34 protein-coding genes and 2 pseudogenes are annotated in these 42,348 nt (G+C 37.0%); 23 read left to right on the top strand and 13 right to left on the bottom strand.

Annotated elements, in window-relative coordinates; translation table 11 throughout:
* The first annotated feature begins 469 nt into the window (after positions 1-469).
* The 3 genes from WCP76_RS06005 (at position 470) to WCP76_RS05995 (ending at position 3,524) form a co-directional block, all read left to right on the top strand.
* Positions 470-1,432 carry an L-threonylcarbamoyladenylate synthase gene (locus tag WCP76_RS06005; protein WP_336294774.1) on the top strand — a complete coding sequence of 321 codons (963 nt, stop codon included), beginning with the start codon at positions 470-472 and terminating at the stop codon, positions 1,430-1,432.
* 1 nt (position 1,433) lies between these two features.
* Positions 1,434-2,843: an FAD-binding oxidoreductase gene (locus WCP76_RS06000; protein WP_336294773.1), complete on the top strand. Its 1,410-nt coding sequence runs from the start codon at positions 1,434-1,436 to the stop codon at positions 2,841-2,843.
* A 147-nt stretch (positions 2,844-2,990) separates the two neighbouring features.
* On the top strand, positions 2,991-3,524 hold the full coding sequence (locus WCP76_RS05995) for a DUF6101 family protein (protein WP_336294772.1): 534 nt from the start codon (positions 2,991-2,993) through the stop codon (positions 3,522-3,524).
* A gap of 493 nt (positions 3,525-4,017) precedes the next feature.
* On the opposite strand, the gene purD is transcribed toward WCP76_RS05995, so the two are convergent.
* The gene (gene purD / locus WCP76_RS05990; RefSeq protein WP_336294771.1) at positions 4,018-5,292 is read right to left on the bottom strand and encodes a phosphoribosylamine--glycine ligase; all 1,275 of its coding nucleotides are present in this window, start codon (positions 5,290-5,292) and stop codon (positions 4,018-4,020) included.
* Positions 5,293-5,383: 91 nt separating this feature from the next.
* On the opposite strand from purD, the gene ubiA reads away from it, so the two are divergent.
* Entirely contained in the window at positions 5,384-6,388 is a 1,005-nt protein-coding gene (gene ubiA, locus WCP76_RS05985; RefSeq protein ID WP_336294770.1) for a 4-hydroxybenzoate octaprenyltransferase, read from the top strand.
* A 460-nt stretch (positions 6,389-6,848) separates the two neighbouring features.
* Here the strand turns inward: ubiA and pdxH are convergent, their stop codons facing one another.
* A complete protein-coding gene (gene pdxH / locus WCP76_RS05980; protein ID WP_336294769.1) occupies positions 6,849-7,472 on the bottom strand; it encodes a pyridoxamine 5'-phosphate oxidase in 624 nt (207 codons plus the stop codon).
* Between the two features lie 339 nt (positions 7,473-7,811).
* Between pdxH and WCP76_RS05975 the strand changes: the two genes are divergently transcribed.
* The 8 genes from WCP76_RS05975 to WCP76_RS05940 all read left to right on the top strand — a co-directional run bounded on the left by WCP76_RS05975 (position 7,812) and on the right by WCP76_RS05940 (position 16,426).
* Positions 7,812-8,708 carry a DnaJ C-terminal domain-containing protein gene (locus WCP76_RS05975; protein ID WP_336294768.1) on the top strand — a complete coding sequence of 299 codons (897 nt, stop codon included), beginning with the start codon at positions 7,812-7,814 and terminating at the stop codon, positions 8,706-8,708.
* A gap of 129 nt (positions 8,709-8,837) precedes the next feature.
* The gene (gene fabI, locus WCP76_RS05970; RefSeq protein WP_336294767.1) at positions 8,838-9,656 is read left to right on the top strand and encodes an enoyl-ACP reductase FabI; all 819 of its coding nucleotides are present in this window, start codon (positions 8,838-8,840) and stop codon (positions 9,654-9,656) included.
* 147 nt (positions 9,657-9,803) lie between these two features.
* Positions 9,804-10,907: a chorismate synthase gene (gene aroC, locus WCP76_RS05965; protein ID WP_336294766.1), complete on the top strand. Its 1,104-nt coding sequence runs from the start codon at positions 9,804-9,806 to the stop codon at positions 10,905-10,907.
* Entirely contained in the window at positions 10,907-12,013 is a 1,107-nt protein-coding gene (gene ribB, locus WCP76_RS05960; protein ID WP_336294765.1) for a 3,4-dihydroxy-2-butanone-4-phosphate synthase, read from the top strand. Before aroC ends, ribB begins: the two co-directional genes overlap by 1 nt.
* A gap of 7 nt (positions 12,014-12,020) precedes the next feature.
* Positions 12,021-12,275 carry an exodeoxyribonuclease VII small subunit gene (locus tag WCP76_RS05955; RefSeq protein WP_336294764.1) on the top strand — a complete coding sequence of 85 codons (255 nt, stop codon included), beginning with the start codon at positions 12,021-12,023 and terminating at the stop codon, positions 12,273-12,275.
* 233 nt (positions 12,276-12,508) lie between these two features.
* On the top strand, positions 12,509-14,431 hold the full coding sequence (gene dxs / locus WCP76_RS05950; protein WP_336294763.1) for a 1-deoxy-D-xylulose-5-phosphate synthase: 1,923 nt from the start codon (positions 12,509-12,511) through the stop codon (positions 14,429-14,431).
* A 1-nt stretch (position 14,432) separates the two neighbouring features.
* Entirely contained in the window at positions 14,433-15,176 is a 744-nt protein-coding gene (locus tag WCP76_RS05945) for a TlyA family RNA methyltransferase (protein ID WP_336294762.1), read from the top strand.
* A complete protein-coding gene (locus tag WCP76_RS05940; protein WP_336294761.1) occupies positions 15,173-16,426 on the top strand; it encodes a class I SAM-dependent RNA methyltransferase in 1,254 nt (417 codons plus the stop codon). Before WCP76_RS05945 ends, WCP76_RS05940 begins: the two co-directional genes overlap by 4 nt.
* A 42-nt stretch (positions 16,427-16,468) precedes the next feature.
* Here the strand turns inward: WCP76_RS05940 and tldD are convergent, their stop codons facing one another.
* Both tldD and WCP76_RS05930 read right to left on the bottom strand, forming a co-directional pair.
* Entirely contained in the window at positions 16,469-17,887 is a 1,419-nt protein-coding gene (gene tldD, locus WCP76_RS05935) for a metalloprotease TldD (RefSeq protein ID WP_336294760.1), read from the bottom strand.
* A gap of 86 nt (positions 17,888-17,973) precedes the next feature.
* Complete coding sequence (locus tag WCP76_RS05930; RefSeq protein ID WP_336294775.1) at positions 17,974-18,513, bottom strand: invasion associated locus B family protein; 540 nt, start codon at positions 18,511-18,513, stop codon at positions 17,974-17,976.
* Between the two features lie 397 nt (positions 18,514-18,910).
* Between WCP76_RS05930 and cyoE the strand changes: the two genes are divergently transcribed.
* From cyoE to rnhA, 4 genes and pseudogenes are all read left to right on the top strand, one after another.
* Positions 18,911-19,855 (top strand): heme o synthase, encoded by a 945-nt coding sequence (gene cyoE, locus WCP76_RS05925; RefSeq protein ID WP_336294759.1) that lies wholly within the window; start codon positions 18,911-18,913, stop codon positions 19,853-19,855.
* Between the two features lie 152 nt (positions 19,856-20,007).
* On the top strand, positions 20,008-21,003 hold the full coding sequence (ispH, locus tag WCP76_RS05920; protein ID WP_336294758.1) for a 4-hydroxy-3-methylbut-2-enyl diphosphate reductase: 996 nt from the start codon (positions 20,008-20,010) through the stop codon (positions 21,001-21,003).
* 528 nt (positions 21,004-21,531) lie between these two features.
* Positions 21,532-21,632 (top strand): annotated as a pseudogene (locus WCP76_RS06515) (homoserine kinase); the annotation flags it as partial.
* 137 nt (positions 21,633-21,769) lie between these two features.
* Positions 21,770-22,237 carry a ribonuclease HI gene (gene rnhA / locus WCP76_RS05915; protein ID WP_336294757.1) on the top strand — a complete coding sequence of 156 codons (468 nt, stop codon included), beginning with the start codon at positions 21,770-21,772 and terminating at the stop codon, positions 22,235-22,237.
* A gap of 27 nt (positions 22,238-22,264) precedes the next feature.
* Here the strand turns inward: rnhA and WCP76_RS05910 are convergent, their stop codons facing one another.
* A complete protein-coding gene (locus WCP76_RS05910) occupies positions 22,265-23,143 on the bottom strand; it encodes a protein-disulfide reductase DsbD domain-containing protein (RefSeq protein WP_336294756.1) in 879 nt (292 codons plus the stop codon).
* A 137-nt stretch (positions 23,144-23,280) separates the two neighbouring features.
* On the opposite strand from WCP76_RS05910, the pseudogene WCP76_RS05905 reads away from it, so the two are divergent.
* Positions 23,281-23,588: pseudogene (locus tag WCP76_RS05905) on the top strand (YqgE/AlgH family protein); the annotation flags it as partial.
* Between the two features lie 46 nt (positions 23,589-23,634).
* Here WCP76_RS05905 and WCP76_RS05900 read toward each other — a convergent pair.
* The 5 genes from WCP76_RS05900 to WCP76_RS05880 all read right to left on the bottom strand — a co-directional run bounded on the left by WCP76_RS05900 (position 23,635) and on the right by WCP76_RS05880 (position 31,922).
* Complete coding sequence (locus WCP76_RS05900; RefSeq protein ID WP_336294755.1) at positions 23,635-26,520, bottom strand: EAL domain-containing protein; 2,886 nt, start codon at positions 26,518-26,520, stop codon at positions 23,635-23,637.
* Between the two features lie 458 nt (positions 26,521-26,978).
* Positions 26,979-28,241, bottom strand: coding sequence for a M16 family metallopeptidase (locus tag WCP76_RS05895; RefSeq protein ID WP_336294754.1), 1,263 nt, complete (start codon positions 28,239-28,241; stop codon positions 26,979-26,981).
* Between the two features lie 36 nt (positions 28,242-28,277).
* Positions 28,278-28,796 carry a PALP domain-containing protein gene (locus tag WCP76_RS05890; protein ID WP_336294753.1) on the bottom strand — a complete coding sequence of 173 codons (519 nt, stop codon included), beginning with the start codon at positions 28,794-28,796 and terminating at the stop codon, positions 28,278-28,280.
* 1,366 nt (positions 28,797-30,162) lie between these two features.
* The gene (locus WCP76_RS05885; protein WP_336294752.1) at positions 30,163-30,522 is read right to left on the bottom strand and encodes a hypothetical protein; all 360 of its coding nucleotides are present in this window, start codon (positions 30,520-30,522) and stop codon (positions 30,163-30,165) included.
* 698 nt (positions 30,523-31,220) lie between these two features.
* Complete coding sequence (locus WCP76_RS05880) at positions 31,221-31,922, bottom strand: HAD family hydrolase (protein WP_336294751.1); 702 nt, start codon at positions 31,920-31,922, stop codon at positions 31,221-31,223.
* A 330-nt stretch (positions 31,923-32,252) separates the two neighbouring features.
* Between WCP76_RS05880 and WCP76_RS05875 the strand changes: the two genes are divergently transcribed.
* Complete coding sequence (locus WCP76_RS05875; RefSeq protein ID WP_336294750.1) at positions 32,253-33,389, top strand: site-specific DNA-methyltransferase; 1,137 nt, start codon at positions 32,253-32,255, stop codon at positions 33,387-33,389.
* Between the two features lie 50 nt (positions 33,390-33,439).
* Here WCP76_RS05875 and mutY read toward each other — a convergent pair whose 3' ends face one another.
* Positions 33,440-34,498 carry an A/G-specific adenine glycosylase gene (gene mutY, locus WCP76_RS05870; RefSeq protein WP_336294749.1) on the bottom strand — a complete coding sequence of 353 codons (1,059 nt, stop codon included), beginning with the start codon at positions 34,496-34,498 and terminating at the stop codon, positions 33,440-33,442.
* A 179-nt stretch (positions 34,499-34,677) separates the two neighbouring features.
* Here mutY and WCP76_RS05865 point away from each other — a divergent pair, with 179 nt between their 5' ends.
* From WCP76_RS05865 to ppdK, 3 genes are all read left to right on the top strand, one after another.
* Complete coding sequence (locus WCP76_RS05865) at positions 34,678-35,172, top strand: DUF721 domain-containing protein (protein ID WP_336294748.1); 495 nt, start codon at positions 34,678-34,680, stop codon at positions 35,170-35,172.
* 89 nt (positions 35,173-35,261) lie between these two features.
* Positions 35,262-35,918, top strand: coding sequence for a DsbA family protein (locus WCP76_RS05860; protein WP_336294747.1), 657 nt, complete (start codon positions 35,262-35,264; stop codon positions 35,916-35,918).
* Positions 35,919-36,097: 179 nt separating this feature from the next.
* Positions 36,098-38,764: a pyruvate, phosphate dikinase gene (ppdK, locus tag WCP76_RS05855; protein WP_336294746.1), complete on the top strand. Its 2,667-nt coding sequence runs from the start codon at positions 36,098-36,100 to the stop codon at positions 38,762-38,764.
* 181 nt (positions 38,765-38,945) lie between these two features.
* Here the strand turns inward: ppdK and WCP76_RS05850 are convergent, their stop codons facing one another.
* Complete coding sequence (locus WCP76_RS05850) at positions 38,946-39,788, bottom strand: peptidoglycan-binding domain-containing protein (RefSeq protein WP_336294745.1); 843 nt, start codon at positions 39,786-39,788, stop codon at positions 38,946-38,948.
* 892 nt (positions 39,789-40,680) lie between these two features.
* Between WCP76_RS05850 and WCP76_RS05845 the strand changes: the two genes are divergently transcribed.
* Together WCP76_RS05845 and WCP76_RS05840 are read left to right on the top strand one after the other, a co-directional pair.
* The gene (locus tag WCP76_RS05845; protein WP_336294744.1) at positions 40,681-41,058 is read left to right on the top strand and encodes a DUF5330 domain-containing protein; all 378 of its coding nucleotides are present in this window, start codon (positions 40,681-40,683) and stop codon (positions 41,056-41,058) included.
* 108 nt (positions 41,059-41,166) lie between these two features.
* Positions 41,167-41,583 (top strand): SufE family protein, encoded by a 417-nt coding sequence (locus WCP76_RS05840; RefSeq protein ID WP_336294743.1) that lies wholly within the window; start codon positions 41,167-41,169, stop codon positions 41,581-41,583.
* A 95-nt stretch (positions 41,584-41,678) separates the two neighbouring features.
* Here WCP76_RS05840 and WCP76_RS05835 read toward each other — a convergent pair whose 3' ends face one another.
* On the bottom strand, positions 41,679-42,116 hold the full coding sequence (locus tag WCP76_RS05835; protein WP_336294742.1) for a Ros/MucR family transcriptional regulator: 438 nt from the start codon (positions 42,114-42,116) through the stop codon (positions 41,679-41,681).
* Positions 42,117-42,348 lie beyond the last annotated feature (232 nt).

Here is a 42,348-nt window from a genome sequence, read left to right as displayed (position 1 = left end):
TCCTAAGATAGAATTCAATATACGGTATTCTTTAAGCAATAAAAGGAAAGCTGTAGAATTGATGGTTTTCTCACCTAAGCTTAAGAACCTAATTGACTATGAATTTATATAGTTAAGAAAAATCCTTGAACTCTACACTTTAGATCAAGACATTACTTTTTAAAATAAAAGAAGCTGATGTTTACCAAAAGAGTTTTACAATGAGGTTTTCTGATTCATTGAGTTATGAAGTTTTTAGAATGTTTGTTAAAAATTTTGATTGTTTTTCGTAAAATATCTTAGAAAAACTTAGAAAGCTAATGGAAAAATGTGGCAAAAAAGGACGTAGTTGATAGAGAAAGGTTCAAAAATCCTATTTCTTTACCTTTATTTAGTTATCTCGCACCTTGAAAAAAATAAATTAAATCAATAAGATATATTAATGAAAAAAATATAATACGCGCAAAGAGCGTTACAAGGACGATGTATCATGACAATTTTGCCTCTCAATAACGCTTCCATAAAGGAGGCAGTTGTACTCCTTGAACAGGGAAAGGTCGTAGCTCTGCCGACAGAAACTGTCTATGGTTTAGCGGGTGATGCGACCAATGGGAGGGCAGTATCTTCTATTTTTTCTACAAAGAGGCGTCCACAATTTAATCCTCTTATTGCTCATGTAAGTAGTATTGTCATGGCGGAACGCTATGTTGAAATTGATTTTCTTTCGCGTCGATTGATGGAGGCTTTTTGGCCAGGGCCTTTAACATTAGTTTTACCTTTGAAAGTACAGCACAATATCCATCCTTTAGCTACTTCCGGCTTGAATACATTGGCCGTTCGTTTTCCAGATAGTCGTTTTGCAGAAATTGTGCAATGTTTTGGTCGACCTCTCGCTGCTCCTAGTGCGAATCAATCAGGACGTCTTAGTCCTACTTCTGCTGAAGCTGTTTTTGCATCGTTAGGCGAATCTGTTCCTTTAATACTTGACGGAGGACCTTCTAAAATAGGGCTTGAATCAACAATTATTAAGGTTTTTGGTAAAAATGTTTATTTGTTGCGTCCTGGGGGGCTTGCGGCTGAAAAGATTGAAGAAGTTATAGGGAAATCGTTGAAACGGATAGATCAGCGTGCTGCGATTGAGGCGCCAGGTATGTTAAAATCGCATTATGCACCTAATGCTACGATTCGTTTGGATGCGCAAAAGGTAGAATCCGGTGAAGCACTTTTAGCATTTGGCCCTAAACGCATCATGGGTATTGAAAATGCCGTTTCTATTTTAAATCTCAGCGAGAATGCGCAGTTAGAAGAGGCTGCTTCTCATTTATTTCAATACATAAGGGAACTAGATTCATGCAGAGTGAAATGTATTGCAGTAGAATCCATTCCGTTACACGGGTTAGGTGAAGCTATTAATGATCGTTTAATACGTGCTGCAGCTCAAAAGGAAAAATAAAATGGAACAGGAGTTAATTGAGAGATTTAGAAAAATCGTTGGTACAGCACATTCTGTAACGGATCAGACATTGATTGCACCGTATTTGCTTGAAGAACGCAAACTTTTTCATGGAAAAACACCATTGCTTTTACGGCCATCCTCTACCACAGAGGTATCATCAATTATGCAGTTAGCTAGCCAAACACACACGCCGATTGTTCCTCATGGGGGGAATACAGGTCTCGTAGGTGGCCAACAACCAGATGAGAGTGGCAACAGCGTTCTTTTATCTATGGAAAGATTAAACAAGATTAGATGTATTAATCTGGAAGGTAATTTTGCTGTGGTGGAGGCTGGTGTTATTTTACAGGATTTACAGAAAAAAGTAGACGAATCAGGTCGTTTTTTCCCTCTTTCTTTGGCTTCAGAAGGTTCCTGCCAAATAGGGGGGAATCTTTCATCTAATGCTGGAGGGACAGGGGTTTTAACTTATGGCAATATGCGTGAACTTTGTCTTGGTTTGGAAGTTGTTTTACCCGATGGCCGTATTTTAGATGATTTGCGTTTTGTCAAAAAAGATAATAGTGGTTATGATTTGAAAAACCTTTTTATTGGGGCAGAAGGCACTTTAGGAGTTATAACAGCGGCAGTTTTAAAGCTTTTTCCAAAGATTAAGGGAACATCAGTTGCATTAGTGGGATTACGTAGTCCGTCTAAGGCTCTGGAGTTTTTATCTCTTGCTCAATCTTATGGAAGGGGGATGTTGACTGGTTTTGAGCTTATGGGAAGTCTCAGCTTGCAGATGGCTTTAGATTACAAGAGGTGTGAGAGTTTTCCTTTTGAGCATAAGCACGAATGGTATATATTAATCAATATTTCATCATTGCAGGATGCTGATGAGGCATTGTCAGTGCTAAGTTTTATTTTAGAACAATCTTTAAAAGATGCTGTGATAGAAGATGCAGTCGTTGCGCAATCATTAAAGCAGCAAGATTTTTTTTGGCAATTGCGTGAAAGTATATCATCTGCACAAAAATTGGCGGGAGGATCCATAAAACACGATATTGCGGTGCCTATTGCTTCTATTCCTGATTTTATTTCTGAAGCAGCACGTATTGTTGAGGATATAGCTCCAGGCTCACGGATAGTTTGTTTTGGACACATGGGGGATGGAAATTTGCATTATAATATTACACAGCCAGTAGGAGCTGATCCTGCAGTGTTTTTACAGTTATGGTCACGAATGAATCATCATATTCATAGTTTAGCGATGCGCTATCAAGGTACATTTTCTGCTGAGCATGGAATTGGCCAGCTTAAGCGTAAAGAATTACGCACTTTCAAATCACCTGTTGCATTGGATATTATGCAAGAGATTAAGAAAATGCTCGACCCTTTAGGGATTATGAATCCTGGGAAAATATTGTAATTCAATAAATATAAATTTTCTATATGTTTTTGTTTAGATTTCAATAACCAAAAAATAAACCAGTTGTTTTTTATTCAATATTTTAATAATCCAATTAGGAAAAGCTGCTAAAGTTATATCTTATTAAAATAAATTGGGACATTGTATATGGCTAATCAATGCTTTAATCAGCAAAAAGCGGTGCTTGAATTTCGGTTAGATCCGTGCCATTTGCCACAAACAACGGCGTATTTTTCACCCAAAACAGGTAGTCAAATAATTTGTTCGTTAAGTGAGCGCGGCGTTTTTTTTAAAACGGATACTTCCTCAAGCTTATCATATTTAGTGCCATCTTATCACTTTAAAGGAATTATGGCACGCACTGTAGAAACTCTTTCAGGAGAGAGAGCTGTTGCATTAGAGTTGTTTCACGCAAATGAGGAAGCCTGTGTTCCGCTTTTTGTTTCTAGAGATTTAAATAATGTTCTTCTAGATTGGAGATTATGGGCGGATACTTATGATCTTCCTATGCTTATGATAAATAAAGATAATCGAGTTATGGTTGTCAAAGACCGTTCTGATTTAGGCCGTTTTTTTTGTACGACACTCTATTCTAAACAAAAACGTTTTTTACTTCGTTATAAAAATTCGTTAGGTTTACATCTAGTGATTGCAAATCGGGCTGTTCTACAGAAGTATTAATGTCGTTCATTTTTTATTGTGTCATAATGTGCGTCTCTTTGTTATTATATTTAACATTTTATTGCTCATAAATTAATAGTTTTGCTTGTCAATATACTTTTGCTGTAGGTATTTATGTTAACTGTTTTTTTGTTGTTTTTATAACAAAAATGCTTTTTTGCCAGAAGGCCTATACATTCAGCTTTAATAAAAAGGGGTGCACCTTATTGGCGAATGTAGGCTTTTATTCTGCAGTATCACTAAAATGTTGGTAAGTTACAATAGAACAAATTGCACGATTTTTTATGCAAATGCAATGATAGTATCCAGTACTTTTTTAAAGCTTAATAAGTAAACAGTTGTTTGTAAAACTAGTCAGATTTATAGAGCGTTATTTGTCAAAAGAAGATTTTATATTTTTTTACAATTACGAAAAACACAAAATAGTTAGCAAATTTACGCATTATGCTATCATGTGAAACTATTAAATCAGAAAAAAGAATGTTCAAAGAATTTAACTTTTTTGCGCAATAGCTCGCCATCCGATGTCGCGTCGAACAAAGCCTTCAGGCCAGTCAATACAATTGACAGCTTCATAGGCGCGTTTTTGCGCTTGCATAACGGTTTCTCCTGTTGCTGTTACATTTAAAACTCGTCCACCATTGGCAATGAGTTCTCCATTTTGCCATGCTGTACCAGCTTGAAACACTTTCACATCAGGGAGAGCATTTGCTTTATCAAGATTGCGGATAACAGTACCTTTTTGGGGAGAGTTTGGGTAGCCTTTGGCGGCCATAACAACAGTCAAAGCAGTTTTTTCAGACCATTGAAGGGATTTTTGCTCAAGATTTCCTTGGGCGGCTGCAAGAAGAATTGGAAGAATATCATCTTTGAGACGCATCATTAAAACCTGACATTCAGGATCTCCGAATCGTACGTTAAATTCAATTAATTCAGGTCCTTTTTTTGTTATCATCAATCCAACGAAGAGAATACCTTTAAAGGGAGCTCCTATTGCGTTCATGTTGTACAAAGTTGGCTCAACAATTTCTTTGAGGGTACGATTAACCATTTCCTCGGTCATGATGGGAGCTGGTGAATAAGCTCCCATGCCACCGGTATTTGCTCCAGTATCACCATCACCTACACGTTTATGATCTTGCGCAGATCCGAAAGGGAGAGCAATTTTACCATCACAAAGGCAGAAGAAGCTTGCTTCTTCACCTTCAAGAAAAGATTCTACAACGATTTTTTTTCCTGCGTCACCAAAGGCATTTTTGAAGCAGGCATCAACTGCGTTAAATGCCTCTTCCATTGTTGTTGCAATAACGACGCCTTTACCGGCAGCTAAGCCATCTGCTTTAATAACAATTGGAACACCTTGTTGCTGAATGTAGGCTTTAGCTTTTCGAGCGTCATTAAAGCTTTTGTAAGTTCCCGTAGGAATGTTATTTTTATGGCATAAATCTTTTGTAAAAATTTTTGAACCTTCTAGCTGAGCGGCTTTTTTAGTGGGTCCGAATACACAAATATTAGCATTATTAAGAGCGTCTGTTATACCTGACACAAGAGGCGTTTCTGGTCCAACAACAACGAGGTCAATAAAATGTGTTTTACAAAACTCAATAACAAGAAGATGGTCATCAATATTCAAATCAATATTTTCACCAAGTTCCATTGTTGCAGGATTTCCAGGAGCACAATATAATTTTTTTAGTAGTGGTGAGGCTGCTATTTTCCACGCTAACGCGTGTTCTCGTCCGCCTGAGCCTATAAGAAGAACGTTCATTGCTTGCTCCTATTACGCAAGGTGATTAAATGGGTTTTCTTACCATAAGAATGAAATGCCCTTATCGCAAGACTAAAGGTAAAATTATTTGATGAAAAAAAATAAAAATATTACACATATTCAGTCCCGTGAAAATCAAGGACGAGTGGTGGATGCATCCTCCAAGCAATGGGTTTACCAGTTTCTTCCCTGTTCGTTGTGGTTTTATGCTCAATTGGCCCGTTGGGATCGGCCTATCGGATGGCAGTTATTGATGTGGCCTTGTTTTTGGTCAGCAACAATGGCATTTCTTTCTTATGAAATGCATCGATTGCCTTTTTTACAAATGTTACTCCACTGGTTTTGGTATCTTTTTCTTTTTTTTCTAGGTTCCATAGCTATGCGGGGTGCGGGATGTACTTGGAATGATCTTATTGACTGTAAAATTGATGCTCAGGTGGAGAGGACACGTTCTCGTCCATTACCGACCGGCCATGTAAGTCGATTTCAAGCAAAAATTTTTATATTCGTGCAATGTTTGGTTGGTTTAGTCGTATTATCACAGTTTAATAAATTTAGTTTTTTTCTAGGCATCTCTTCATTAGTAGCGGTTGCCTTTTATCCTTTTATGAAACGTGTGACATATTGGCCGCAGTTTTTTTTAGGTATTGCATTTAATTGGGGAGCGTTAATGGGGTGGGCTGTTGTGTATGGAAGTTTAAGTCTGGCACCAATTTTACTTTATGTGGGATCCATCTTGTGGACGATAGGGTATGACACAATTTATGCGCATCAAGATAAAGAGGATGATGCTACTGTTGGTGTAGGTTCTACGGCGCTTCTCTTTGGTAAAGGCACAAAATGTGCTTTGATATTTTTGTATAGTGGTTTTTTAATATTTGTTAGCTTAGCGTTTTATTTTGCGCGAGTCCCTATTCTCAGCTTTTTGGGGCTTTTTGTGGCAAGTATACACATGTTTATTCAAATTAAAGTTATTGATATAGATGATAGTTCGCAATGCTTAAAGCTTTTCAAATCTAATTCATTTGTTGGTTTTGTTGTTTTTGCTGGTTTAGTATGCGCTGGTGTATGGATGATCATTTATTCTGCATCTTAACTCACAATAATTTAAAAAATAAAAACATATGCTACGTGGTGTTGAAAGTGAAAGAAATGGAAACTTAAGCTTTTTTTAGTCTAACCCTTGAGCCCTTTACTCATGCAAGATTATAATCTTGTTAAAAATTATTATTTCTAGGATAACCTAAAAAAATTAGTGAGGATGCCTAAATTTATTACTCTTCCGTTAACTCAAATGGCTACTTTCTACTTATTAGGTTTGAAATACGCGAGACCATTTCACCTTTTTACGCTCTGTTTTAATGCCGCTTATCATTTTACTAATTTTCCAGGATACAACGTTTTTCTGAGGTGTATTTGTAAATGTAACCTTAGCGGGACGGCAGAAAGATATAATTCTCTAGTTTAAGCTAGTTCAATGATCTAGTTTTAATATTATTTTGTATAGAGTTCGCCAATCATTATAAAAATAAAGCTTTATATTTTAAAATTTGAAATTAGGGATAAAGCTTTTGCTTTTGCCAATCATTGTGTTCAACAGAATCGCGTGTAAAGAGAAGGCGGTCGTGTAAACGAAACGGGCGATCACGCCAAAATTCGATCGAAAAGGGATTGACGCGGAAACCGGACCAATAAGGTGGGCGCGGGATATTCCCTATTGCATAACGTTTGGTGTATTGAGCAATTGCTTTTTTGAGGATGAAACGGTTTTCTAATGGTTGCGATTGTCTGGATGCCCATGCACCAATTCGGCTCCCACGTGGTCGCGATTGGAAATATGCGTCTGCTTCTTGATCACTAACTTTTTCAACAATTCCCCGAATTCTGACTTGGCGGTGGAGTGATTTCCAATGAAAAGCTAAGGAAGCTTTCATTGATTTTAAAATTTCTTGTCCTTTGCGGCTTTCATAGTTGGTATAGAAAACGAAGCCTTTGAGGCTGTAATCTTTTAGAAGAACTATGCGAACATTAGGAAAGCCATTTTCATCAACTGTTGCTAATGCCATAGCATTGGGGTCGTTTATTTCGCTTACGGTTGCCTCTTCAAGCCACTTTGCAAAAAGTTTAAAAGGTTTTTGTATTTGCATAAAATCGTCGTCTGTTTGTACTTTATTGTTCATAATATCCCCGAGTGTTAGTTAAGTATGCATGAGGAGCTCTTTAATGTCCTTTGTTATAAAGACAATAAGACGCTGTTTTTATCCTTTGCAAAAAGCCAATGGCGTCATCTACCATCATGGTGTTTTAGTTATTTTGGTTTTTAGCATAGAATTTAATGAGTATATTAAATAAATTGTCTATTTTATCTGGTATTTTAATTTCTTTATAGACATATATACAGAGAAGGAACCTATACGGAGAAGAACCCGTTCTATAAGATAGATTGATGAAGCTGTGAGGAATGTTGAGAAACATACCAGTTGATATTTTGAAAATGAAAAAATTGGAAAGAGGGCAACATGCGTGATCCGTACACGATCCTGGGTGTGGCACGTACCGCAAAACCACAAGAGATTAAGTCGGCATTCAGAAAGTTAGCAAAGAAATATCATCCAGACCACAATATGGGTGATGCAAAGGCTAAAGAAAAGTTTTCTGAAATTAATCAGGCTTATGAGATTATAGGCGATAAAGACAAAAAAGCACAATTTGATCGCGGTGAAATTGATATGGAAGGAAAACCGCTTTATCAAGCTTATGGTGCAGGTGAAAATTTTAGTAATAGTCACAATCCTTTTTCAGGAGGGGCAAAAGGATTTGGTGCTTCAGGCAGTGCAGGTTTTGATGCGAGTGATATTTTTCGTGATCTATTTGGGAGAGGAGGGAGCTTTTCGAATTTTTCACAATCTAATCGGGCTCAACAAGGGGCGCATGTTCGCGCCAATCTGTCCATTACGTTGGAGCAGATGGTTGGTGCAGAAAAGGTAGAAGCTGTTTTTCCTAATGGAAAAAAGTTAAAAATTAAGCTTCCAGACTATGTCGAAGATGGACAAACTATTCGTTTAAAAGGGCAGGGAGAAGAGGTAGCTTATGGGCAAGCGGGAGATGCATTGGTAACCATTCACATTCAGAAACATTCTCGTTTACGGGTTGAAGGAAGGGCTCTCCATCTTGATTTGCCAGTTCCCCTTAAACATGCGGTTCTGGGCGCCAAAGAAGAAGTTGAAACTTTGGAAGGGCGTGTTGTCTTAACTATTCCTGCTTGGTCGAGTTCTGATCGGGTTTTACGATTAAAAGAGAAAGGGCTTCGTTTAAAAAATGGCAAAAGAGATGATCTTTATGTGCATGTTCGCATCATGTTGCCGGAAGGTGGAGATACTGCCTTAGAACAATTCTTGCGAATGCAGAAAGATTAAATTTTTAGTTGTAAGTTATAGAAGAACATAATTTTGGGTCGATCTTAAACCAATTACTTGAAGAAAAAGTTGACCTATGTCATAGGCAAATAAGTAATATTAATTTCAAGGAGCAGTAGGGCAGTGCTGATGGCTAAAGGTAATGGTTTATTGTACGGAAAGCGTGGCTTAATTTTAGGGTTAGCCAATAATCGTTCTATCGCTTGGGGAATCGCTAAAGCCGCGAGTGCAGCAGGAGCAGAGCTTGCTTTCACCTATCAGGGTGAGGCGATGAAAAAGCGTGTTGAGCCTTTGGCTGAGGAAGTAAAAGGATTTGTTTGTGGTCATTGTGATGTTTCTGATAGTGTTTCTATAGATGCGGTCTTTAAAGCAATAGAGCAAAAATGGGGCAAATTGGATTTTTTAGTTCATGCGGTTGGTTTTTCTGATAAGGGTGAATTAAGCGGTCGTTTTATTGATATTAGTGAGTCTAATTTCATGATGACCATGAATATTTCTGTTTATTCATTAACGGCTCTTACGAAGCGTGCAGAAAAATTAATGCCAAATGGCGGTTCAATTTTGACATTGAGTTATTATGGTGCAGAAAAGGTTGTTCCAAATTATAACGTGATGGGAGTTGCAAAAGCGGCTCTTGAAGCGAGCGTAAAATATCTAGCGGTGGATTTAGGTCCTAAGCACATTCGTGTTAATGCTATATCGGCTGGGCCAATAAAAACTTTAGCTGCTTCTGGTATTGGTGACTTCCGCTATATTCTAAAGTGGAATGAATATAATGCTCCTTTGCGTCGTACGGTGACAATTGAAGAGGTGGGTGATTCTGCTCTTTACTTTCTTTCAGATTTGTCGCGTTCTGTTACCGGTGAAGTGCATCATGTGGATTCAGGTTATAACATCATAGGTATGAAGGCTGTTGATGCACCAGACATTTCCGTCATCAAAGAATGAAGTTTGGTTTATCAGTTTTTCTTTGATAGTGATTGTTTAACAGAATTTAAAACAGCCAGATCCTATTCTAGGGTGGAAGCAGTCTTGTGCATAAGTTCTACATGGGCTGTTGTTGTGTCTATTCGATAGAGAAACGAGGCATTTTTTATGTCGCATAATACGTTTGGTCATTTATTTCGCGTAACGACATGGGGAGAAAGTCATGGAGCTGCTCTTGGGTGTGTCGTCGATGGTTGCCCTCCAGGAGTTACTTTTACTCTTTCAGATGTTCAGTATTATCTTGATAAACGCAGACCGGGACAATCCAAATATACAACGCAGCGTCAAGAGTTAGATCAAGTAGAGGTGCTTTCAGGGGTTCTCATTCAGGATGATGGGATGACCTTGGTGACAACGGGTGCACCAATTTCCCTGTTGGTGCGAAATATGGATCACCGTTCTAGGGATTATGGTTCAATAGCGCATCAATATCGCCCTGGTCATGCAGATTATACTTATAATGTTAAATACGGTATCCGTGATTTTCGAGGTGGTGGACGTGCTTCAGCGCGGGAGACAGTAACACGTGTTGCTGCAGGTGCTCTCGCGCGTAAGATTGTTCCTGGTTTGATTGTACGGGGAGCTGTCGTTGCCATCGGTTCTCATACGATTAATCGCGATCGTTGGAATTGGTCAGAAGTTGATAATAACCCTTTTTTTACGCCTGATGCAGAGATGGTACAAGTTTTTAGTGATTATATCGACAACGTACGTAAAGATGGTTCATCTGTTGGTGCTGTTGTTGAGGTTGTTGCAGAAAATGTTCCTGCAGGTTTAGGAGCACCTATTTATGCAAAACTTGATCAAGACATTGCATCATTACTTATGTCTATTAATGCGGTAAAGGGGGTTGAAATAGGCGATGGCTTTGCGGCAGCTTGCCTAACGGGAAAAGAAAATGCAGATGAAATACGGATGGGAAGTGATGGAAAACCAATCTTTTTATCTAATCACGCGGGCGGTGTTTTAGGAGGAATATCAAGTGGGCAACCAATTATTGCACGTTTTGCTGTAAAGCCTACTTCATCAATTTCAACACCTCTTCGTTCAGTTGATGTTGATGGCCATGAGGTAAATGTTGCGACGAAGGGACGTCACGATCCATGTGTTGGGATTCGGGCAGTTCCTGTTGGTGAAGCGATGGTTGCTTGTGCTATTGCTGACCATTATCTCAGGCATCGCGGTCAAGTCGGTGATCCAAAAGGTGAATAATGGTGTATGACGAAAAAAAAATTGTTTCTGCACTTCAAGCCTTTAGAAGTGGTGAAATTGTTGTTGTTACTGACGATGATGATCGTGAAAATGAAGGTGATTTGATCGTTGCTGCTGCTCATTGTACGGAAGAGAAGATGGCATTTATCATTCGTTATACAACGGGTATCGTTTGTGCACCTATGCCAAAAGAAGAGGCGCAACGATTTAATCTTGCTCCTATGGTATCAGATAATAATTCCACGCATCGTACTCAATTTACTGTTAGTGTTGATTTTAAACATGGAATAACAACGGGGATTTCAGCGCACGACCGTACATTGGCGGTGCGTAATCTTGCTAATTCAAATGCTCATGCAGGTGACTTTATTCGTCCAGGACATATTTTTCCTTTGATTGCGCATGATGGAGGAGTCCTTATGCGTTCAGGGCACACGGAGGCAGCTGTTGATTTATGTAAATTAGCCGGTTTGTCGCCAGTTGGTGTTATAGGTGAGTTAGTTAATGATGATGGGAGTGTTAAGCGTGGGGATGAAATTACAAAATTTGCACAAGATAACCAATTGCATATCATAACGGTTGCGGATTTGATTGCGCACCGCCAACGTAAGGAAATGTTGATCAGGCATGTTGGAGAAATGTCTATCGAAACATCGATAGGACCAGCTGTTGTTAAAAGTTATCAAGTTCCTTGGGACGCAGTCCAACACATTGCAATTATTTTTGGTGATATCTGTGATGGTGAAAATATTCCCGTATGTTTGTATCGTGAAAATATTGTAAACGATATTTTTTGTCCATCTTCAAATATTCTAGCTATTATGCAGCGTATGGTTGAAAAAGAGAAGCGTGGTGTTTTTGTTTATTTGCGTGAAGGATCTGTTGTTGTACAATCTGCTTTTGGCATTCAGGAAATTACAAGAGAAGGTTCAGAAAATCATCTGCAGGCAATTGAACGTGAAGCAGAATGGCGTGAGATTGGTTTAGGGTCACAAATTTTGAAACATTTGGGAATTCGTTCTGTTTCTGTTAATGCCTGTAAAGAGCGTCATTACGCAGGTTTAGAAGGTTTTGGAATTCGTGTATTTAAAACACATATTTTGTGAGGTGTGCATGAAACAAGAGATAAAAAAAGGCGATATTACAGCACTAAGTTTTGAGGAAGCTCTTAAGCAACTTGAAGTAATTGTCGAAAACTTAGAACGTGGAGATGTTCCTTTGGAACAATCAATTGATATTTATGAGCGCGGTGAGTCTCTTAAAAAGCACTGTGAAAAACTCTTGAAAATGGCTGAAGCTAAAATTGAAAAAATTCAATTTTCAGAGGGAGGTTCTCCGGTAGGTACAGAGCTTCTTGATTCTGAATAATATTTCAGTAATTTAAAGGTGTTTATTGCAGGGTGGGAGGTGCAGTAATTTAGTTTAAGGGAACAGATTTTATAAGTTTCTTTTTTATGAAATAAGTTAATGAGAAAAGCCTAAACTTTTATAAATAGAAGACGTTTTTCAGTAAAAATAGGCAAAAGTATAAATGGAAGAGGGGAGAAGGTATATTTTAAATCGTTTCATTCTTTTGATAATATAATGTTAAGGAGCTTTTTTTGTCTCAGACATTGACGCCACTACTTGATCGTATTTATTTACCACGTGATTTGCGAGCATTGCCTGAAACTGATTTAGTAAGGTTAGCTAATGAGTTACGGGCGGAAACAATTGATGCAGTTTCTGTAACGGGTGGCCATCTTGGTGCGGGGCTTGGTGTTGTTGAGCTCACCATTGCTTTGCATTACATTTTCAATACACCTGAGGATAAAATTATTTGGGATGTAGGTCATCAGGCTTATCCGCACAAAATTTTAACGGGTCGTAGAGATAAAATTCGTACATTACGTCAAGAGGGTGGATTATCAGGTTTTACGAAGCGTTCAGAAAGTGTATATGACCCATTTGGTGCAGGCCATTCTTCGACTTCTATTTCAGCTGGTCTTGGTATGGCGGTGGCTAGTGCTTTAAAAGCAGAGGAAAGGCGGAACATCGTTGCTGTAATTGGTGATGGAGCTATGTCTGCTGGGATGGCTTATGAAGCTATGAACAATGCTGGTGCTTTGGATGCGCGTTTGATTGTTATTCTTAATGACAATGATATGTCTATTGCACCGCCTACAGGTGCCATGAGTGCTCATCTTGCACGATTAGTTTCTCGTCCCGCTTACCGTAGTTTGCGTGAAAAGGTAAAGCTACTAAGCGAAAAGTTACCCAAGTTTTTTGTAGATAAAGCACGTCGTTCAGAGGAATTTGCACGTGGTTTTTTGGTTGGTGGAACCTTATTTGATGAGCTTGGTTTTTATTATGTTGGACCAATAGATGGCCATAATTTAAAGCATTTATTGCCTGTCTTGAAAAATGTTCGTGAATATCCTAATGGGCCTGTTTTGGTTCATGTGGTTACGCACAAAGGGAAGGGATATGCACCTGCAGAAGCATCATATGATAAATACCATGGTGTTAATCGTTTTGATATTATAACGGGTAAACAGGTTCAAGCACGAAGCACTGCTCTTTCTTATACCAAGGTATTTTCTAAGGCTTTAATAGAAGAAGCTAGGCATGATGATCAGATTGTTAGCATAACTGCGGCAATGCCAACAGGAACAGGCCTTGATGCTTTTGCTGAAAAATTTCCTGAAAGAATGTTTGATGTTGGTATTGCTGAGCAGCATGCCGTAACTTTTGCTGCGGGTATTGCTTGTGAAGGGTATAAGCCTTTTGTTGCGATTTATTCGACTTTTTTACAACGGGCTTATGATCAAATTATTCATGATGTGTCGATTCAGAAATTACCGGTACGTTTTGCAATTGATCGGGCAGGTTTTGTGGGTGCCGATGGTGCAACTCATGCTGGAAGTTTTGATATTGTTTTTTTGGCAACTCTTCCTGAATTTGTTGTTATGGCGCCTTCCGATGAAGTTGAACTGATGCATATGGTGCGTACTGCTGCAGCTTATGATCAGGGGCCACTCTCTTTTCGTTATCCGCGTGGTGAAGGGGTTGGTATAGATTTACCGCAACGCGGTGAATTATTAGAGATTGGAAAAGGACGTGTTCTGCGTGAGGGAAATAGGATAGCTTTGGTTTGTTTTGGAACGCGGATGTCAGAAGTGTTGATTGCTGCTGATGAATTGGAGGCAGAGGGATTGTCTACAACGGTTGCGGATGCACGCTTTGCAAAGCCTTTGGATAAGGATTTGATGGGTCGTTTAGCACGTGAGCATGAAGTATTGGTGACAATAGAAGAAGGTGCGATAGGTGGATTTGGAGCGCATTTATTACAATTTTTAGCGCAAGAAGGACTCTTAGAACATGGTTTAAAAATTCGTACATTAAAACTCCCTGATGAATATTTAAACCATGGCCTACCAGAGAAAGTTCTTTCGCGTATCGGGCTTGATGCTGTCGGTATTGTAAATACAGTTTTGAGTGCTTTGGGACGCGAGATTCGGAGAGTGCAAAAAATTCGAGTGTGAGATGACCGTTAGGAAAAGGCTCGATATTCTTTTAGTTGAAAAAAACTTTTTTGCGACACGCTCACGAGCACGTGATGCTATTGTACGTAGAACTGTTAAAGTTGGCGGAAAAATAATTTTAAAAGCTGGGCAAATCATTTCCGATGATGCAGAAATCGTAGTTTGTGATCCGGCGCAGAATTATGTTTCACGTGCAGCTTTGAAGTTGATCAGTGCACTTGATGTATTTCCGGTTGTAACGGATAATGTTACGGCCATTGATATCGGTGCATCGACAGGTGGTTTTACACAGGTTCTCTTAGAACGTGGAGCGGCTCATGTTATTGCTGTTGATGTTGGACATCATCAATTTGACACCCGCTTGTTTGAAAATAGTGCGATCACCTTATTAGAAGGGTTAAATGTTAGAGATTTTCAGCGAGAACATTTAAATGGGCGGGAAATTGATCTTATAGTATCTGATGTCAGTTTTATTTCGCTTAAGCTTGCATTGCCTTCTGTTTTGTCTTTAGCTAAAAATGGAGCTCAAGCGGTTTTATTGGTAAAACCACAATTTGAGATTGGTCGAGAAGGTCTTGGTAAGGGGGGAGTCTTGAGAAATGTATCAGTAGCAAAAAAAATTGCTGAAGAACTTTTTGATTGGCTAAATACACAAATAGGATGGACAGCAAAAGGTTTATTTCCCTCACCTATTTTAGGTAGTGACGGTAATTTAGAATATTTGTTATTTGGAGAAAAAGAGTGAGCAATGAGGTTGCAATCGATCATATTGGAGTGAATGGTTATGGTCTTGCCAATACACCGCATGGTCCTGTTTATGTTCCTTTTACTTTACCAGGAGAGATTGCTACAATTACTCTTCATGAAAAATATGGAAAACTTATTACTTTAGAAAAGAAATCTTCAGAACGCATTGATGCTATTTGCAAACATTTTGAGAATTGTGGAGGGTGTACGCTTCAGCATTGGCGTGCCGATGCTTATCGTACTTGGAAACGGCAATTAGTTGTTGATGCGCTTAAAAAGTATGGACTTGATCTTATTGTTTCACCTTTAATTGAATGTAAGCTCTATAGCCGTCGGCGAATGACTTTAACAGCATCCATAACACCACAAGGTCCTAGAGTCGGTTTTAACCGTCATTTCTCTCATGAGATTGTAGCTCTTGAGGAGTGTCCAGTAAGTTGTTCAGAGCTTACATCTCAATTGAATAATATAAGAATGCTATGTTTTTTTCTAAGCAATCATGTAAAGCGGTTTCATGTTACGATAACACACGTTGAAAATGGTTTAGATGTTGCTGTAAGTGGTTGCGTTATACGCCATGAGTCGACTCGCCAGAAAATAGTATCTGCAGCCCTTTCATACGGAATTAAACGGTTGTCTATTGAAGGTGAAGTTTTGGTTGAACAAGAAAGACCCTTTGTTTGCTTCGGGGATGTTTGTGTTGAATTTCCGCCTGGTGGATTTCTCCAAGCAACTTATGAAGCTGAAAATATCATAGGCAATATTATTTTGAATCATTTAAAAAAAGCAAAAAATGCTGCTGATTTGTTTTCAGGAGTTGGAACCTTTGCATTGCGCATGGCTAAAAAGGTAAATGTTCATGCGGTTGAAAATAACGAGGTAGCCTTAGCAAATTTACATTTGGCAACACGTTTTGCAACTGGTTTAAAAACAGTAACTTGTGAGAAGCGTGATCTTTTTCGCCGTCCATTGTCAACGAAAGAGCTTGAGTGTTTTGATAGTGTTGTTTTCGATCCTCCACGTGCTGGTGCAGAAGAACAAGTACGTGAATTGGCTAAAGCAGCAATACCACTTGTAGTGGCTATTTCATGCAATCCCACCACATTTGCCCGTGATTTATCTCTTCTTGTTGCAGGTAATTATAAGGTAGAACAAATTATACCGATTGATCAATTTTTATGGTCACCACATGTTGAAATTGTTGCTGTTTTGAGCAAACGAAAAACAAAAAAAAGCTGGAAGCTTTAATAAAAATGGACAAATTTTTTAATCAAATTGATTTAGTATCTTTTATGAAAGTGCTGTTCCACCAATTATCATATTATTAATTCGTAGATGAGGTTGTCCAACACCGACAGGAACGTTTTGTCCGGCTTTTCCGCACATACCAACACCATTATCAAGTTTACTGTCATTCCCAATCATTGTAATGCGTTTCATGGCATCTGGCCCGTTTCCGATAAGAGTCGCACCCTTAATTGGTGCTATAATTTTACCGTTTTTTACTCTGTAAGCTTCGGTACATTCAAAGACGAATTTTCCAGAAGTAATATCAACTTGTCCTCCGCCAAAAGAGACAGCATAGATACCATTTTTTAATGAAGATAGAATTTCTTCAGGTGTTTTATCTCCTCCTAGCATAACCGTATTTGTCATTCGCGGTATTGGCGCATGTGCATAGGATTCACGCCGTCCATTTCCAGTTGGCTTAACCCCCATAAGCCGAGCATTTAACCTGTCTTGCATAAAACCAATAAGTTTTCCATCTTCGATAAGAACGTTATATCCTGACGGGGTTCCTTCATCATCGATAGTGAGTGAGCCACGGCAGTAAGGAATTGTACCATCATCAACGATTGTAACACCTTTTGCAGCAATTTGTTGACCCAAAAGTTCAGAAAAAGCAGAGGTTTTTTTGCGATTAAAGTCACCTTCTAAACCATGGCCTACGGCTTCATGAAGCATAATACCAGGCCATCCATTGCCCAAAACAACATCGAATGTTCCTGCTGGTGCTGCTTCTGCTTTTAAGTTTATTAAAGCCATACGCAAGGCTTCATCAGCAGCCTTTTTCCAATTTTCTTCACTAATGAATTGACTAAATGCTTGTCGTCCACCACATCCATAGAATCCATTTTCGCGCCGATTTCCCTCAGCTGCAACCACGGATATAGCAAGTCGTACAAGAGGACGAATGTCACGAACCAGATGCCCATCTGCGCGTAAAATTTCAACATGCTGTAATGAGCCGGAAAGAGAAACAGTAACTTGATGCAATTTATCACTTTTTGCACGTAAATAGGCATCAATTTTTTGTAAAAGTGCACTTTTTTCTTCAAATGATGGATCATCAAGAGGGTTAAGTGGTTGATAAATTCTTTTGTTTGTTCTTTGAGGTGCTGCGTTATAAGGCCCGGCATGATTATTATAAGTAACTGCTTTTGCTGCTTCGCTGGCACGCTTGAGTGCAGCAGCAGATAATTCACTAGAGTGTGCATATCCCGTAGATTCTTCAGCAACAACGCGCAGACCAAATCCCATATCTTGATGAAATGAACCGTTTTTAAGCTGTCCATTATCAAATAAAAGTGCTTCGCTTTCTGTATACTCTAGGTAAAGTTCACCATCATCAGCATGATGAAGTGTTTCTTGTACAAGTGATTGCACCTTGGATGGAGCAATATCAAAACAGTCAATCAGTGATTTCATAGTGGTTATCCTATTTCCATGTGTCTTTTTTAAGAAGCTGTGAAATGTACTATGGAGTTTTAATTATCCGATGTGCAGAAATTTTATCATGTTGGTAAGGTTGCATAAGCATCCCTAAGACCATGGAGATCAATGAGGCCTCCAACTGCTTGTTCTGAAGTTGTAAAAATAAAGAAGGTTGCTATTTTACCTTTTAAAAAGAGCTGTAGTACATCTTCTTTAAGAAAAGCTTCAGCAACACAATTATCACCAAGACAACGGCGATATTCTACTTTTCCCATATTTTTATCGTCAATTTTAAGTCCAACACCAGGGCGTAACTCAACGTAGATCGGAACAAAAACACGCATTAAAGCTCCTTGGTTTTTAGGAAGTTTATAAAACGTAACGCGAAGCGTAATGTCGTGGCGATTTTTTATGTGTACATTTTGTACAGCTTCACATTGCATATTAGGTGTACCCGGTGGCAAAGAACAAACTTTTGTCCACGCACCATATGTCTGTGGAGCAGGAACATTTTGCACATGGGGCGTTTGTGCGGTAGCACGATTGGCAGAAGCATTACAAAGTGTATAAATAACAATACCAACAAAGAAAATTTTTTTTAGCAAATTACAAAATACCACAGAACGCCCTAACCAAACCAACACTACAATTGCTATGCATAGCTCTGCATAAAAAATAAAATTTTAGAAAGAAATTATAACACAAAACCATTATTTACCCAAACATATTAAGCTATATGCACAAAATATAAAGAAATATATTACAGAAGACAAAGTTTTTAGCTTTGTGTTACAATGTTTTGTGTGATGTATTTTTATGGTAGGTTTAATAGTACAAAAAATAGTATATGCTAAAAGAAATGTATTTTAGTTGCAAAATACTTCCGTTTGGTTTTAGGGGTACGTATAAGAGAGATATCCTGTATGTTCTCAAAATATGTTGTATTAATTGATCATTCCTATATGCCATGGATTATTTATTTGTGAATGACAAAAATGAAAAAGGTCTTTGAGTGGAATGTCTGTTTCAGGAGAATTATCGACTGCAAGTGATAAATTAGTTCCGCTAAAATCTAGGATTGGTGATTATATCACGTTATTAAAACCACGGGTTATGTCACTTGCTGTATTTACAGCTTTAGTTGGATTAGTGGTGTCACCTGTTTCTATTAGTCCATTTTATGGTTTTGTAGCAATTTTGTGCATTGCTATCGGTGGCGGTGGTGCAGGAGCACTAAATATGTGGTATGATGCTGATATTGATGCAGTGATGAGACGTACTAAAAATCGCCCTATTCCTACTGGTAAAATAAGCCCTAAGAAGGCGTTTGTTTTTGGCATGATTCTTTCTGTGTTTTCTGTATTGGTTATGGGTGGCTTAGTTAATTGGTTTGCAGCACTTTTGCTTGCTTTTACAATTTTCTTTTATGTCGTTATCTATACAATTTGGCTAAAACGTTTAACGCCGCAAAATATTGTGATTGGTGGTGCAGCAGGAGCCTTCCCGCCAATGATTGGATGGGCTGTAACAACTGGTACAGTAAGTCTTGAAAGTTTTTTATTATTTTTAATCATTTTTATGTGGACCCCACCACATTTTTGGTCTCTTTCTTTGTTTTCATCCCTTGATTATGATGCAGCGGATATTCCTATGATGCCTAATGTGCGAGGTGAGCACTCAACAAAAAAACAAATTTTATTTTATACTATCCTTATGGCATTATGTGCTGCTGGACCGTATATTACTGGTTTTGCAGGGTTTCTTTATGGTATTTTCTCGACAATTTTAAGTGTTATCTTTATTTCTTTCTCTTATCGTTTGTGGAAAACTGATACACATGATGCGACTATTTGTATGGCAAAAAAAACGTTTTTCTTTTCATTATTTTATTTAGCTGCTGTATTTGGAATTCTTTTGATTGAATGGCTTGTGGGATACTTTATCTATTTTCCAGGACAGTAAAATTTAAAGTAGCTTTGCATAGAAAAATGTCGGACATATAATTTTATTGCATAAAAAATAAGATTTCTAGTTTTCTCTTTACGCTACTTGTGTGAGTATAACGATAATCTTTTTTAAATTGTGGTAAGAGTTATAGATATTAAGGATGGTTTATGTCTGTACTTCCCCTTTTAACAATGCGTCTTTGTAGTCCTCGTGGATTTTGTGCTGGGGTTGATCGTGCTATTCAGATTGTTCTACTAGCATTAAAAAAATATGGAGCTCCAGTGTATGTTCGTCATGAAATTGTGCACAACCGTTATGTTGTTGAGGGATTACGACAACGGGGAGCCATTTTTGTTGAAGAACTTAGTGAAATTCCAGAAGAACATCGTAGCCAACCGGTTGTATTTTCTGCCCATGGTGTGCCAAAATCTGTATTAGAAGAAGTGCGTCATTATAATTTATTTTATCTTGATGCTACGTGCCCTTTGGTTTCTAAGGTTCATAAACAAGCTATACGACATCAACGTTATGGTCGTCATGTTATATTGATTGGTCATTCTGGTCATCCTGAGGTGATAGGAACAATGGGACAACTTGAAAAAAAGGCTGTTACGTTGATTGAAACGATCGAAGATGCTCTGCATTATCAGCCAGATGATCCAGATAAATTAGGATTTGTGACGCAAACAACACTTTCTGTTCAAGATACAGCAGGGATTCTTGATATATTACAAAAGCGTTTTCCTGCATTGGAAGCACCAGCTGCTGAATCAATTTGTTATGCTACCACTAATCGCCAAAATGCTGTTAAAGCGGCAGCGCCGGGGAGTGATCTGTTTTTGATTATTGGAGCACCAAACTCTTCTAATTCACAACGTTTGGTGGAGGTTGCTGAGAGATCTGGAGCAGGGAAGGCTATGTTGGTGCAAGGGGTTAATGATATCGATTTTGACTGCCTTGGAGCTCTTTTGGTTGTAAGTATATCGGCTGGAGCATCCGCTCCTGAAATTGTTGTTAATGAAATTATTACAGCTTTTCGGAAGCGTTACGACGTTAAAATAGAATTAACTGAAACTGCAGTAGAAACAGAGATATTTTTAGTTAATCGTGAATTACGCGATGTCGTTTTAGCTCCTGAAGATATGGCTTTTGTTAATGGTTAAGTCGAGAAGTTCGCGGATAAACATGATGGTATATGAAAGGCTGAAAATAAAGTAGAAACATAACCGTTTATACAAATGTTCATAAAAATAATTTTTTTTGTAGCCTTATGTAGAAGTTAAGATGATGTGAGATTTTGTACCTTCGATCAATCGTGCAAAAATTATGGAACCATGGTTGGTGAATTATAAGGATACTCTCTTGCTATTATTAATTTTCGGGAAGGAATTTGGATTTGTTCGCACAGTATATGTTACTGTGAAGAAGTAAGAATTAGTTTAGCGTCATTGCTATTTAGCGGAACAGGATTTTATATTTATCCGTAAAATACTTTTTTTGTTATGTGCTGGAATTTATTGTGGGGGCACTTCTAAAAACGAATAACGGTGCGTTGATAAAAAGGTATGGGTAGAAATTTATATGGAATTGGCTTTTTTTACAATAGCATTGGCTGTTAAACTTACCAACAGGCATGATTCGTGCAGATTTATCTAATTAATGTACTTTTTTAAGCTTTGTTTTTTGGGTTTTTTGAATATAATCATTCCTATAATCTTATCGAAGCGTGTAAACTATTGGAAAGTTAAAAATAAGTCCATTTCTCCTTTTAGAATTGAATAGAATTATTTTAGTGTATTTTTACGTTTCTATGATTGATTCAATGCACTTGTGATAGTTTTGTAGTTAAGAGAGATTCGTGAGAATATTGGTATAGGCTTTGTTTCTTCAGTGATGCAGGTTCGTTAAGTGGGGTAGATTTTTGACTATATGTTAAATCAGAAAAAAGTCGTTGAAATTTATACAGATGGTGCTTGCTCAGGTAATCCTGGAGTTGGAGGGTGGGGGGCAATTCTACGCTGGAATGGCCATGAACGGGAGATTCATGGTGGGCAAGTGCACACGACAAATAACCAAATGGAATTAACGGCAGCAATTTGTGCATTAAAGGCACTTAAAGAAGTTTGCTTGGTTGATCTTTATACAGATTCAGTTTATGTGCGCGATGGTATGTGTAAGTGGCTTGAAGGTTGGAAGAAAAATAATTGGCTTACGGCATCGAAAAAGCCGGTAAAAAATATGGAGTTATGGAAAGCTCTTGAGGACGCCTGTTCTCTTCACACTATCAGGTGGCATTTTGTAAAAGGGCACGCTGGCCATCCGGATAATGAGCGTGCCGATGCGCTTGCTCGGAAAGCAATTATTGAATATCGCGAAAATGGATGTTTTTCGAAGTAATATTTCTTTAGGAAGCGCTTCTCTTTTTCATGGATTAGCAAGAGACGTTGGTTGTGTATCGAGTATGAGTGTTCCACTTAAAGCATTGCCTTTGAAAGAAACTGTATAAAAAATTCTGTGTTTTGTTTCATCTGGTATGAAATAGACTGGAGCGCTAAAGAGTGTATACTCTGCATTTTCATTTATTTTTTTTGCTGGTCCAATTTGCATTTCTCCTCCATCTAAAAAGAGAGCGGAAGGTACGATTTTGTTGTTATTCTGTATTTTTATGAAAAGGTTATTTGTATCTTTTTCAGCAGTTATTTTAAATGCATGATTTATTGTATTTGGCAGAGCGGTTTGGGCTTTTTTTAATAAGGATGCAGGAAGATGTTTATTTTTGAGAGCGAGTGACGAAAAATCAAAGTTAATAGTAAATGGAAGACAGATTTTATTACAGAATGCAAGAGTGAAAGAGCCACTTAAATTTTTGTTTGAACCGGAAACGGTGAAAGGCAATATTACTTTATCTTTATAACCTAATGACCAGTCATTTTCTGTTTCATAAAGTTGTGGTGTGGGATAAAAGATTTCATAAGAAACCTGTTGATTGAAGTTAAAAAATGGTGCCATACCCGAGTTTCCAGGATTACGCCAGTATGTTTTCCATCCTGGTTTAAGAGTAATTTCAATAATACCATCTCTTATTCCAGAAAGAGGTAATTCGGTAATGGCTAATCTGATATTGCCACCCTCTGATTCATACCAAGGTGTTGCAGTAAGATATGAATTTTGTTGTGTTTGAGCCCTGACAGGGGTGTTAAGTAATTCTAAAATTATGAAGGTTAAACTTAAAATCATTAAAAGCTTTTTATAAAAGAGATTTATCATATATTGTAATTTTTTAAATGATTGGATTTTGTTCATTGGAGCTATATTTTCCTTTTGTCTCAACTAATTGATTTTATCATGTAAATTACGAAGAATAATAGATTGATGAAGCAATGTAATAGCTTTTTAAGTAGAAAGTTTCTCACAGCAATGCCTGAAATGAGTGACAAACGCTTCATTCGGATGATTATATTTGTAAAGAAACTGTTTCTATTACAAATGAATTTATTTTACGGCAACAATTGATATATTAAAAGCGATCAGCTGTAAATAAGGCCCACAACATGCATTGATAGCATTAGGTTACGCTGGATGGAAAGTGGGGCAACTCGAGGCAGAAATATCTACAAATGGCTGATTGATTAGTTCAACGTTACCTAGTTTTCTTTTTGAAAACGATTTAAATTGCCAATATTATTATAGCTTGATTCGTATGGGGATAGATCTAACTTATCTCACTTCTGAAATGGGGCACGCTTAAAGTTTTAATATTTTCAGAATTTTTTGATTTTAAAATACCTGATTTGTTATGCTTTAATTTTATGAGGAAAGTGGTTTTGAACGAGCGTGATTAATTCTTCGATGGTAATTGGCTTAGTCACGAGTGTGCTTTGCACATATTTACAGCCTTCTTGGCGTAGAAAGATAGCTTCTTTTTCATTTTCAACACCTTCTGCGATAATTTTTAAATTAAGATCTGTTGCCATATTTATAATGGACTTGAGAACAAGCTTTTTTTTGAGAGAGTCGATTGAGATAAGAGAACGATCCAATTTAACTATGTCAAATGGATAACGTACAAGATAGGTAAGTGATGAATAACCTGTTCCAAAATTATCTAATGCGAGATTCATTCCAAGCGCTTTAATTTGTTCAAGAAAGTGTGCTGATTGTTCAGGATTTTTTCTTAAGACAAACTCAGATATTTCTATCATCAGTTCCCCTTTATTGAGTGGGTTACGGAGTAAAGTGGAGCGCAATTGACTGATGACGTGGGGATTAATCATTTCCGCGCTTGGTAAATTGATTGAAATAAAGAAAGATTGTTGGGAAAATTTTTCTTGCACATTTATAAAATCAATAATGGCATTTTCGATGATAAATTGTGCCAACTCCATAACAATTTTTTCATTTTCTACGATTTTTATAAAGTCAGAGACATTTAAAATTCCGTAATTTGGATGATGCCATTCTACAATTGTTTCAAAGCCAATAATTTGCCCATCTGATAGATTAAGAATAGGATGGTAGAGGATTTTAATTTCATTGCGTTTTATGGCATAATGAATATCTTTCCCCATAGTGTTATGCTCAATGCCCAGAGTGCGAAAATTTGGGCGAAAAGGTTCAATGTGGTTGCCACCCATTTGTTTTGCGTGGATCATTGCTAGTTCACTATCATTTAAAATATCCTTAGCGGTCGATCTGCTTTCACTCCATGTAACTAGTCCAATTGATGTTGAAAGCGTTATTCTTTTTTCTGTCAGTGCAATAGGTGCTGAAATTGTTTTGTGCAGAGAATCTGCAAATGCTGCAATTTTCTGTGGTGCGGTCTCACTAAGTAAAATGATTGCAAAACGATCTGCGGAAAGACGCGATAAGGTATCTTGAAAATTAATAAGGCGGCTCAAACGGCGTGCTATGACGAGCAGTACAGTGTCACCAACAGCTATGCCTAATTTTCGATTAATTTGACGGAAATTGTCAAGATCAATCATAAAGACAGTTGGTTTAATTTTAATATTTGCTTTAGCTAAAGAGCTATAGTTCTGTAATCTATCTAAAAAAATTTGTTGGTTAGGAAGACCTGTTAAGCTGTCATGAATTGCATCATGTAATAAGCGTTCTTCAGCCTTTTTGTGATTAGTAATATTGACAATGGTTCCAATAACACGCGTAATTTTTCCATCTTTTTGCATAGCTGGGCGTGCGCGGAGCGAAAACCAATGATAGTAGCCACCACCGGAAGACAAGCGGAAAATTTGATCGATACGCCCTTTTTTATTTTTAAGAATAATATCCAATATGGCTTGAAAGCGCTCACGATCATCATGGTGCAAGGCTGAAATCCAATTGCGCATAGAACCATTGAGTTTGTGGGTTTCCGTGCCAAAGAGGGTTGACATGTTTGGATGTACAACAATACGATCACGTTCGATATTCCAGTCCCAAATAATGTTTCCAGCTCCCTTTGCTGCAAGTACTTGTTGTTCAAGGTCAGAAAATATTCCTTCATGAAAAGCGTCATTAGAAAAGGTTTGTTGCATAACAGTAAAGCTGATAAGAAGGACAATGAGCACCAATCCTCCTGCTAATGCTGGCTGTATAATGTCATTGTTTAAATACCCTTCTATACAGGCATAGGCGCCAACACACCAGAAGCTAATGAGTAACCATGTTGGGATAAGCATGATTGCGCGATCATAGTTTCGGATCGCAAAATAGCTAATTAAAATTATACCAAGAATAGCCGTAAGACCAAATGACAGGCGAGCAATTCCGGCTGCTTTAGTTGGGTCGTAAATAGCAAACGTTCCCAGAGCGCAAAGAGCGATGCTCCATACAATTGCACCATAACTGAAGTGATAGTGCCAACGGTTAAGGCACAGATATGTAAAAAGGAAAATGAAGAGTGTAGCGGCAAGCGCTACTTCTGTACTAGCACGCCAGATCGGTTGTGTTGTTAAAGTAACTGCAAAGAATTTATTTAAAAAGTTAAAGTCGATGCCAATATAAAAGAGCACCGCCCAAGCGACAGCTGCTGTTGCAGGAAAAAGGCCTGTCCCACGAACAACGAAGAGAACAGTTAAAAGGAGTGCTAAAAGACCTGATATACCCAGAAGAATACCATGATAAAGCGTATAAGAATTGATTGCACTCTTATAAGCTTCAGGCTGCCATAAATAAATTTGTGGTAGATTTTCAGAGTTAAGTTCGGCAATAAACGTAACGACAGCTCTTGGGTTAAGTGTAATCCGAAAAATATCAGAGTTTGCACTAGCTTGACGATCGAGAGAAAAACCTTCACTTGGAGTTATAGATTGAATCCGGGATGATCCAAGATCTGGCCAAATGAAACCTGAATGAGCCATGCGATAATGGGGGGCAACAATAAGACGGTCAACTTGTTCGTCTGTTGGGTTTGCAAGAGAAAATACTGCCCAGTTTCCAGAAAATTTTTCATTCTTGGCCTGCACTTCAATGCGCCATACAATACCGTCTGGTCCTGGTGCTGTACTTGTTTGAAAGATAGGGTTGTTTGTGTGGTAAATTTTAATTGCTTTTGAAAGGTCAAGAGCTGCATCTTGAGAAGAAATTTTAACTGGCTCAATTGCTTGTGCTGACGTAAGGTGAACAAAAAAACTGACAGCTACGATAAAGATTATGTCAATTATTTTACGCAAACTTTTCACAATATCGCACTTTCAGTACTTTAGGGTATTTAATTCTAATTTAGAACTTTAAGAAAAAATGTTTATTTAATTTTTTTATATAACAAATGGTTATCATTTCCTTTGAAAGTTGTACGATTTTACCAAAAAATAGATTAAACCCGTACTTTCTTCAATGAAGTGTGAAGCTGATAGAGTTTTACATTTTTGTAGGGAAAATTTAAACCATGGGTTTCCAGTTTTCATAGATATACCTTTGCTTATGAAACACTTTATCACATGAAGAGGGAGTTGGATAGTTTTGTATACCTCTTTGATAAATATTTCCTAAATTTATTTTACGAGAAGAAATTTTGTAGTAAACTTTATCATGAAACCTGTGCAGTGTTATTATACTATTTTTTTTTAAAGAAATTTTTTATGTCTCCAGTCTTTACAAAAGCATTTTTGGCAAATTTTGTTTAATCTTATTTAATTTTTTATGAAAGAGTTGATGTCAAATCATCAAAATTCATGAGGGAACCAATAGGTCCGACAGCAGCTAATGTTGGAGTAGAATTAATAAAAAGGCTTTGAGCCAAGTCCGTTAATTTTGCAGGAGTAATGAGATCTATGTGTTCAATTGTTTCAGAGATTGGAATTGCTCGACCGTAAAGAAGCATTTGGCGGGCAATGAGATGCGCTTGACTCAATGGATTTTCTTGTGACATTGTCAGGTTAGCACGATATTGTGCTTGTGCTCGTTGAAGTTCATTAACATGAATATTTTTACTTGCCTTAGAAAGTTCATCAAGAATCACGGGAAGCAGTTCTTTTAGTCCTTTTTCTCCGGTAGCGGCATGGACTCCAAAGAGCCCAATATCTGAAAATCCCCAATGAAAAGCATAAATAGAATAGCATAGTCCACGTTTTTCTCTCACTTCTTGAAAGAGGCGTGATGACATACCTCCGCCAAGAATAATTGAAAGAATTTGTGCAACGTAAAAGTCATGTGCATGATAAGCGCGCCCTTCAAAACCAAGAACAACTTGTGTATCCATTAAATTGCGATACTCACGAAAATCGCCACCGACATAATTTGCAAGGTTGGGGATAGGTGCTGTTGAATGGGAGCGAAAATTGCTAAAACGGCTTTCAATTTCTTGCAGGAAAGTTTCGTGTTGTACAGCTCCTGCCGCAACTACGATCATCCGGTCTGCACTGTATTGTTTATTCATAAAATTATGCAGATCAGAAGAGGTAAATGATTGAATTGTTTTGGGTGTCCCTAAAATAGAGCGGCCAAGCGACTGGTGACGAAAGGCTGTTTCCGTAAAGTAATCAAAAACAATATCATCAGGAACATCGTGAGCGGCACCAATTTCTTGAAGAATTACTTGCTTTTCTCGTTCTAGTTCATCTTCATCAAATTTAGAATACATCAAAATATCGGCTAGAATGTCAATAGCAAGTGGGATATCGTTTTTAAGTACGCGCGCAAAATAGGCAGTTGTTTCAGTACTTGTTGTGGCATTGAGTTCACCACCAACATCTTCAATATCGGTTGCAATTTGAAAAGCTGTACGGTTTTCCGTTCCTTTGAAAGCCATATGCTCAAGAAGATGGGCGGTGCCATGCTGTGTGAAGGTTTCATTGCGTGAACCAACTTTAATCCATACTCCGAGTGCTACACTGTCAATTTGTTGCATTGTATGTGTGGCGATCGTCAAACCATTACTGAGGCGACTGATATCTACACCCATGTATTTACGACTCCATTAAACAGGCCAATTACCTTATTATAAGGGCATTGGAATATTTTTTATTTGAAATAATGCAACTAAATTTAATAAGATGCATGTAACTTTAAGGAAATGTAATCTTTTACTATTTTTTGCATTATTAGCAAGACCTATAAAATAATCTTTGTGTTTCATTAAATTTTTGAGACAAAAAGTCCGTGGAGGATTAAGTCTGCAGACGCTCTTGATGGCATCAGGCAGCTTTGCAGGATGAGCGGTGGTAAAGATGGCAATTATTGAAAAAGGTAGCTTCTTGTTTTTGCAAGAAGTTCTAAAAGAAAATAGGTAATGAACACTCTTGAGTTGTTTTTTGTTAAGATCAAAATATCTTGATTTTTTTAAATTTTCCATCGCACTTCGAATCCATATTGACTTACGATTATCATTTTTAAACAGAAAACGTTTAACATTAGAAGAGGCTTGAATATCTATCAAGAGTGATGTTGTGTGGGGTATCAGCTGTGCGTTGTAAGTACTGTTGCTTGATATGTGTGCGAGGATGTCATTGTCATCCATTATGATAGTCAGTTGTGCAAGGGGCAATTCCAGACGGATGCAACATCATTTGCAACAATATCACTGAAATTTTTAGTAGTAGCAGTAAATGAAAAAGACCAATAAGAAGAATCTAAGAAAACTGCAGATAAGAAATGGTGCATGATTTTTATATGAGATGCATTAAATTTATAAAATCAACTCTCAAAAGTGTTTTTTTGAAGGAAGTTACGGTTATTAAATATTGCGATAAGTATTTGGAAATTATAAGAAGTTTCTTCAATAGTTGCGGCATGGGCATTTGTATTTTGATTTATGGTTATTTGGCGTTGCTAAATTTGTGATATGCATCTTTTAGGAAAAAACACCTGAGTATTCTCTTCTCAAAAATGCTTCTATTGCAGAATTACCTGTATCATTAGATATAGTAGTAGATAATTGTTATGTGTTTATTTTTTAGTTAGAATATACTCCATAAACCGAGAAAGAAATCACCATTGCGATAGCTTTAAATGCTAAAGTAGAGCCGTAAAAAGCTCACGAATAAATTCATTCGCTCCAGTTTGCAGTTATGGATAGATCATTAGATAATGAAAGAAAGTATAAGATTCAGTCATCATATTTTAAAAGAGGTATATTCAATTTCGTTGCTCACAAGACGTCAAAGAATGATTTAAGCAATTGTCGTATAGAATTGACTGGGGAGTGTCCTTAATGCATTAAATGATGATTGGTGAAGTTATTTTTCGCTCTGTTTTTAGAAGAAAAATTTATATGGATATTAATAGCACGAAATGGCACGTCATAAATCACGGTGAATAGCTTATAAGGTAATTTTACAACACTTCATATATAGATATAGACTATGCATATAGATTAATATTTTTTCAGCTTGAATTATTGCGTTTCCTTTTAGCCTTATATTTGTACTGAACAATATTATTGGTTAATGAGCAAGTTATACATAGAAAGAAAAAAACAGCCTGCCCAATTATGTAAGGCAGACTGAAATTTAAACATTACTTTTAAGATAGAAAAAGTAACCGAATAACTTTGAGTATTTAATTTTACCTATTTCCCACCTAACTATTATACTAAATATGGCTATATAATAGACTCAGTGGGGAGGCCAAAGCTTAAAGTTATTTCTATAGCTTTTTTCTGTCCGATAATTTAAATTTGTAACACGGAAAATCACAGTACTGAGCACTCTATTTTCTTTTTCATTAGATAATTAGCAATATTCCCTTTTAAAATTAAGGACACATTACTTATATTCACAGAAATAGAAATATTGTTATTTCTGTATTTTATCAATTATAATTATATTTTATAATGAATTTGTTACTTTATGCTTTAAATTGCACGGACTTTTTGAACATTAGTATTATGTTTTCGCTATTAATGCTATGTCCTTTATCCATCCTATTACTGTTCCTATGAGACTGAATACATACCCAGCGATAGCTAACCCCACTCCTATCGTGAGTGGTTCAACTACCTCTTCAATTTTTTCTTCAACGGCAGCTTCATTTTTCGTTTCGTAACTTAAAGCTTGAACATGGGAAGAATCCACGCCAACTGTTTGAGATATTGTATTTCCTGCGTGCTTCATTATGTAATCAGCAACATTCTCTTTTTTTGGGGTGCTTTTTAAATGATTTGCATTAGCACCAAAAGTTTGTGAAAGAAAAAAAGCCGCTGCTATAAAAATGTTTAACACGTAAACTTTAAATATTTTGACCATAATTTTCACCTCACATATTATTTACTTTACTAATATATAACAGATTAAGTGTATCTATAGATACTTATTGAGTATATAAAAGTAGATACAATATGTAGTTATTTACTACACAGTACATTGCAGTATAATTCGTTATGGAGCTATAGTCAATAAGAAAACATATTCATTATGTATTTTATTTATTTAAATTATATTAAAAACTTACTAAAATTATGCATTGAAAAAGATATAATTTACATAAAAATTCCGGTTTTAAAAGCGATAATTGGCTAAATTTATGAAAGAGAGATGAATTATCAAGTAAGAAAGAGGCTTTTGGTGTTGTTTTTTATAGGGCCTAAATAAAGATCTCGTGCGTTGTATAATATAAGCCAAGTTTAGTATTAAAAAAGTACTAGCGAATAATAAAAAACTTCATTACTAACTATAAAACTGTTTTTTTAAGTTGTGTTCTGATTTACATCAATTTGTTTTTTGTATGAGCATACAGAAAAATACATAGTTTTTTTACAATAAGCAAAATCCAAATTGAGTAAATATGTAGTTTTTGTGTATTATGACAATGATATATACCAGTTATTTATAACCGTAGGCAGCCGATGTAGTTGTATGTTTATTTTTAAAGTATGCTTTATTGAGATAAAAGCAAAAGTGTTATTGAGAGAGTTTGTAAATTGATCTGTGTTCCAGAGATGTTTTTATGATAAGTCTCTCCATACTGCCATTGCCTCTAAAGCTTCCAGTAAATGAGCATGTTTAGCGATAACCGTTTCAGCTCCAGCGTCTGCAAGTGCATTAGAATGGCCAAGATAACTATGTGATCCACCAGTAAAGCCGATAACACGCATACCTGCCGCTGTTGCGGCATGTACGCCATAGATAGAATCTTCGATAACAATAGTGTTTTTAGGTTCTGCGTGTAATTTGTGTGCAGCAAAAAGAAAAACATCTGGAGCTGGTTTAGTCTTTTTTGTTCCAACTTCAGGAGCAGAAAATATTATATCTTGATTATCAAAAAAATCGTAAAGATCAACAGTGGTAAGCATCTCTTTAAGCTCTGCGCTTGCTGCATTAGAACAAATACAATAAGGGCAGAGACTTTGAATTTTTTCTAGCACTTTTTTTATACCATCTATAGCATGTAATTCAGTTTTTATTTGTGCTCGAAAAAGATTTGACATTTGATCTACTAGGTGAACTGAAATAGGTTTTTCTGTTTCCTGTTCAATTTTTTTTAGGATATCAATAAAGACCATTCCTGCATAATGCCTGCTCAATTCTTCAGGTGATATTTCATATCCTGCCTGTTTAAGTAATTGAGATCCAATTTTTGCTGCGAGATATTCGGAGTCTACTAAAACTCCATCACAATCAAAAATAACGAGATCTATTTGAGGCATAAGATATTCCTTTTTTTGTTGTTTATGGTGCCAGAATTAGCACGAAGAATATATTGAGAAGACTTTATTGTATAACAATTTGCTTCGACAATGATTCTTGTTCATTTGATGTGAAGAATAATATGTGAACAGTGTGTTGAAGAAAAGTAAAATAAGAATTTATCAGTATACAATTTATTTATTTTCCTTGAAATAGCAAAAACGAAGATCAATTTTGCAAAAGTTTAACGATACATTTACTCTATTTTGTAAATATGAACTGATGGTGCGGGCTTACAAACCATTTTGATTGATTATAGGGCAAATTCAGTTCATTTCGTTGGGTTTTTCATGACAGTTATTCGGCTTCAAAAAGATTTCGTTCGTACTCCCTCACAGGCGCTATGGCGCAATAAAATTTTCAAAGGGGATTGTGTTGCGGTATTGGAAAAACTTCCAAAACATTCAGTTGATATGATTTTTGCAGATCCTCCTTATAATTTGCAGTTAGACGGTGCTTTATATCGTCCAGATGATTCCCTTGTTGATGCGGTTGACGATGCATGGGATCAGTTTGAGAGTTTTGCTGCTTATGATACTTTTACGCGTGCATGGTTGCTTGCTTGTCGCCGTGTTTTGAAACCTAACGGGACACTTTGGGTTATCGGATCTTACCATAATATTTTTCGGGTTGGTACGGCATTACAAGATTTAGGTTTTTGGATACTTAATGATATCATTTGGCGCAAAAATAACCCTATGCCTAATTTTCGGGGACGTCGCTTTCAAAATGCCCATGAGACGCTTATTTGGGCTGTTCGAGATCAAAAAGATAAAAAATATACATTTAATTATGATGCTTTAAAAGCTGCGAATGAAGATTTACAAATGCGTTCAGATTGGCTTTTTCCTCTCTGCACTGGTGCTGAACGTTTAAAAGATGAGGCAGGACGTAAATTACATCCAACACAAAAACCACAAGCATTATTAGCTCGTATTATTATGGCTTCTAGTAAGCCTGGTGATGTTATTCTTGATCCGTTTTTTGGTTCGGGAACGACAGGGGCTGTTGCTAAACTTTTAAGGCGAGATTTTGTGGGTATTGAACGTGAGCAACGTTACATTGACGCAGCATGCGAGAGGATTGCTGCAGTTAAACCTTTGGAGAAACCAGAATTAGCAATTTTGGATAGAAAAAGAGCAGAACCGCGTGTAGCATTCAACAGTTTACTGGAAGCTGGATTACTTCATCCCGGAGAAGTTCTTTATGATCGGAAGAAACAAGTATCCGCTATTATAAGAGCTGACGGTACGGTTATGCATGGTGGTGAAGCTGGTTCTATTCATACAATGGGGCGAAAGGCCCAAGATTCACAAAGCTGTAACGGTTGGCTCTTTTGGTATTATGAGGAAAATGGACGGTTGAAGTCAATAGATAAATTAAGAATGATGATACGTTCACAGATGTTAAAAACTGCTGTTTTATAAAAAATGGATGAGTGCGTGCTGAAGCACAAGATTTATTTTTAAATGGGGAATTATTTTAATTTAAAGGAATTGGGGATCGCTACGGAAATGGCTTTTTTCATAACAGTAGGGAGAGCTTCTTCGGAAAGGTGATAAATGTCGCACCACCAGCCATTTTTGCTCTTCATTTCGCGAATGCTATCGGTATAGTAAACGTTAAGTTTCAGAGAAAAGTGGGTAAAAATATGCGTAACTTGCCCTTTGAATTGCCAATCGGCAGCAAAGGGAGTATTGTAGGGTCCGTTCTCTTCGTTTACTCCGATATTGTTGGGAACTTGAGTCATTCCATTGAGTAATTTTTTTCCTTGTCGTTTTTCTAAATAAATTTGTCTATTTTCATTAAGTATAACAAAGGCAGCTCCGGTTCTTAAGGGGCGTTCTTTTTTAGGGACTTTGACAGGAAAAGACTCTGTTATCTGCATCTTTTCTGCTTTACAAAAACTTTGAAGGGGACAAAGTGAACAAGATGGTTTGCGCGGTGTACAAATAGTTGCTCCCAGATCCATCATCGCTTGGGCAAAGTCTCCAGGGCGATTTAAAGCGGTGATCTTTTGTGTTTTTTCTTTAATTTCAGTTTTTGCTTTTGGCAATGTTGAGGTGATAGCGAATAAGCGGGTTACTACGCGTTCAACATTGCTATCAACAACTGCTACAGGATGGTTAAAAGCAATTGCGGCAATGGCTGCGGCTGTGTAGTCTCCAATGCCAGGTAAGGTACGCAATGTTTTTACGGATTGTGGAAATTGTCCTCCGTAGTTTTCAATAAGCTGTTGGGCGCAATGTTTAAGGTTTCGTGCACGTGAATAATAACCAAGGCCAGCCCATGCTTTCATGATATCATCTTGAGAGGCTTTTGCTAAAGAAGAGAGATCAGGCCAGAGTTTCAAAAATTTTTTAAAATAAGGTTTAACGGCTTCGACAGTTGTTTGTTGAAGCATGATTTCAGAAATCCAAACTTGGTAAGGGTCAGGGCGGATGCCTTGTATTTGTTTTTCAGGGGTAATACGCCATGGTAAATGGCGGTGTTTTTTATCGTACCAAGAAAGGAGGTGCGAAGAAATTTCATGCATGATTGCTTTCAAGCACAAGGAGATATAAAATGCAAAAGAAAAAGTTTTTGTTTTGCAATTCATAGTTTATTGTGTCTCTAATTAAGTAAGAGACTCTGGTTACATGAGAATGAGATTCGTGGATATCTAAGGAAGCTTTTTAGTATAACTTTTAGATGAATTGGACGATGGTCTGGAAAATGAACAAAAAGTTTAAAAAGCGTTATTTTTATTCTCTTTCAGAAGCAGTATCCAAAATACTTGATCCGGCTTTATGTAAACGGACAGGGCTTAATACCGCGCTTATAGAGCATTGGCCACAGATCGTTGGTTACGAGATAGGCGAACATACAATACCGCTTAAAATTATTTGGAAACGTCGTGCGGTTCAAGATGAAGTTTTCCAACCTGCAACACTTGTTGTGGCGTGTGAAGGGTTTGCTGTATTAAAATTGGCGCATGAAATAGACGAATTGCTTCATAGAATTAATGTTTTTTTTGGCTATTTTGTTGTTGATCGCATCAAGATTGAGCAAAGGTGTTTATCTGCTCCGACAAATCACTTACCAGTAAACTCAGTCCTGAAAGAAGAAGATAAAAAGCGTATGGAAAAAATGCTTGAGGACGTTGAGGAGGAGAGTTTACGCCAATCACTTTATAAACTTGGCTGTTGCATTTTTGCAGAAAAAAAATAATAATCAGCAAGCTATCTTATGTATTTTTTTAGCATATGGAAAAATGATGGATTCTCAATTTGTTTAATAGCAGCAGAAAAGTATTATTTATGATCAAATGTCGTTCTTTCTTATCTTTCGGAACAATTTTTCTTTTAGCGGCAACTGTACAAATGAACGTAGCTATTGCTTTAGCTCGTAGTGTTAAGCCAGTTGCAACTGTCAACATGGCTGAGATTCTTCAACAGAGGAAAGTGAAGGATCGGTTTGAGGGTGATGTGAATGCACCGGTGACGATTGTTGAATATGCTTCGTTAACGTGTGTCCATTGTAGGAGTTTTTATAGTGATGTATTTCCTACAATTCGTAAAGAATACATCAAAAAGGGAAAAGTAAAACTTATTTTCCGGGAATATGCTTTTGATCCTCGTGCAACGGCAGGTTTTATGTTGGCACGATGTGTTCCAGAAGATCGCTATTTTCCTTTGATAGAAGTTTTATTTCAAAAACAAAATGAGTGGGCCTGGAAAAAAGATGCTTTGACCCCATTGAAGAAAATGGGATTAATGGCAGGATTGACAGATGAAAGTTTTAATGCGTGTCTGCAAAATCAGAGTATTTTAGATGAAGTAAATGCATCTTTTGAGCGGGGCAGAGAGCTTGGTGTTACAGCAACGCCTACTTTCTTTATTAATGGTAATAAGTATGAAGGTGCTATGTCAGTAGAAGCTTTTTCTTCGGTGCTTGACAATTTTCTAAAAAATTAAGTTTTTCTTACAGAAAATAGATATTGGTACATGTGCTCATTTCCTTTTTTTGAAGGTTAGTTTTGTGCATTTATGGAGCGGTGTTTTCTTTTGTTCGGTTTAACTTTGAAATAAATCATTATTTTTGATGATTAGCCCGGATCAAATAATGTTTTTGCTGATATGAGAGGACTTGTGTGATGGCAAAATGGGTTTATAGTTTTGGGGATGGCAGTGCAGAGGGAAGTGTGAGCAAGGTCGGTCTCCTCGGCGGCAAGGGAGCTAATTTGGCAGAAATGAGTAATCTTGGTTTGCCTGTTCCTCCTGGATTTACCCTTACAACAGAAGTTTGCAATTTTTATTATGCTCACGACAAATCATATCCAAAAGAATTAAGGGAACTTGTTAAGCAAGCGCTTAAGCGCGTGGGTGAACAAACAGGGCGTGAATTTGGTAATAAAAAAAAGCCACTTTTACTCTCTGTTCGTTCAGGTGCTCGAGCTTCTATGCCAGGGATGATGGACACAGTGCTTAACCTTGGTATGAATGATGAAACTGTAAAAGCAATTGCTTTACAAGCTAACAATGAACGTTTTGCCTGTGACAGTTATCGTCGTTTTATTCAAATGTATTCTAGCGTTGTTCTGGGATTAGAGCATTCGTGTTTTGAAAAGATTCTTGATGAATCAAAACTTCGCAATGGTTATGTTTCTGATACAGAAATGACAGCGGATGATTGGAAAGATATTATTGTTTCTTATAAAGCGTATGTTGAGGAAACGTTGGGAAAGCCTTTTCCGCAAGATCCTGAACAACAATTGTGGGAGGCAATTGGAGCAGTTTTTTCAAGTTGGATGACGGCACGTGCAATCACTTATCGTCGTCTACATAGTATTCCTGAAAATTGGGGAACAGCAGTTAATGTGCAAGCCATGGTTTTTGGCAACATGGGTGAAGATTCGGCAACAGGCGTTGTGTTTACACGTAATCCATCGACAGGGAAAAAAGAGCTTTACGGGGAATTTTTAGTGGATGCGCAGGGTGAAGATGTTGTGGCGGGTATTCGAACTCCTCAAAATATCACAGAAGATGCGCGTATCATTGCAGCTTCAAATAAGCCATCTTTGGAAAAGATTATGCCAGAGGCTTTTTTGAATCTGTGCCAGATTGCGCGGAAGCTTGAGCAGCATTATCACGATATGCAAGACATTGAGTTTACAATTGAAAAAGGGAAATTGTGGATATTGCAGACTCGTTCAGGAAAACGAACGACACGTGCCGCTTTAAAGATGGCGATTGAGATGGTTGAGGAGGGCTTGATAAGCAGTGAAGAGGCGGTAATGCGCATTGATGCACAATCGCTTGACCAACTTTTACATCCGACGCTTGATCCAAAAGCAGAACGTTTTGTTATTGCACGTGGTTTGCCTGCTTCTCCAGGAGCTGCTACTGGTGAAATTGTTTTTACTTCGGAAGAAGCAGAAACTGCCTGGGAAGAAGATCGTAAAGTTATTTTGGTACGTATAGAAACAAGTCCAGAAGATATCCATGGTATGCACGCTGCAGAAGGGATTTTAACAACGCGTGGAGGTATGACGAGTCATGCTGCTGTTGTGGCGCGTGGTATGGGAAAGCCGTGTATTTCTGGTGCTGGCAGTGTGCAGATTGATTATAAAACAGGTACAATGTTGGCTTCAGGGCAAAGCTTTAAAAAAGGTGATGTTATTACGATTGATGGGGGAAGTGGAGAAATTTTCAAAGGAGAGGTTGCGATGTTGCAACCTGAGCTTTGTGGTGATTTTGCAAAATTGATGGAGTGGGCTGATAAACTGAGACGTATAAGAGTTCGCGTTAATGCTGAAACACCCTCTGATGCACGTATGGGGCGTTCTTTTGGGGCTGAAGGTATTGGACTTTGCCGTACGGAACATATGTTTTTTTCTGGTGAACGTCTTGTTGCTATGCGTGAAATGATTTTAAGTAGTGATGAGAGTGGACGCCGTAAAGCATTGAATAAACTTTTGCCAATGCAGCGCTTAGATTTTAAAGAATTATTTGAAATTATGTCTGGTTTGCCTGTTACTATTCGCTTACTAGATCCGCCATTACATGAATTTTTGCCAAAAACAGATGAAGAAATTCTTTGTGTTGCAAAGGCTATGGGAGTTTCTACGGAAATGCTTGCTAAACGTGTGCAGGAATTGCACGAATTTAATCCTATGCTTGGATTACGGGGATGTCGTTTAGCTATTACTTATCCAGAAATTGCAGAAATGCAGGCGCGGGCTATTTTTGAAGCAGCAGCAGAATCTACTCAAAAATCTGAATCTTCTGTTATGCTTGAAATTATGGTGCCGCTTGTTGCACTTAAATCTGAACTTGATTTTGTAAAATCTCGTATTGATCAGGTAGCTTCTGAAGTGATGAAGGAGAAGGGAAGCAATATTCAGTACATGGTAGGGACGATGATTGAGCTTCCAAGGGCAGCTCTTCGGGCAGATGAAATTGCAGAAACTGCCGAATTTTTTTCGTTTGGAACAAACGATTTGACGCAAACTACTTTTGGAATTTCACGTGATGATGCCGCTCCTTTTTTGGAGACATATTTTCAAAAAGGTCTTTTAGAACAAGATCCTTTCGTATCTATTGACCGTGATGGAGTAGGAGAATTGATTGCGATTGCTGCACAGCGTGGTCGTTCACAGCGTGGAAAAATTAAACTGGGAATTTGTGGTGAGCACGGCGGTGATCCTTCCTCTATTACTTTATGTGAAGAAAATAACCTGGATTATGTTTCATGTTCTCCTTTTCGGGTGCCAATTGCACGTCTAGCAGCAGCACAGTCGGCAATTGCAAAAAAGACATAAAGGTTTTTTGAGATTTTTTTATTGTGTGACGGTTGCAGTACGCACAATAACTTATACTTATCTTTTTCTTTGAGAGGAAAAAGAAAATTTCTAAGATCCTCTATGAGATTTATGTGTTAGTAAAAAGGAAAGTGTGTCCTTGACGTACTTATAAGAGAAACTACAAAACAGATAATTACTTTTAATTCAACAAACCAACTTCATGCATTTTCATCAAAACTGTTTGATCAATCTTACCAGTTGTGGGAAGATCAAAAAGTTTTTGAAACTGTTTTAAGGCTTCTGTTGTTTTTTGATCTTCTATACCTGTGACAATAATTTCATGGTGACCAAAAATACGTAAAGCTTTTTGCACTTGTATAATATCTGCAGCAGGTGGAAGTAAAACTGTTTCTTTTGAATGCGGCATATCTTTTGTCTTTGTTATCCTGTTGTCTGTTTTCATTTCGCTCTGCTTAATTAATCGCACAATTTCATCTACTGTGGAGTTGGGTAAATTATTTTGTATTCCGTGAAAGTTTTGTTGCTTCCACAGTGTTATGGCACGACGCATTTTTGGTCCCTTTAATCCATCTAAAGGACCATCGTAAAGTCCTAGACTTGCCAGCTCCTTTTGCATTTTTAGTGTGTTTTCTGATAAAGAATTTGAAGATGAATTTTTGTGCAGATGGTTTGGAAAAGGTACAGACGTGACCTGAGAAGCTGCATGAGATTTTTTTTCTTTTTTAGGAAAAGTAGAGTTTTTCTCTATATCTGGAGAGAATGTGAATTTTAATTTAGTAAAACCATCCTGATACGTTGTTATTTGTGAAAATAAAGCATTAAATGAAATAAAGCCAAAACTAATGGCAAAAAGAAGAGATCCAACAAAAAATAGAGTATTTTTTCGTGTATAAAAATAAAGTGTTTTTGCTATCCAAAAAAGTAAAGAGCCACTTATAAGAATGATTAATATAACAATACTACTATGATTTTTACGCTTTTTTTCGGTTTTTGTTTTTCGCATCTTTTTTTTGTTTATCATTATTCTTAATTCTTATTTTTAATTGCAATTGTTTCTTCAATAGAAACGTACATAAGTTATTTTTACTTTCAGGGAGAGGTGCATCTGTGTCATTTCTCTCTCTTTTCAAATTTCTAAAATGAATAAGTGTATTATATAAATCTATAAGCTAAGAAATCAGTAACAGCTCTCATCTACTTTTTGTGCTTTAGTATTCTATAGCATTTTTGTTACGTATCAAAAGAGCTTTTAACTATGCGACACCATTTTTTGCGATTGAAGGTCACCTTGTCACATATTATAACGTAATTAAAAAGTGCAATATTATTGCCTCATTGTTTTTTTGCATATCGCATCTATTGAATAGTGTTTGAAACCAAAGCTGAAAAATATTTTCTTATTATGCTGCAGATTTGACAACGGTGTGTATCTCTTTCAAATATCTTCTACGTATTTAGGTTTGCATTCTCTTACCACAGTATGATGAGCATAATTATTAATGGTAGTAATTTTTACAACATTTATCAGAGAATAGGATACTTATTTAACCTTTGTAAGTTTATTGTACTTTTTTATAAAAAAATTGTAATATGCTGTATAATATCGTCACCTTCATGAATTGCCATAACCGTTACTCGTAGTTTTTTTATTGCAGTACATTTTTTCTTAACTATATGTGATAAAAGTGCGAGCTTGCATATCTTCAATGTTCTTATTTTACTGTATCAATTTTGACGCTAATTTTTAACTAAAAGATAATGCATCTCATTTTTATCCGTTTATAGCATATATTATTGTGGCATAATTAATGATATAGAACTAATAAAATAATGATTTTATAAATTTTCTATAAAGAGGAAGAATATAGATTACAGCTTTTGTTTCATGTAAAATTGCAGTACATTGGTTGCCTATGATACGTTTTTCGATCAAATTATTATTTTTTTTGTTTTTTGTTTTTGTCGTCATTTCATTTTTTGTAGCGAAGCCGAGCAGTAATCATCTCTCTACCCCAAAAAATAATGAGGCAACAACGAGCGATGTAATCGTGGCTTTTAAAGAAGCTTTAAATGATTTGGGAACATTCTGTGATCGTAATATAAAAGCTTGCCAAGTTGGCAAGTCCTTTTTAAGTTCACTTGGCGAGCGTGCATATTATGGTGCAAAAGCAGCTTATGAGTATTGGGGATATATATTGAATGACAAAAATACAGCGTATTCCCAAAATGCTCCTCCTAAGGAGGAGATATACGAGTCTACACCAAAACAGAAACGTATGATGTCACCTTGAAATAGAAATTTTTAACGTTTGTTTTTTGCATTATGCAAAGAAGAATAAGTATTTATCTGTCCATAAACTGCATTCAACATGATAATAAAACAATATAGGACTAAGATTATGACAGAAGCGATCGATAATATTATAGAAAACTTTTCTCTTTTGGATAATTGGGAAGATCGTTATCGTTATGTGATTGAACTTGGCTACGAATTGCCACCTTTTCCTGAAAATGCTCGCAATGACGCTCATAAAGTTCCTGGTTGCATTAGTCAAGTATGGCTTTTATCTTCACGTGATAATTCAGAAAATCCAACATTAACGTTTCAAGGTGATTCTGATGCTCATATTGTGCGTGGGCTTATCTACATCCTTATTGCTTTTTATTCAGGAAAAAAGGCTTCTGAAATTTGTAATGCTGATGCTGAAGGACTCTTTGAAACGCTTGGTTTAAATGAAAACCTGACACCCCAAAGGTCAAATGGTCTGAAATCAATGATTGAACAGATCCGTAATGAAAGTTGTATGCAAAACTAGCTGATTCTAAAAAAAATACACAAGACTTCAATAAAAAATGTACTTACTGCAAAGCATTTCAGTATATTAGAGTTGCGCACTTTTTAAAAAAGCGATTACTTTATTTTCTTCCGTTTGCTTCTGCGCCCAAGCCCCATTTCTTTCGCCAAGGCTGAACGTGCCTTTGCATAATTAGGTGCTACCATAGGATAAGAACTATCCAGCTGCCATTTTTCACGATACTCTTCTGGCAACATTCCATAATGTGTCATGAGATGACGTTTTAAAGATTTAAATTTTTTTCCATCTTCAAGGCAGATAAGATAATCTGGAAAGACTGAACGTTTTGGGTTAACGGCAGGCCTTTGCTTCTCAACTTCGGCTTCTGTTAACTCCACATTCCCCGCTTTACGAAAAGCGGCATGAACATCAGCAATCAAACTTGGCACTTCAGTCGGTCGGATAGAATTATTACTCACGTAGGCAGCGACAATATCAGCAACCAATGTAATAACTAAATTGCTTTCAGTCTCTAAGACTGGATGATGTTCCATTCTTGTTTCCTTTAATTTAAAATCGAGATATGGCATATATACTCATAATACAGAGATCTCATGCACATAGATTTCATATTGTACAAAAATCTTTTTTGTCAATTCAATTATTCTATAAAATTGCAAAAACATAAAAAAATCAAATAAATACCCACTTTTTGTCATAAAATTCAGTGGGGAGAACAAAATTTTTACCTATTAAAACATAATATTGTTTTATACTATATCGCAT

The sequence above is a fragment of the Bartonella vaga genome (assembly GCF_037070895.1).
Taxonomy (GTDB): domain Bacteria; phylum Pseudomonadota; class Alphaproteobacteria; order Rhizobiales; family Rhizobiaceae; genus Bartonella.
This window is presented reverse-complemented; position numbering and strand designations above follow the sequence as displayed.

Coding starts and splice junctions, on each gene's coding strand:
- WCP76_RS06005 (WP_336294774.1), top strand. CDS start 470: ATGACAATTTTGCCTCTCAATAACGCTTCCATAAAGGAGGCAGTTGTA.
- WCP76_RS06000 (WP_336294773.1), top strand. CDS start 1,434: ATGGAACAGGAGTTAATTGAGAGATTTAGAAAAATCGTTGGTACAGCA.
- WCP76_RS05995 (WP_336294772.1), top strand. CDS start 2,991: ATGGCTAATCAATGCTTTAATCAGCAAAAAGCGGTGCTTGAATTTCGG.
- purD (WP_336294771.1), bottom strand. CDS start 5,292: ATGAACGTTCTTCTTATAGGCTCAGGCGGACGAGAACACGCGTTAGCG.
- ubiA (WP_336294770.1), top strand. CDS start 5,384: ATGAAAAAAAATAAAAATATTACACATATTCAGTCCCGTGAAAATCAA.
- pdxH (WP_336294769.1), bottom strand. CDS start 7,472: ATGAACAATAAAGTACAAACAGACGACGATTTTATGCAAATACAAAAA.
- WCP76_RS05975 (WP_336294768.1), top strand. CDS start 7,812: ATGCGTGATCCGTACACGATCCTGGGTGTGGCACGTACCGCAAAACCA.
- fabI (WP_336294767.1), top strand. CDS start 8,838: ATGGCTAAAGGTAATGGTTTATTGTACGGAAAGCGTGGCTTAATTTTA.
- aroC (WP_336294766.1), top strand. CDS start 9,804: ATGTCGCATAATACGTTTGGTCATTTATTTCGCGTAACGACATGGGGA.
- ribB (WP_336294765.1), top strand. CDS start 10,907: ATGGTGTATGACGAAAAAAAAATTGTTTCTGCACTTCAAGCCTTTAGA.
- WCP76_RS05955 (WP_336294764.1), top strand. CDS start 12,021: ATGAAACAAGAGATAAAAAAAGGCGATATTACAGCACTAAGTTTTGAG.
- WCP76_RS05945 (WP_336294762.1), top strand. CDS start 14,433: ATGACCGTTAGGAAAAGGCTCGATATTCTTTTAGTTGAAAAAAACTTT.
- tldD (WP_336294760.1), bottom strand. CDS start 17,887: ATGAAATCACTGATTGACTGTTTTGATATTGCTCCATCCAAGGTGCAA.
- cyoE (WP_336294759.1), top strand. CDS start 18,911: ATGTCTGTTTCAGGAGAATTATCGACTGCAAGTGATAAATTAGTTCCG.
- ispH (WP_336294758.1), top strand. CDS start 20,008: ATGTCTGTACTTCCCCTTTTAACAATGCGTCTTTGTAGTCCTCGTGGA.
- rnhA (WP_336294757.1), top strand. CDS start 21,770: ATGTTAAATCAGAAAAAAGTCGTTGAAATTTATACAGATGGTGCTTGC.
- WCP76_RS05910 (WP_336294756.1), bottom strand. CDS start 23,143: ATGAACAAAATCCAATCATTTAAAAAATTACAATATATGATAAATCTC.
- WCP76_RS05895 (WP_336294754.1), bottom strand. CDS start 28,241: ATGGGTGTAGATATCAGTCGCCTCAGTAATGGTTTGACGATCGCCACA.
- WCP76_RS05890 (WP_336294753.1), bottom strand. CDS start 28,796: ATGGATGACAATGACATCCTCGCACACATATCAAGCAACAGTACTTAC.
- WCP76_RS05885 (WP_336294752.1), bottom strand. CDS start 30,522: ATGGTCAAAATATTTAAAGTTTACGTGTTAAACATTTTTATAGCAGCG.
- WCP76_RS05880 (WP_336294751.1), bottom strand. CDS start 31,922: ATGCCTCAAATAGATCTCGTTATTTTTGATTGTGATGGAGTTTTAGTA.
- WCP76_RS05875 (WP_336294750.1), top strand. CDS start 32,253: ATGACAGTTATTCGGCTTCAAAAAGATTTCGTTCGTACTCCCTCACAG.
- mutY (WP_336294749.1), bottom strand. CDS start 34,498: ATGCATGAAATTTCTTCGCACCTCCTTTCTTGGTACGATAAAAAACAC.
- WCP76_RS05865 (WP_336294748.1), top strand. CDS start 34,678: ATGAACAAAAAGTTTAAAAAGCGTTATTTTTATTCTCTTTCAGAAGCA.
- WCP76_RS05860 (WP_336294747.1), top strand. CDS start 35,262: ATGATCAAATGTCGTTCTTTCTTATCTTTCGGAACAATTTTTCTTTTA.
- ppdK (WP_336294746.1), top strand. CDS start 36,098: ATGGCAAAATGGGTTTATAGTTTTGGGGATGGCAGTGCAGAGGGAAGT.
- WCP76_RS05850 (WP_336294745.1), bottom strand. CDS start 39,788: ATGATAAACAAAAAAAAGATGCGAAAAACAAAAACCGAAAAAAAGCGT.
- WCP76_RS05845 (WP_336294744.1), top strand. CDS start 40,681: ATGATACGTTTTTCGATCAAATTATTATTTTTTTTGTTTTTTGTTTTT.
- WCP76_RS05840 (WP_336294743.1), top strand. CDS start 41,167: ATGACAGAAGCGATCGATAATATTATAGAAAACTTTTCTCTTTTGGAT.
- WCP76_RS05835 (WP_336294742.1), bottom strand. CDS start 42,116: ATGGAACATCATCCAGTCTTAGAGACTGAAAGCAATTTAGTTATTACA.